Here is a 55,293-nt window from a genome sequence, read left to right as displayed (position 1 = left end):
GCGCTCCCGTTTTTTGGGGTCGCTACGCAACCCAGCGCGGGACAAGCCCGCTCACCACAGAAGCCCGCTCACCACAGAAGCCCGCTCACCACAGAAGCCCGCTCACCACAGAAAATCCAGTCACTCCAATCAACCCCCTTTTGATCCAGCCCCTAGCAAGAGAACACCATGCCAACCCGTCGCACCTTCCTCAAACACGCCAGCGTGGTCTGCGCCATGACCCTTCTTTCGACCCCGGTACGCGCCGCCGTCAAAGGCCGTTTCTACATGCCCGACGAGGGCGAAACACATCGCCAGGCGTTTATCGCCTTTGGTGCCCAGGACGCCATCTGGGAAGACTTCACCGCCGACGTGCAAGCCGCTCTGGGCCGGATCGCCCGTGCGATTGCCGAGCACGAGCCGGTCACGGTGTTTTGCCGCGAGGACGATCGCGGACTGGCGGAGCAGCACTGCGGCACGCGCAATATCACCTTTGTGGAAACCGAGCTGGATGACATCTGGATGCGCGACACCGGCGCCAATTTCGTCATCGATGGCACGGGGGGCGAGGGCGCGGTGGATTTCAATTTCAATGGCTGGGGCAACAAGCAGCAGCACGCCGACGATGCGTTGCTGGCCGGGCAGGTCGCCGAACACACCGGGGTGCGTCACCTGCGCAGCGAACTGGTGGGCGAGGGCGGTGCCATCGAGGTGGACGGCCTGGGCACTGGGATCATGACCGAGAGCAGTTGGATCAACCGCAATCGCAACCCCGACTGGACCAAGGCCGAGGTCGAGGCCGAACTCAAAGAGCGCCTGGGTCTGCGCAAAATCATTTGGTTGCCGGGCATCAAGGGCAAGGACATCACCGACGCCCATGTGGATTTCTACGCACGCTTTGTCTCACCCGGCGTGGTGCTGGCCAACTTGGATACCGACCCGGCGTCCTACGATCACAAGGTCACCCTGGCGCACCTGGAGATCCTCAAAAAGGCTACCGACGCCGATGGCCGCCCATTGCAGGTACACACCGTGTCGCCGCCGCTCAACCCGCGCAACAGCAAATTCAGTCGGGGCAACCCGGACTTCGCCGCGGGCTATATCAATTACTTCGTGATCAACGGCGCGGTGATCGCGCCCGAATTCGGCGACCCGGTGGCCGACCGCAAGGCGCTGGAGCTGCTGTCCCGGTTGTACCCGGGGCGCAAAGTGGTGCAACTGAACATCGACGCGATTGCAGCGGGCGGCGGCGGCATCCACTGCGTGACCAGCCATCAGCCGCTGGCCTGATCGTCCTTGGCCAGCAGCACTTGGGCAAAGTCATCGGAGGCAATGAAATCGAGGGTCTGGCGCAACTGTCGGGCCGCATCCTGGCCGAACGCCTGATCGAAGCGTTCGGCCATTTTTTTCGAGATGCGCTTGGCCGCCGCGTGGGTGCGCAAGCCTTCTTCGGTGAGCAGCACGCGGCGGCTGCGGCGGTCCAGTTCGTCCACCTGCAACGCCACCAGGCCATCGCGCACCAGCGGCTTGAGGGTGTGGCCGAGGGCGGACAGGTCCATCACCAGGCTTTGCGCCAACTCGCCCATCCTGGGGGTGCCGCCGGCCCTGTCGATGTGGTTGAGCACCGCCCACTGGGTTGCCTTGAGCCCGCAGGACGCGAACGCCTCGTCATAGATCTGGCCCAGGCGGCGTGATGTGCGGCGCACGGCACCGTTCACGCAGGTGCTGGGGCTCTCGGTGCAAGGTGCAGCAGATTTCACGGGCGATACTCTCTGAAACAAAAAAACGACGGGATGATTATGCCTGCGAAGCCTCTCGGGACAAGGCTTTTCAGACCGAAGATGAATACTGAGACAGCTTGAAACAAAATAGTTGCGTATGCCTCTAAAATCGATATCGTGGCATATGCCTCTTTGTGACCGGGACGTCGTTGCAGTGGTTTCCCTCGGGTTGCGCGTGGGGTGAGGCGGGAACATGGCAAGGCGCCGTCCCGGGCGGCCTGCCGGCTTGATCGTTCAACTCCCTGTCTGGATCCCACCCTATGCTGAGCCTTGTGCGCATCGCATTGCGGCGCCCTTATACCTTTCTGGTCTTGGCCATTTTCATCCTGATCATCGGCCCGCTCGCCGCCTGGCGAACGCCCACCGACATCTTTCCGGAGATCCGTATCCCGGTCATCGCCGTGATCTGGCAGTACACCGGCCTGCCGCCCGACCAGATGGCCGGGCGTGTCACCTCGCCGTTCGAGCGGGTGCTGACCACCACCGTGAACGACATCCGCCATATCGAAGCGCAGTCGCTGACGGGCTACGGGATCGTGAAGATCTTCTTCCAGCCCGGGGTCAACATCAGCACCGCCAACGCCCAGGTGACGTCGGTGTCCCAGGCGATCCTGCGGCAATTGCCGCCCGGCACCGTGCCGCCGCTGGTGCTCAACTACAGCGCTTCCACCGTGCCGATCGTGCAACTGGCGCTGTCGGGGGCGGGCCTGAGCGAGCAGCGCCTGGGCGACATCGGCCTGAACCAGGTGCGCCTGATGCTCACCAGTGTGCCCGGCGCGGCCTTGCCATACCCGTTCGGCGGCAAGAGCCGCCAGGTGCAGATCGACCTCGATTCAGCGCGCATGCAGGCGCGCGGTTTGTCGGCGCAGGACGTCGCCACCGCCCTGGCCACCCAGAACCTGATCACCCCGGTGGGCACCCAGAAGATCGGCAGCTACGAGTTCAACCTGCAACTCAACAATGCACCGTCGGACTTCCACGACCTGGAAAACCTGCCGATCAAGACCGCCGACGGCACCACCGTGCTGATCCGCGATGTGGCCACCGTGCGCGACGGCAACCCGCCGCAAAGCAACATCGTGCACGTCAACGGCAACCGCTCGGTGCTGCTGCCGGTGCTCAAGACCGGTTCGGCATCGACCCTGGGCGTGATCGCCGGCATCAAGGACAAACTGGCGGACAACAAAGCCGCCTTGCCGCCCAACCTGAACATCGACCTGATCGGCGACCAGTCGCTGTTCGTGCGCTCGGCCATCAGCGGCGTGGCCCGTGAAGGCTTGATCGCGGCGGCGCTGACCAGCCTGATGATCCTGCTGTTCCTCGGCAGCTGGCGCTCGACGGTGATCATCGCCACCTCGATTCCCCTGGCCATTCTGGCGTCGATTGCCACCCTGTCGGCGCTGGGCGAAACCCTCAACATCATGACCCTTGGCGGCCTGGCCCTGGCGGTGGGCATCCTGGTGGACGACGCCACGGTGACCATCGAGAACATCAACTGGCACCTGGAACAGGGCAAGCCGGTGGAAACCGCGATCCTCGACGGTGCCGCGCAGATCGTCACCCCGGCGTTCGTGTCGTTGCTGTGTATCTGCATCGTGTTCGTGCCGATGTTCTTCCTCGACGGCGTGGCGCGGTTCCTGTTTGTGCCCATGGCCGAAGCGGTGATCTTCGCCATGATCGCCTCGTTCATCCTGTCGCGGACCCTGGTGCCAACGCTTGCCAACTACCTGCTCAAACCCCACGTGCACGGCGAAGACGGGCATGCGCCGTCGCGCAACCCGCTGGTGATGTTCCAGCGCGGTTTCGAGCGGCGTTTCGAAGCCTTTCGCAGCCATTACCACAGCGTGCTCGACAGTGCCTTGCACCATCGCCGCACGGTGGTGATCGGCCTGCTGGCGTTCGTGGCGCTGTCGTTCGCGCTGGTGCCGTTTTTGGGCCGCAACTTCTTCCCCGAGGTCGATTCCGGCCTGATCCTGCTGCACGTGCGCGCGCCGGTGGGCACGCGGGTGGAGAGCAATGCGCACCTGATCGCCGAGATCGAAGACGCGATCCGCCGCAAGATCCCCGCACAAGAGCTCAAGGCGCTGGTGGATAACATCGGCCTGTCCATCAGCGGTATCAACGTGGTGTACAACAACACCGGCACCGTGGGCTCCCAGGACAGTGACATCCAGATCAGCCTGAACGAAGGCCATCGCCCGACCGCCGAGTACATGCGCGAACTGCGTGAAAGCCTGCCCCGGGAGTTCCCGAGCGCGGTGTTTTCGTTCCCGGCCTCGGACATCGTCGGGCAGATCCTCAACTTCGGCTCGTCGGCGCCCATCGATCTGCAAATCACCGGCAACAACCTGGCGGCCAATTTCACCTATGCCAGCACCTTGCTGCGCGAGATCCGCCGGGTGCCGGGGGTGGTGGATGCGCGCATCCAGCAGTCGCGGCAATTGCCCACTTTCAATATCGACGTGGACCGCACCCGCGCGCAGTTGGTCGGCCTCACCGAGCGCGATGTGACCAACAGCCTGGTGGTCAACCTGGCCGGTTCCAGCCAGGTGGCGCCGACGTTCTGGCTCAACCCGGCCAACGGCATTTCCTACCCGATCGTGATGCAAACCCCGCAATACAGCCTGGAAAGCCTGGCCGCGCTGCATAACCTGCCACTGAGCGGCGGCAGCGGGGCGGCGGCAGACCAGACCCTCGGCGGCCTGGCCACGATCCAGCGCAGCCACAGCAACTCGGTGATTACCCAGTCGGATATCCAGCCGGTGGTGGAAGTGCTCACGGCCATCCAGGACCGCGACCTCGGTGCCGTGGCCGCCGACATCCAGAGGATCATCGCCGCCCACGCCGGTGAGGTGCCGACCGGTTCCAAAGTGCTGTTGCAGGGCCAGGTGCAAACCATGAACGCGGCGTTCAGCGGCTTGCTGTTCGGCCTGTTGGGCGCGGTGGTGCTGATCTATCTGCTGATCGTGGTCAACTTCCAGTCCTGGAGCGACCCGTTCGTGATCATCACCGCGTTGCCGGCGGCCCTGGCGGGCATCGTGTGGATGCTGTTCGTCACCCACACGCCGTTGTCGGTCCCGGCCCTGACCGGGGCGATCATGTGCATGGGCGTGGCCACTGCCAACGCCATCCTGGTGGTGAGTTTCTGCCGCGAACGCCTGGCGGTGCACGGCGATGCGGTGCAGGCCGCGCTCGAAGCCGGCTTCACCCGGCTGCGCCCGGTGTTGATGACCGCCATCTCGATGATCATCGGCATGGCGCCCATGGCCCTGGGCCTCGGCGAGGGCGGCGAGCAGAACGCGCCGCTCGGGCGTGCGGTGATCGGCGGCCTGATGTTTGCCACCATCGCCACCTTGATACTGGTTCCGCTGATTTTCAGTCTTGTCCACGGGCGTCGTCAGCACGCCACGCGTGTGACCACCGTTAGCGTAGGGGTTTGACATGTCCGTTTCCAATTCTCAACCGAAGTCTTCCCGTGGCCTGCTCTGGCTGATCGTGGGCGGGGTGGCGGTGGTGGTGATCGTCGGTGTCGGCCTGGGCGTGCGCGCCAGTGAGTCCCGCGACCTCAAGACCTGGACCGACGCTCAGGCATTGCCCAGCGTCAACCTGATCAAGCCGGTGGTGCAGGCCCAGGGCCCGGTGCTCAATCTGCCGGGGCGCATGGAAGCCTATGCCCGCGCGTCGATCTTCGCCCGGGTCAACGGCTACCTGAAGTCCTGGAATGTCGACATCGGCACCCGGGTCAAGGCCGGGCAAGTGCTGGCCGAAATCGACACCCCGGAACTCGACCAGCAACTGTTGCAGGCCCGCGCCACGCTGGCCTCGGCCCAGGCCGATGCGCACCTGGCTGAAACCACCGCCAAACGTTGGCAGGCCATGCTGGCCAATGACTCGGTGTCGCGCCAGGACGTGGACGAGCGCACCGGCGACCTGGCCGCCAAGCAGGCGCGGGTGGCGGCGGCCAGGGCCAATGTCGAGCAACTGGTGGCGACCAAGGGGTTCCAGCGCCTGGTCGCACCGTTCGCCGGTGTGGTCACGGCGCGCAGTACCGATGTGGGCGCGCTGATCAGCGCCGGGGGCAGCGCCGGCAAGGAGTTGTTCGCCGTGGCCGACGTCAGCCGCTTGCGCGTGTATGTGCAGGTGCCGCAGACCTTTTCGCCACAGATTCGTGAAGGCACCACCGCGCGCCTCAGCGTGCCGGAATATCGCGGTGAGACCTTCACCGGCAAGGTGATCGCCACCGCCGACGCGGTCAACGCCGCCTCGGGCAGCACCCTGGTGCAATTGCTGGTGGACAACCCCGGCGGTCGCCTGCTGCCCGGCGGTTACACCAGCGTGCAATTCGACCTGCCGGTGCAGGCCGATGTGCTGCGGGTGCCATCCAGTGCCCTGGTGTTCGATGACCATGGCATGCGGGTCGCCACCCTCGACAGTCAGGACCACGTGCAATTCAAGACCGTGAGCATTGCCCGCGACTTCGGTGACAGCGTCGAAATCGCCAGCGGCCTGCAAGCCGCCGACCGGGTGATCGACACGCCACCGGACGGCCTGGCCGATAACGACGCGGTGCAACTGCGCGTCGCTGCCGCTGAGGTCAAACCCCATGGCTAAGCGCACGTTTCTGGGCTTGCTCGCCACCCTGAGCCTGGGCGCGTGCTCCCTGGCGCCGCCGCTCAAGGTGCCCGAAACCCCGTTGCCGGCGCAGTTCCACACCCAGGGCCCGTGGACCCTTGGCGCGCCGAACGACCAGGCCAGCCGCGACGGCTGGTGGCAGGTTTACAACGACCCGCAACTGGATGCGATGCAGCAACAGTTGTTGCGCAACAACCCGGACCTGAGCGCGGCGCTCGCTCACTATCAGCAAGCCCAGGGTTATGTCGCGCAGGCGCGTTCCGGGCTGTTCCCCAAGGTCTCGGCCATCGGCAACGGCCAGCGCATACGCCAATCGGACACGCGACCGCTGCGCTCGGCCACTTCGCCGGACGTCTATAACTCCGCGACCCTGGGCCTGGAGGTGGATTACGAAGTCGACCTTTGGGGCCGCGTGCGCGATACCGTCGCCGCCGGTACCAGCGACTCCGAGGCTGCCAGGGCCGACCTGGCCTCGGTGCGCCTGAGCTTGCAGGCGCAGTTGGCCGACAATTACATCCGTCTGCGTGGCATCGACTGGCAGAACCAGTTGCTCGAACAGACCCGCGACGCCTACGCCAAGGCCCTGGGCCTGACCGAAGGCTTGCACGGCGGCGGCATCGTCTCCGGCCTCGACGTGGCGCGGGCGCGCACCCAGCTGTCGACGGTCAAGTCGCAATTGAGCCAGAGCCAGGTGGAGCGCGCGCTGCTGGAACACGGGATCGCGGCCATGCTCGGCGAATCGGCATCGACCTACCGGATTGCGGTGAATGTCGCGCCGATCAGCTTGCCGAACGTGCCCACCGGTGTGCCTTCAACCTTGCTGCAACGTCGGCCTGACATCGCTGCCGCCGAGCGTCGTATCGCGGCGGCCAATGCGCGGATCGGCGTGGCCAAGGCCGCGTGGTTCCCGCAGATCACCCTGAGTGCCCAGGGGGGTTACCAGAGCGACGAGTTTGCGCGGCTGCTCAGTGCGCCCAACCTGTTCTGGGCCATCGGCCCGTCGCTGGTCGGTACACTGTTCGACGGCGGCGCGCGCCAGGCCCAGGTGGATATCGCCAAGGCCGCCACCGATGAAGCGGCGGCGAAGTATCGCGGTGTGGTGCTGGGCGCGTTCGCGCAGGTGGAAGACAACCTGTCGCAGATCGCCGGTCTGGGCGATGCCCTGAACGATCAGCGCGACGCCGCAGCGGCCGCGCAATACGCCGAAGATCTGTCGACCTCGCGCTATCGCCAGGGCGCCGTGGCCTATCTGGATGTGGTCACCGCCCAAGTCGCGGCGCTGGATGCCAAGCGCAGCGTGCTGCAACTGCAAACCCGACAACTGAGCGCCAACGTAGGCCTGATCAAGGCACTGGGCGGCGGATGGAACGTCGCCCGCCTGACCGCGTCGAACCCTATTGAAACCAAGGAGTAGTCACCATGACCGAGTACGTACCCCCGAAAGTCTGGACCTGGGACACCGAAAGCGGCGGCACCTTCGCCAGCATCAACCGGCCCATCGCCGGCGCCACCCATGACAAGGAACTGCCGGTCGGCAAGCACCCCTTGCAGTTGTATTCCCTGGCCACGCCCAATGGGCAAAAGGTCACCATCCTGCTGGAAGAGCTGCTGGCCCTGGGGCACAGCGGCGCCGAATACGACGCGTGGCTGATCAAGATCGGTGACGGCGACCAGTTCGGCAGCGGCTTCGTGTCGGTGAACCCCAACTCGAAGATCCCCGCCTTGCTGGACCGCAGCGGCGCCGCGCCGATCCGGGTGTTCGAGTCGGGCGCGATCCTGCAGTACCTGGCGGAAAAATTCGGCGCGTTCTTGCCCACCGAGCCGGCGGCCCGTGCGGAATGCCTGTCGTGGCTGTTCTGGCAGATGGGCAGCGCGCCGTACCTGGGCGGTGGCTTCGGGCATTTCTACGCCTATGCGCCGACCAAGATGGAGTACGCGATCAACCGCTTTGCCATGGAAACCAAGCGTCAGCTCGACGTGCTTGACCAGCGTCTGGCCATCAGCGAGTACATCGCCGGGGACGAATACACCATCGCCGACATCGCCATTTGGCCCTGGTACGGCGGCTTGGTGAAGGGGCGTTTGTACGGGGAGTCGGCGGAGTTTCTGTCGGTGCACGAATACAAGCATGTGCTGCGCTGGGCGGACGCCATCGAAGCGCGGCCCGCAGTGCAGCGTGGACGTCGCGTCAACCGCGTGTCCGGCGAGCCCGCCGAACAACTGCGCGAGCGGCATGACGCGAGTGATTTGGACTGATCACCCGCGCGTGAAGAAGCCGGCTCTTCGGCTTCTGCTGTTCAATCTCAGAAATCAGTGCCTCGGGAAACCGCTTCCCAGGCGCTGATTTCTGCTTTCAGCGCGTCCAGTTTCGCCGTCACGTGGTCCACCGCATCGTTGCCCAGCAACAGGTGCGTCGGCGGTTCGGCGCTGGCCACGACCTGCATCATTGCCAGCGCGGCCTTTACCGGATCGCCCGGCTGTTGCCCGCTGCGGGCCTGGCGCGCGGCGCGTATGGCGTCGAACGATTCGTCGTAGTCGGCGACGCTGCGCTTGGCACGCACCATGGAGCGTCCGGCCCAGTCGGTGCGGAAGGCCCCCGGCTCAATGGCGGTGACGTGGATGCCAAACGGCTTGAGCTCTTTGCCCAGGGCCTCGGAAATACCTTCCAGCGCAAACTTGCTGCCGTGGTACACGCCGAGGCCCGGGAAGGTGGTCAAGCCGCCCATCGACGTGATGTTGAGAATATGCCCGCGACGGCGCTCGCGCATGAACGGCAGCACCGCCTGTATCACCGCCACAGCGCCGAATACGTTCACTTCGAACTGCTGGCGCACGTCGTCCAGGTGCGCCTCTTCCAGCACGCCTTCGAAGCCATAGCCGGCGTTATTGACCAGCACATCGATGGGGCCGACCTGCTTCTCGATTTCAGCGACCACCGCCGGCACGAACAGGCTGTCGGTGACGTCCAGCAGGCGCCCGAAGGAAAAGCCGGGTTTGAGCCGATCGAAGGCGTCGACGGCTTCGGGTGTGCGGGCGGTGCCGACGACACGCTCGCCGTCGGCCAGCAATGCCTCGGCCAGGGCCTTGCCGAAGCCGGAACTGATGCCGGTGACAAGCCAGGTTTTTTGCGGGTGGATGAGCAGGTCTGCGGGCATGGGAACCTCCTGTGATAGTGCCTGGAATCTTTCTCCTTTGATCCCGGGTGCACAATCGGGCCAGACCTGCTCAGGCTTTGAAGGCGGGCTTCACAATGCGGATGGAATGAACGGCTTGCCCTGTGCCGATCAGCCCAGCAACCCGGTGCTCACCGCCACGATCAGAAACACCCCCAGCAACGCGCGGTATATCACGAACGGCCAGGTGGAGAAACGCTCCAGGAACTTCATCAGGCCCCAGATGGCAAAGAACGCCGAGACGCTGGCGACCACAAGCCCGAACAGCAAGTGGGGCCAGGCGTGCGCGGGCAGGTCGGCGTGCAGCAGCACCCACAGCTCTTTCAAACCGGCGAGGGCGATGGCCGGCAGGCCGAGCAGGAAGGAAAAACGTGCAGCTTCTTCGCGCTTGAAGTTGAGGAACAGCGCGGCAGTCAAGGTCGAGCCGGAGCGCGACACGCCGGGAATCAGCGCACCGATTTGCGCGATACCGACGATCAGTGCGTCACGCAGGCGCATTTCGCCCACCTCGCGGGTGTGCCGGGCACGCACTTCGGCCACGGCCAGCAGCACCGCCATCACCACACAGGAAATGCCGATCACCATCAGGCCGCGCAACGGCGAGTTGCATGCGTTCAGGGTCGACGACAACGCCAGGCCCGCGATCCCGATGGGCAGGGTCGCCAGCACGATGGCCACCGCCAGCTTGAACCACCGGTCGTTGTAGTCACCCCGGCGCACTGCGCCGATGCTGCCGGTGGTGACCTGGTGCACGTCGCGCCAGAAGTAACTGACCACCGCCGCCAGCGCCGCCAGTTGCATGGCCGCGGAGAACGCCGAGCCCGGGTCTTGCCAGCCGAGCAGGGCAGGCACCACGCGCATATGGGCGGTGGATGACACGGGCAGCAGCTCGGTGATGCCCTGGATCACGCCCAGGATGAAGATTTGCAGGTAATCCAGGGAGGCAAAGCCCACATCCAGGCCTGCGGTACAGACGTTGGTCAAAATGCGTGTCCTTGAGAAAAAGGGGAGAGGTGGGCGAAGTTTATTCTAAATGTTTCAGGAATTTGCCCGAGGCAAGACAAATCCAACATCGGTTCAGCAAACAGAAAGGTTGGGCGATGTATTGGCCTGGGAAGGGGTTTTGTGAACAATGGCGCCCTGCGTTTTTTGACCGAGAGATTCATGCCTGCCATTCCCGATACCACCGTCGAACTGATCCAGACCGGCCCGGAACATGCCGAGTTGATCCGCAACCTCTATCAGTACTACGCCTACGAGTCGTCGGACTGGGAACAGGAAGATGTCGACGCCGATGGCCGTTTCTATATCCATGACGAACACCTGGCGCGTTACTGGCAAGACCCGCAGTGGAGCGCCAACCTGTTGCTGGTCGATGGCTACATCGCCGGATTCCTGCTGATAGAAGGCAGCGAGTTGCCGGGGATCGATGCACTGGAGCTGGCCGACCTGTTCATCCTCAAGCGCTATCGCCGCAAAGGCATTGGGCGTGCGGTCGCCAGCCAGGTGCTGTGCAGTGGCGAGGCCAATTGGCTGGTGCGGTTTTATGATCAGGATGAGGTGTCCCAGGCGTTCTGGCGCACGGTGCTCGACAACCTGCCGCGCCCGGTGCAGACGCTGGAACTGGACGATGACCCGCAACTGATGAACTACTTGATCACCCGTGCGGCGTTGCATTGACGGCCTGTAACAGGGTGGCGAGTTGCTCGCCACCCTGGCTGTTCTTGGCTAAACGCTTCAGGCAATCGGAATCAACGGATCCGCTGCTGCCCATGCCACTTCGCGGTTGGCGGCCGGTGGGTAGATCCACACGGTATTGATTTCCGTCTTGCGCGTTTTACCTTCCTGCCGGGTCAGTTGGACCTGACGATCCCAGCCTTCGGTGTAGACCGCGCCCCAGCCGCCCAGGTCGAGGCAGGTCACGTATTTGGGTTGGCGGTAGGGGATCGGGTCCACGCCCAGGACTTGCGCGGCCACGTTGTTGCCTGCATGGCGGCCCAGCACGATGGCGTGCTGGCAGGTCATCAGGGCGTGGTTGCCCAGGTCGTCGGTGGCGGCATAGGCCACATCGCCCGTGGCGAAGATGTCCGGTTGGCCAATGACTTGGAGGTTGGCATCCACGTGCAGGCGACCCAGGGCATCGCGTTCGCCCGGAATCTGCTCGGTCAGGGTGCTGGCCCGTACGCCCGTGGTCCAGATCACGGTCTTGGCTTCGAGGTGCTGGCCATCGTCCAGCGTGACGCCGTTGTCATCCACGGCGACGACTGAGGCTTTCAAGCGCCAGCTGACCCCCAGTTCATCGCTGGCCTCGGCGATCAACTGGCTGATTTCAACGCCCATGGACATCCCGACTTTTTCACCGCGGTCGACGATGATCACATCGATATTCGCCTGTTCACCGAGGATGGCCCGCAGGCGCGCCGGCATTTCGGTCGCGGTTTCGATGCCGGTGAAGCCGCCGCCGGCCACCACCACGGTGTTGCGGCCTTTGCTGTCGGGCAGGTTGGCCAGGGACTTGAGGTGGTCTTCCAGGCGAATGGCTTCTTCGATCTGGTCCACATCGAAGGCGTATTGCGCCACGCCGGGAGTGTTGGACGTTGCCAGGCGGCTGCCGGTGGCCAGTACCAGTTTGTCGTAACCCAATACCTGTCGCGCGCCCGAGGCGTCGGTGTAGCTGACCTTTTTCTGCTGCACGTCGATGGTTTCAGCGGAGCCTTTGATGAAGTGCACGCCGACTGCATCGAACAGCTCGCCGACCGGCGCGGCCAGGCGGTGGGCATTCGGCTCATAAAAGCGCGGACGTACACGCAATTCGGCCTGAGGGGCCAGTACGGTCACGTCAACATCCTGGTGACCATGGGTGTCGAGCAGGCGGGTGGCGCTCAAGGCTGTCCACAAGCCACCGAAGCCTGCGCCGATGATCAGAATCTGCTGTTTCATGTTTAGCCCCTGAAGAGAGTCGCGGTTTGAATTTGAACGGCGACTATATTGGTCGTAGTTTATACCGGCAAGCGTTTTTTTGTGTAGACCAAAGCGGGTTTGGTGGAGAGGCAGGATGCGTTTTGCCGGCTTTAATGCGCGAAATCCCGCGTTTTCAGGGGCTTTCAGCTGAAGAGAGCAGACAACGCGCGTTGCTCCATCGCGTCCGTCACTGTTAGTATGTGCGACCAATTAAGTCGGAGATCGTGATGTCTCTTTACAGCGCGGGCGTTGAGTACGGTATTCACTGCCTGCTGTTTCTGGTGGGCGATGGTGGCGAGAGCCGTGAGGCCAGCGTGCGGGATCTGGCGGAACTGCAAGGCGTACCGCTGGACTATCTGGCGAAGATTTTCACCAAGCTGGCCAAGGCCAAACTGGTGGTGGCCACCGAAGGCGTGCGCGGCGGGTTCAAGCTGTCGCGGCCGTCCGATGAAATCAGCATCCTCGATATCGTCACGGCCATTGATGGTCGCAAGCTGATTTTCGAGTGCCGCGAGATTCGTGGCCGCTGTGCGCTGTTTGATGGTGCGCCACCGGCCTGGGCGCTCGACGGTCTTTGCTCGGTGCACGCGGCGATGATGACGGCACAAAAACGCATGGAGGAGGCGCTGGCCCAGCAAACCATCCTGGACCTGGCGCGAAAGGTCGGGCGCAAGTCGCCCACGGAGTTCCCGGCCCAGGTCGGTCGCTGGATCAATGAGCGTCGGGAAAAGAAGGTCGGCACGCTGGCCATCGAGCAGAGTATTCCGGTCACTCAGCTTTCGGACTGAACCCGCGCGGCCCCTGGGTTGAACAGCGCCTGCTGCATGGCCTGGGGCGGTTGGCCGAATGCACGCAAAAAGGCCTGGCGCAGGCGCTCGCGGTCGCCGAAGCCGGTTTCGCGGGCCACCACTTCAACCGGGTGACGACTGGTTTCCATCATTGCCCGCGCCGCTTCCACCCGCAGCGCTTCGATGGCCTTGGCCGGGGTCTGTCCGGTTTCTTCGCGGAATACCCGGCTGAACTGGCGCGGGCTGAGCCGCGCGACGTCGGCCAGGGCTTCCACCGACAGGTCATGGGTCAGGTTCTCGCGGGCATAGGCCAGCGCCAGTTGCACCCGGTCTGACTTGGGGTCCAGTTCCAGCAGGGCCGACAGCTGCGATTGCTCGCTGCCCCGACGCTGGGCGATCACCAGTTTGCGCGCAATGCGTCGGGCCAGGTCGGTGCCCAGGTCGTTCTCCACCATGGCCAGCGCCAAGTCGACCCCGGCGCTCATGCCGGCACCGGTCCAGACCTGCCCGTCGACCACGAACAACTTGTCGTCTTCCAGCTGAATGTCCGGGTAGCGTTTGCGAAATGCCGGGGCGTGAATCCAGTGCGTGGTGGTGCGTTTGCCTGTCAGCAGACCGGCCTCGGCCAGCACGAAGATGCCCATGCACAACGACGCCACGCGGCGCGACTGTACGGACGCCGCCTTGACCAGTTCCGGCAGGCCCGCTTCCGGCAGGCGAAAGTCCAGATAGCCGCTGACGATCAGCGTGTCATAACCGGCCTGGCGGATCGGCGTGGTGTTCACCGAGAACCCCTGGGATGTCATCACCGCGCCGCCGCTTTCCGACACCAGATGAAACTCATAGGCCGGTTCGCCCCGCAGCAGGTTCGCGCATTCGAACACCGAACCCAGGCTGAGGCTCAGGGACTGGAAGTTCGGGTAAACCATCAGCGCAACGCTGTGCATTGTCGTTCTCCGGGAGACGCAGGAGAGGCGATTGTCGGCGCGTGCCGGGCAAACGGCAACGCCTTTGCGTCATGTCCGGAATCCTCGCGGATATGACATTGTGCAAGGTTTGAGCGACTCCTAACATTCCCTCAACGAGCGAGACGACTGGTCTAATCGCGGGGGAGCCGACATGCACAACGAAACCAAAAGCGCACGACAGAGCATTCTGGATACCGCGCAGTCGATCGTCGGTCGCAAGGGTTTTTCGGCCGTGGGGCTCAACGAAATACTGCACACCGCCGAGGTGCCCAAGGGCTCGTTCTATCACTACTTCACGTCCAAGGACGCATTCGGCGTGGCCTTGCTCGATCACTACTTCGACCACTACGTGCAGGGCATGCAGCAACTGTTCGACCAGCCTGGCCTCACCCAGCACGCCAAGTTGATGCGCTACTGGGAGTGCTGGATCGACAACCAGACCGGCTGCACCGACGCCGGCAAATGCCTGGCCGTCAAACTCGGCGCCGAGGTGTCAGACCTTTCGGAGCCCATGCGCCTGGCCCTGCAACGCGGCACGGCACGCACCATCGCCTTGCTCGCCGAGGCCTTGCAGCGCGGCATCGACGACGGCTCCGTCAGCGTCACGCAACACCCCGAAAGCCTGGCCCGGCGCCTGTATGCGTTGTGGCTGGGGACCAGCGTCATGGGCAAGATCACCCGTACATCCGCGCCTTTCGACGAGGCGCTGCAACTGACCCGACAGCTGTTGGGCCATCCGGAACACACCGACACTCACACCTATCGAGGCACTGGAAAATGAAAGTATTAATGGTACTGACCTCTCACGACCAGCTCGGCAATACCGGGCGCAAGACCGGCTTCTGGCTCGAAGAGTTTGCAGCTCCCTACTACGCGTTCAAGGACGCCGGCGCCGAGGTGGTGCTGGCCTCTCCGGCGGGCGGCCAGCCGCCACTGGACCCGGTGAGCGACCTGCCGGACTTCCAGACCGAACAGACCCGTCGCTTCGCTGCCGACCCGGCCGCCCAACAAGCGTTGGCGACCACCGTCAAGCTGGACACGGTTCGCGCCGCCGACTTCGACACAGTGTTCTATCCCGGCGGTCATGGGCCGCTGTGGGACCTGGCCGAGTCGCCGACCTCGATTGCCCTGATCGAGGCGTTCGAACGCGCCGGCAAGCCCATCGGTTTCGTCTGCCACGCACCGGGCGCGTTGCGTCACGTCAAGGCGGCCAACGGTCAACCGCTGATCAAGGGCCGTCGGGTCACCGGGTTCTCCAACTCGGAAGAGGCCGCCGTGGAATTGACCGATGTGGTGCCGTTCCTGATTGAAGATGAATTCAAGCAACTGGGCGGCCTTTATGAAAAGGGCGCCGACTGGCAGTCCTTCGTCCTCGAAGATGGGCAACTGGTCACCGGACAGAACCCCGCCAGCTCCAGTGATGTGGCCAAGGCCCTGCTGAAGCTCACCGCATAACTCCATAACCTCATAAAACGCAATGACGGCCTGACGACGCTCTAAGCGTCGCCAAGGCTTCCGTTCGCCTTGAATTCGGAAAAACGCCCCATGACAACTACCCTGAACACCCCGCTGACACTGGGCCGCCATCGCCTGGCCAACCGCATTGTGCTGCCGCCCCTGACCCGCCAACGCAGCACCCAGCCCGGCGATATCGCCAGTGGCTTGATGGCCGAGTATTACCGCCAGCGTGCCGGCGCCGGGTTCATGGTCAGCGAAGGCACGCAAATCGAACCCCGTGGCCAGGGCTACGCGTGGACACCGGGTATCTACACCCAGGCGCAGATCGACGGCTGGCGCACCGTTACCGATGCAGTGCACGCCGAAGGCGGAGTGATCTTTGCCCAGCTGTGGCATGTCGGCCGTGTGTCACATCCTGGTTTGCAACCTGAAGGAGCTGCGCCGGTCGCGCCGTCGGCGATCCAGCCGCAGCAGGTCAAGGCCTTTATCCAGACTGCACCGGGCGCCGGTGAACTGGTGCAGCCGCCACAACCCCGTGCGCTGGAGACCGCCGAGGTCAAGGACTTGGTCGGGCTCTACGCCCAGGCCGCCCGCAATGCGTTGGAGGCCGGTTTTGACGGGGTGGAGATTCATTCGGCCAACGGTTACCTGGTCAACCAGTTCATCTCGGTGCAGGCCAACCGGCGCGAGGACGAATACGGCGGCTCGTTGCCCAACCGCCTGCGTTTTCTGCGCGAGATCGTCGAAGCGGTGAGTGCGGTGGTGGGCCCGGAACGCCTGGGCGTGCGTTTTTCGCCGCTGTTCAGCAGCACCGAGCAGGATCGGGTCTACCTCGGCCTGGTGGAAGATGACCCCCATCACACCTACCTCGAAGCGATCAAGCTGCTGGAAGCGGCGGGCATCGCCTATGTCTCCATCGCCGAAGCCGACTGGGACAACGCCCCCGATTTGCCCGCCACCTTTCGCCGGGCGGTGCGCGACGCGTTCAGTGGTCGGATCATCTACGCCGGCCGCTACACCGCCGAGCGCGGCGCACAATTGCTGGACGCAGGGCTGGCGGACCTGATCGCGTTTGGCCGGCCCTTCATCGCCAACCCGGACCTGCCGCAGCGGCTGTTCAAGGGCTGGCCATTGAACCCGCTGCGGGCCGAGGGCATGTATGGCGGGGCAGAGGCGGGATACACCGATTACCCTGCCTACGCGCAATGACCAGGGGTTGAACCCCGCTCGCTAAATCAGCGTGCTTGCGGGCGGCGGTACTCAGACCACCCGCAGCACAATCTTGCCGATATGCTCACCACCTTCCATCCGGCCATGGGCCTGGTCGGCCTCGGTGTAATCAAACACTTGGTCGATCATTGGCAGGCAGCGCCCGGCTGACAGCAGGGGCCAGACGTGCTCGCGCAGTTGCTCGGCAATCGCGGCTTTCTCCTCCCGGGTACGCGCCCGCAACAACGAGCCGGTGACAATCGCGCGCTTGCCCAGGATGGTCAGCAGGTCGACGTCATTGGCCTTGGCCCCGCCGAGGAACCCCAGCATCACCAGGCGGCCGTCCATGGCCAGGGCCTTGAGGTTGTTGTTGAGGTACGAGCCGCCCATGATGTCGAGGATCACATTCACGCCCTGGCCACCGGTTTTTTCGGCGATCACCTCGGCGAAATCCTGCTCGCGGTAGTTGATCGCTTCGGCGCCCAGGGCGCGGATGGCGGCGCATTTGTCTTCACTGCCGGCGGTGGCAAAGGCCTCGATGCCAAACGCGCGGCACAGCATCAGCGCCGTCGTGCCGATGCCACTGGTACCGCCGTGGATCAGCACTCGCTGGCCCTTGTGCGCACCGCCGATGCCGAACAGGTTGGCCCACACGGTAAAGAACGTTTCCGGGATCGCCGCCGCTTGAATCCAGTCCATGCCGTCAGGCACCGGCAAGGCCTGGCTGGCGGGCACCACGCAGTACTGCGCGTAGCCGCCGCCATTGGTCAGTGCGGTGATCCTGTCACCCAGCGAGTAGTCGCTCACGCCATCACCCAACCCCACCACTTCACCCGCCACTTCCAGGCCGGGGATCGGGCTCATGCCGGGTTTCATCGGGTACTTGCCCGCCCGCTGCAGGGCGTCGGGGCGGTTGACCCCGGCGGCGTGCACGCGAATCAGGATCTCGCCGGGCCCCGCGACCGGCAGGGTCACCTGGCGCGGTTGCAACACTTCGGGGCCACCGGGCGTGGTGATTTCAATCAGGGTCATTTCAGTAGGCAGGTTCATGGCAAATACCTTTTCCAGTCGGTTCGGTTATGCAGCAGGGCAAGTCGATTGGGCATGCGGGGCAGGGCGCAGGTTCAATAAGCCTGCCAGGGGCACTGAGCCTGGGGCGAAGGTGCCGATGATGACGGCCACTACGGCCAGCTCATGTAGCGGGAAGACGGGATGGGCATGATGGCGATCCTGAGGAATTTTCTCTGGTGCCCAGCTTATCGGAGTTTTGTGATGCAATAATGCTGCGATTTATCGTCATACGGATGCATTTTTGCATCACGAGAGGTGCGCATGAATTGGGACGATGCACGGGTGTTTCTGGCGGTGTGTCGCGAATCGACGTTGCGTGGCGCCGCGCGGGTGCTGGGGGTCGATCAGGCGACCGTTGGCCGGCGTATCAACGCCCTGGAAAAGTCCTTGGGCGCCACGTTGTTTCTGCGTACCTCCGAAGGCTACGCGCTCACCGCCGTGGGCGAAGCCGCGTTGCTTTCGGTGGAAAAAATGGAGCGTTCGGCCCTGGACCTGGAGCGCCAGGTACAAGGCCAGGACGACCGCCTGACCGGCACTGTACGGGTCAGCACCACCGACTCGATGGCCATCGACTTCCTGATCCCGGCCATCGCCAACCTGCACCACAAGCACCCGGATGTGCGCGTGCAACTGGACGCCTCGACGCAAATCCTCAGCCTGGCCAAGCGCGAAGCCGACATCGCTGTGCGCAATACCCGGCCAGACAACCCGGACCTGATCGCCCGGCGTATCGCCCGTTGGCCGGTGGGGCTGTTTGCCGCGCAAGGCTACCTCGACCGTCACGGAGCGCCGAAGCCGGGCAGCCTCTTCGAAGGGCACGACCTGGTGGTCTATCAACCCTATCTGCAACAACACAAGGACTTGTCGCTTGCCTGCGAGCCCATTGGCCGTGGGCGCATCGTGGCCACCTTGAGTTCCAGCTTGCTGGTGCGCCGCTCCATCGCCGCCGGCATTGGCATCGGCGAAATCCCGGTACACAGCGGCGAGCTGGATGGCTTGGTGCGTTTGTGGCCGGAGCGTACCCGGCCACTGCCCTACGAGGTCTGGCTGGTGACCCATGCCGACTTGCGCCACACCGCGCGGGTGCGGGTGGTGATCGATGAGATCGTCGCGGCGTTTGCCGGCACGGGGGAGTGAGTATCAGCGCTGGAGAAATGCCAGCAGATCCTCGTTCAGTGCCTGCGCGTGGGTGGCGGCGAAGCCGTGTGGCGCGTCCTTGTAGACCTTCAGTTCAGCGCCCTTGATCAGCTCGGCGGCCACCTTGCCGGTGGTTTCGAACGGCACGATCTGGTCGGCATCGCCGTGGATCACCAGGGTCGGCACGTCGATCTTCGCCATGTCCGGGCGGAAGTCGGTTTCCGAGAACGCAGTGACGCAGTCCACCGTCGACTTGAGGGACGCCTGCAGAGCGATTTGCAGGGTCTGGGTCTGCACGCCGGCGGACACCACCTGGCCCTTGTTGATGCCGTAGAACGGCGCGTTGAAATCGCTGATGAACTGCGCGCGATCCTTCAACAGCTCGGCCTTGAAACCGGCGAACACATCGAGCGGCACGCCCTGGGGGTAATCATCTTTCTGGCCGAAGATCGGCGTGACTGCGCCGAGCAACACCAGGCCGGCGACCCGTGCGCTGCCGTGGCGGCCGATGTAGCGGGCCACGTCGCCGCCGCCCATGGAGAAGCCCACCAGGGTCACGTCCTTGAGGTCCAGGTGTTCGATCAGTTGGGCGATGTCGTCGGCGAAGGTGTCGTAGTCGTTGCCGGTCCAGGGCTGGTCCGAGCGGCCAAAGCCACGGCGGTCGAAGGCGATGGTGCGGTAGCCGCGGCTGCTCAGGTATTCCATCTGGTATTCCCACATGTCGGCATCCAGTGGCCAGCCATGGCTGAACAGCACGGGCTTGCCGCTGCCCCAGTCCTTGAAATAGATCCGGGTACCGTCTTTGGCAACGAAAGTGCTCATGAACATCTCCTTGAAAGTGGGCAAAAAAGTCTGGGCGTCACTATTGCGCCAAACCCGGCACCGGGCTTGTACGGGTGTGCTCGGTTGATGGGGCACGAGGCGCCGACCGCGTGACGACGGTAGGCGCCCATCGGGGAAATTTCAAGGCAGGCAATGGGCCTGGTTACGCCGACAGGTGCTCATACAAAATCGTCGCACCCACCAGCATCAGCACTACGCCGCCGACCATTTCGGCGCGCTTGCCTACCACCGTGCCGAGCACGCGGCCGAGCATCATGCCGAGGGTGACCATGGTCATGGTCGCCAGGCCGATGGCGGCGGCGGCCACCAGGATATTCACGTCGACGAATGCCAGGCCCACGCCCACCGCGAGGGCGTCGATACTGGTGGCGAAGGCCGTGACGGCCAGGATCAGGAAGGAATGGCGGGTCGGCGGTTCGGCTTCTTCGTCATCGGTCTTGAAGCCGTTGTAGATCATGTGCAGGCCGAGCCCCACCAGCAGGGTGAAGGCGATCCAGTGGTCCCAATGCTCTACCCAGCGGGTGGCGGCATGGCCGATAGCCCAGCCGATCATCGGCGTGATGGCTTCGATCACGCCGAAGATCAGACCGGCGCGCAAGGCTTCGGCAAGGCGTGGTTTGTGCAGGCTGGAGCCTTTGCCGATGGCGGCCGCGAAGGCATCCGTGGACATGGCAAGGGCGAGCAGGATCAGAGAAATGGGGTTCACGGCAAGGTTTCCAGTCGGGCTGCATGAGTCAACGACACACCCACACGCCCGACTTCAGGCATGGATATGTCGCTGGTCTCACCAACCACAACGGTGTTCGCACCACGGCAGGTTGCCGAATATGTTGATACGAACGCTTCTGAGCGGGTCAGAAGCCGGTTACTCCCCAACGAAGGTGGCGATCATAGACGCCATGAGATGAAAAATCCGTCAAAAGCCTCAAGGCCGCTGTGGCTTGACCGCATTGCCGAAGGTATTGCCCATGCGAATGCTGGTCGCCGCCGGCGTGGACAGGCCGACGCTGTTGGGCGGGCGTTTTTCCACAGGGATTTGTCGGGCTTCGCGGTTTTTTTGCGCAGCTTTGGTCGCTTCCGGGCTGCTGCCCATCTGTTGGCTCAGGCAACCATAGTCGGGCGCCTTGTAACCGTCCACGGTGACTTCGGCACAGCCGCTGGCCGTGCTTTCGGCGTGGGCGAACAAGGGCAGGGCAGTGCACAGCAACAGGCTGGCAAGGGTCGGGAACCGCATCATCGAGGCCTCCTGGCAGGCCCTGGGAAGTGGGCCGGTAAGGCTGGAAAGTGTAGTGCAGCGGGCATGTCGACAGCGTGATCTTTTTTTTGCCATCACCGTAACATCAGGTTCATAAACTGGCCTCAGGATGACGGTTTTCTAGGACGCGTCGGCCGTGCAGCGATGCAGAGCAGGGGATAAGAAAGGCGCCTGGAGGCATGTCGCATGTGCCCTGGTCTTGCTGTTGCTGCTGGTCGGCGGTCGCGTCGCGCAGGCAGAGACTGACCTGATGCTGGACCTGCCCGCCCAGGACCTGGAGCACGCCCTGCAAGCCTACAGCCGTGCCACCGGCATGGCGGTGCTGGTGGACCGCGAGCTCACACGCGGACGGCGCTCCATCGGGGTGCACGGGCGCTTCACGGCGCAAGAGGCCTTGGCGATGTTGCTGACAGGGAGTGGCCTGATGGCCCGTTATGCGCGCAGCGATGCGTTCACCTTGCAAGTGCCTGACGTCAGCCGGTCGGCGCCGACACGAGGGGCGACGGCACGGATCAACAACAGCTACGCCACGGCCTTGCAGCACGCCGTCGAGACCAGCCTGTGCGGTTCGCCACTGACCCGCCCCGGCAGTTTTCGCGCGCTGGTGCAGGTGTGGGTCAACCGTGATGGCGTGATCGAACACAGCCGGCTGGTCAGTTCCACCGGTGACGAACAACGCGATGAAGCATTGGTCCGCAGGCTGGGGGCTGCACGGGTCGAACGCCCGGCTCCCAGTTCGCTGCGCCAGCCGGTGACTTTACTTTTGATGCCTGACACAACAGGAATGCGCATGGAATGCACAGCAGGGAACGGAGGCTCGGACGGATGAAAGAGACCGGGCACAGTACGATGGTCAGTCTGTTCCTGGCGTCGTACCAGGACTTCAAGGTGCGGCTGCGCAAGCGCCTGGGCTCGGAGGACCTGGCCAACGATGTCCTGCATGAAACCTACCTGCGGGTCGACCGCATGGAAATGCCGCCGAACCTGGCACAACCCAATGCCTACCTGTATCGCATGGCCTTGAACATTGCCGCCGACCGCCGCCAGGCCGATGCGCGCTTGCTCACCGGCAGCGAAGTCGAAGAGCTGCTGCAAAGCGCCGACGAAGCCCAGGACCCGTCACGGGTGGTGAGCGGCCAGAAAGAAATCCAGTCCCTGGTCAAGGCCCTCTACGAGTTGCCGGCGCGTCGGCGCAAGATCCTGATCGCCGCTCGCCTGGAAGAAGCGCCACACCTGGAAATTTCCCAGCGTTTCGGCATCTCCACGCGCATGGTCGAGAAGGAAATCAAGGCCGCTCTGGGGCACTGTGCCAAGCGTCTGGAAAGAAAAGTGATTCAGCGGTTCGGTCCCGGGGCCGGAAAACCGTCTTAGTGTCGAGTCCCTGATAAATCCGTGAGTATGTGCGCGCTTGAATATCTTTAGCTTCCCCTCCACCCGGGACACCACCAACGGCCCCCTGCACGACGAAGCCCGCGACTGGCTGCTGTTGCTGACTTCGGGTCGTGCCACCGTGGCCGACGCCAACGCCCTGCGTGCCTGGTGTGCCCAGAGCCCGGCGCATGCCCAGGCGTTCGAGCAGGCCAAGGTGTTGTGGCAGCAACTGGGGCCGGCGGTCGAGCAACTGTCGGCGCCGCGCCGGTTTGGCCGGCGCGCCTTCCTGGGCGCGGCCATTGCCGCCTCGGCGGCGGTGGTCATGGTGCGCGTCGGCGTGCCTGGCGGCTTCGCCGGGTTGACGGCGGACTACCGCACCGAGGTCGGCGAGCAGCGCCAAGTGCTGCTGGCGGACGGCGTGAGCCTGGAACTCAATACCCAGACCCGGATCAGCCGGGTCGGCGAAGGGATCACGTTGCTCGAAGGCGAAGTGGAAGTCGTCACCCGCACGGCGCAAGCGCTGAAAGTCCAGGCCGGCGCGGGCTGGGTCAGCGCAGCGCACGCCCGCTTCAATGTGCGCAACACGGACCACCAGGTGTGTGTGACCTGTATCGAAGGTTCATTGTCGGTCGAGGTGGCCGGGCGCACCGTGCGCCTCGATAGCGGGCGGCAACTCACCTATGGCGCTGCCGGTGTGGGTGAGCCGGTGGGCGTGGATACCCAGGCCGTGGTGGCCTGGCGCGAGCAGGTGCTGGTGTTCGACAACGCCACGCTGGCGACGGTGGTCGATGAGATCAACCGCTACCGGCCAGGCATGCTGGTGCTGCTGAACAAAGCGTTGGGGCGGCGACGGGTGCAGGCGCGGTTCAACCTGCAACAGTTGGCGGGCGTCGCGTTGTTGATTCGCGATGCCTACGGTGCCAAGTGCACCGAGCTGCCGGGCGGCGTGGTGCTGCTGAGCTAGCCATGCCCGCCTAGCGTAACGGCCCGAGCACCTGGCGATAGCGTTCAATCCCCTGCGGCGTCTGCCGCACCAGGCTGACCTCCAACCCTTCGGGGTCTTCCCGTCGGTTGCCGCTCAACTGTCGCCAGCCTTTGCCCGCTTCCCACACCCGCACCTGAAGATCGCTGACCCCCGTCAGTACCTCCACGCCGTCTTTGGCTGCCGGCAACGGAAACCGGTCCCGTGCAGGGGCGACGGCGCGGTAAAGGCTGTCGCCCTTGAGCCACCAGCGCACCCGTTGCAACCCGTCGCCGGCCAGTGGCGCGCTGCGAATCACATCGAGCCGAAAGCCTTTGCTGTCGGAACTGCGCACGGTCACGGCGGCCAGCCCATCGGTCTTGGCCACTTCATCCGGGGCCGGTGGCGGGGCCATCAGTTCGACGCTGGCCCGCAGGCTGACATCGCGCTGCAACTGGTTCAGCGCGCGCAGCAATACTTCGGTCTGCTCGGCGCTGGCCTGCAAGTGCTGGTCGGCGCGGGTCACGCTGTCAAGGCCGCGCCAGGCGATCAGGCTGACCACCGCCATCAACAGGATCGCGATCATCACTTCGATCAGGGTGAAGCCTTTCTGGGACCTGCTCATGGCTGGCTCACTACGCGCATCAGGCCGGCGTTGTCCCGTTGCAGGCTGAGGCGGTGCTGCCCATCCGACAGCTCCACCCGCAGTGGCGGGCTGATCCATTCGGCATTGAGCACCAGGGTTTGCCGAGGCTCGATCCGCACCTGCACCGCCGGGCTTTCCCAGCGGCGCGGGCGCAATTGGGCATCGTCCTGGAAGGCTTCCATACCCTGGCCATCGTCGCGCGGGCGGTTGAAGCGAAACCCCTTGGCATCGGCGCGCCAAGTGATCGGGCGGCCGTCCGCACGCGCTTCGGCCTGGGCCACTTGCAGCAGTTGGCCGAGGCGTTCGGCGTCCTTGCGCAACAGGTGCAGCGGGTCGGGCTTGATGGTCAGGCTGATGGCTGCACTGGCAATGCCGATGATCACCAGCACCACCATCAACTCGATCAGGGTGAAGCCTTGCTGTTTCATCGCGGGCTACCTGGAGAACTGGGGAGTGTGTGAAATAAAAGCGTGCGAATTGACCTGTAGGCTGGTGCGACGGACAAACAGGAGGTCCCGACCATGGCATTCGCCCCTCGTTTTACCCTGGCCCACGGCGTGCAGGCGCTGGGGCTGCTGGCGGCAGTGGCCGGCGTGGCGGTGTGGACGCCGCTGCTGCTGACGTCCGCCGAATCCCATACGCCCCAGGCCACCCCGCAGGCACTGGCAGCGCGCAGTGACAACCCGGCGTTGCAGTGGTTTTCCACGGTGCCCACCGCGTTGCAGGTCAAGGTCACGGGGGTGCTGGCGGGCGCGCGGGGCGCGGTGGCCATCCTCAGCCTCAATGACGGTGCGCCACGCAGCTTCCAGGTGGGCGAGCGCTTGAGCCCGGGCGTGCGTTTGACTGCCATCGAAGGCGATGGGGTGCAGATCGAGCGCGGCGGTGAAACGCTGCGCGTCAACCTCGACAAATTGCCGGACGGGCCTGCCTTGCCGCGACTCACTCGGCCATGACCTGGGTGTCCAGGCGGGCCAGGGGCGGCGCCTCGCGGCTGGCGTCCAGCACCTGCACCGTGACCTGAAACAGGCGCCCCTCGGCGCTGATGGTTTGCTCGCAACGCAGTTTCAGGCGGCCCTGGTCGCAGTCGAACATCTTTCTGCCGCTGCGCAGGTGGCCTTCCAGACGCAGCTCCGCCAGGCGGCTGTGTGCCGCCAGCAACGCGATGGATTTGTCGCGCAACAACCCATTGCTCTGGGTCATCAACCCGGCCACGCGCACGGCGGCGGCCATGGCCACGGCGATGATCGCCAGCGCCACCAGCACTTCAATCAGGGTGAAACCTTGCGCGTTGCGACGGCCGGCCATGGCGCTCTCGAAGCTCGGAAACAGGCCCGCAGACTAGCGCCCGCAGTTGACTGATTGGCGACCGAAACACCCGAGGATTTTCAATACGACTGACATATGTTCTTGCAACACTGCGCCACGAAATGCACTCAAGCCAAGGAATGTCGAGATGGATATCGCGCCCCTAACGTCCCGGTTGCCAGGCCCTCGCGGCCAGCGCGGTTTCACCCTGATCGAGATCATGGTGGTGGTGGTGATCCTCGGGATCCTGGCCGCGATGGTGGTGCCCAAGGTGCTCGATCGTCCGGACCAGGCGCGGGCCACGGCGGCGAAGCAGGACATCGGCGGCTTGATGCAAGCCCTCAAGCTGTACCGCCTCGACCATGGCAGTTACCCGAGCATGAACCAGGGCCTCAAGGTGCTGGTCGAGCGCCCGGCGGACGCGAAGAACAGCAACTGGCGCGCCTACCTCGACCGTTTGCCCAACGACCCCTGGGGCCATCCCTATCACTACCTCAACCCGGGCGCGAACGGTGAGGTCGACGTGTTCTCCCTCGGTGCCGACGGCCAACCGGACGGTGATGGCGTCAATGCCGATATCGGCTCCTGGCAGTTGTAAGGCGCGCCATGAAACGGTATTCGCCCGGCGTGGCGAAGCAGCGCGGCATGGCGATCATCAGCGCGCTGTTGATCGCCGCCGTGGTGGCGGTGATGGCGGGCGCCATGCTCACCCGCCAGAGCCTCTTCACCCGGGGCCTTGAGGCCGAGCTGTCGCGGGTGCAGGGCCAATGGGTGTTGCAGGGCGGCCTCGAGCGCAGCCGGCAGATCCTCTGGGAGGCGCGTCAACATGAGGTACTCACGCGCCTCGACCAGCCCTGGGCCCGTGCCCAGTCCGGCGCGTTCGATGCGCGGATCGTCGACGAGCAAGGCAAGTTCAACCTGCGCAACCTGGTCAACCGTCAGCAACTGGACAACGAGCAATTGCAACGTTTCGAACGGCTGTGCCGGCTGATCGGCGTCGCTCCGGCGCTGAGCCGACGCATCAGCCAACGGGTGATTGCCTCTTACGACCGGCTCGACGCGCCTGCGCGCTACCCGGTGCTGCGCAGCGTGGAGGATCTGAGCGGCCTCGAGGGGCTCGATCCGCAGTTGCTGCATCGCTTGCAGGGTTACTTCAGCGTCCTGCCCGGCATGACCTGGGTCAACGGCAACACCGCCAGCGCTGAAGTGCTCAGCGCCGTGGTGCCGCAGCTCAGCCTGTCCCAGGCCCAAGGGTTGGTGGCCGAGCGTGACAGCGGACACTGGTTCATCAACCGGGGGGATTTCGTCAACCGTCTGCACTTGCCCCAGGTAGCGGTGGACTCGGTACAAGTGGGCATTACCAGCGAGTGGTTTCGCGTGCAGGGCCAGGCCCGACGCGAACAGCGGCGCGTGACCCTCGACGCGTTGCTGCATCGCCCTGAAGACCGCCAGCCCCGCGTGATCTGGTCGCGGGTGGGCGTATGAAACGCTTGCGCATCGGCTTGCCGCTGCTCGAACAACTGACCGCCGACAGCCACGTCAGCTACGCCTGGCTGGAGCGCGGCGCGGTGGTCGAAGAGGGGCGCGCGCGCCTGTCGCAGGTGTGCAGGCCCTCGCTGGCTGTGGAGTGTTTTCTGCACCCGCGCGACAGCCTGCTCACGCGCCTGGAACTGCCGCCGCTGCCGGCCGCGAAAACCTCGGCGGCGGTGGCCTGCGCCGCCCAGGCATTGATCCTCGGCCCGCTGGAGCAGATGCACGTGGCCCATGGCCCGCGCGAAAGCGATGGCGGGGTGGCGGTTGCCTGGGTGCCCAGGGCCGGGCTGGAGCGGCTGGCGCAATTGCCAATCAAACTGCGCGGCCTGTATCCCGCGCCGTATGCCTTGCCGGTGGGCGCGAGCACTCTGGAAGACGGGTTCTGGCTGACGCGCGACAGCCTGCAACAAGGCACTGTGCACCCATTGGGCGTGCCAGCTCTGGACACCCCGCAGGTCGAAGCCGCGCAGCGCTGGAATGGCGTGGTGCCCGCCTGGAGCTTGCACGGGCGTCTGCCTCAACCAGCCAGCGCCGGTTGGGGGCGTGCGCTGGCCTGTGTGGCGCTGGCGGTAGCGGTCTGGTCCCTGGGACTGAACCTTTACGCCGCCCGGCAAGTGGACGAGGGACAGCGACTCAAGGCGCTGATGAGCCAGCAAGTGCGGCAGGCCTTCCCGGAACTGCCGGTGGTCCTCAATCCGTTGCAGCAGGCCCGTCAGCAACTGGCGGCGCGGCAGAGCGGGGTGGCGGGGGATCCCGGCCAGCGCTTCATCAGCCTGTTGCAACTGGCGGGCAGCAACCTGCCGTTCATGGTCGGCAGTGTCGACCACCTGACCTTCGAACAGGGTCGTCTGCATCTGGCGTTGCTGGCAGACAGTCGCAACCCTGCCGTCGAAGGTGAATGGCAGGCTGCTCTGGCCCAGGCCGGGTTTATCGCCACGCGCGAAGACCACGGCTGGTCCATCGGCCCGGCGCAGGCCACGGATACCCCGGAGGCCGTCGATGAATAAGTGGCAACGGGCACGCAGCCAGGCCCGGCTGTTATGGGCTGGCCTGGCCTTGCGTGAACAACGCATGGTGATGGGGGCGGGTCTGGTGCTGGCGGGCCTGTTGACTTGGCTGGTGCTGGTCCAGCCTGCTTTGAAAAAGATCGATTACTGGCAAGCCGAGACGCCCCGGTTGCGCTCCCAGGCCGAAGCCTTGCTGGTGTTATTGCAGGACGTGGCCGCGCCGCGCCAGGCGGATGAACGCGCGCTGCGCCAGGCCCTCGACGGTGCCGGTCTGCAAGGGCATTACCAGTTGCAGGCGCAGGCCTCCGGCGGCTGGCGACTGGCGTTCGACAAGGCCCCCGCCGATGCGGTGGTGGGCTGGCTGTTGGGAACCCCCCGTTCGTTTTCCCTGGAGGTGTCCGAAGCACGTTTGCAGCGTGCCGTGGATGCCGTTGATAACTCGGCCGGCACCGTGTCCGGGACCGTTCGCATGGATCAGGCGCCTGGCGCTAAGGAAGCTTCATGAAGTGGTCAGTTCCCCCTTTTCGCAAGGTCGCGCCGCTGCTGATGCTGGCCCTGAGTGCGTGCAGCACCCAGGAGGCCCACAAGCCGCTGCTGGTGGACAGCGAGCTCGGCCAGCCATTGGCCGACACCCGCCGCAGCGGCGATACGCTGCTTGACCGTCAACGCGCGCCTGCGCCTGCGCCACCCGTACAACACCGGGTCACCAGCAGCGCCCGCAGCCAGGCCCCGGCGCCGATCAAGGCGCGCAACCCGCTGGGCGACCAGCCGGTGCAACTCAATTTCGTCGATGCGGACATCCAGGCGGTGGTGCGCGCATTGTCCCGCGCCACCGGCCAACAGTTCCTGGTGGACCCGCGGGTGAAGGGCAACCTGACCCTGGTCAGCGAAGGCCAGGTGCCGGCGCACCAGGCCTACGACATGCTGCTGGCGGCGCTGCGCATGCAAGGCTTCAGCGTGGTGGACGTGGGCGGCGTGGCCCAGGTGGTGCCCGAGGCCGATGCCAAGTTGCTCGGTGGCCCGATCAACAGCCCCGGCAGCAGTGGCATGCAGACCCGCACCTTTCGCCTGCAATATGAAAACGCGGTGAACCTGATCCCGGTGCTGCGCCCCATCGTCTCACCGAACAACCCGATCAATGCCTACCCGGGCAACAACAGCATCGTCATAACCGACTACGCGGAAAACCTCGCGCGGGTCGCGCAGATCATCGGCGGCATCGACACCCCCAGCGCCATTGACACCGATGTGGTGAAGGTGCAGAACGGCATCGCCGTGGACATCGCCGCAATGGTCGCCGAGCTGCTGGAAACCCAGGGCGCCGACCAGACCCAGAAGATCAACGTGGTCGGCGACCCGCGCTCCAACTCGATCATCATTCGCTCCGGCAGTCCCGAGCGCACGGAACTGGCGCGCAACCTGATCTACAAACTCGACAACGCCCAGAGCAACCCCAGCAACATGCACGTGGTGTACCTGCGCAACGCCCAGGCGGGCAAGCTGGCCCAGTCGCTGCGCGGCTTGCTCACCGGCGAAAGCGAGTCCGGCGCCAGCGACGATGCGCGGGGCAAGCTCAGCAGCATGGGCGGCAACGGCCAGAATCTCCAGGGCAGCAGCACACCCCAAAACAGCAGCGGCACACCCACCGGCAGCGGCGTGCAGTCGGGGTATTCAGGGTATGGCCAGTCGGGCAGCCCGGCGACCGGCAACGCCAGCGCCACCAGCGACCAGAACACCGCGTTCAGCGCCGGCGGGGTCACTATCCAGGCCGACGCCACCACCAACACCTTGCTGATTTCCGCACCGGACCCGCTGTACCGCAACCTGCGGGAAGTGATCGACCTGCTTGACCAGCGCCGTGCCCAGGTGGTGATCGAAAGCCTGATCGTGGAAGTGGGCGAAGACGACGCCAGCGAGTTCGGTGTGCAATGGCAGACCGGCAACCTGGCAGGCAAGGGCGTCTTCGGTGGTGCCAACCTGGGCGGCAGCGGTGTGAATGCCACGCCCACCAGCAAGACCAGCATCGATGTATTGCCGGCCGGGCTGAACGTCGGCGTGGTCAAGGGCACGGTGGATATCCCTGGCATCGGCAAGGTCCTCGACCTCAAGGTGCTGGCCCGCGCGTTGAAGAGCAAGGGCGGCACCAACGTGCTGTCCACGCCCAACCTGCTGACGCTGGACAACGAAGCGGCGAGTATTTTCGTGGGCCAGACCATTCCGTTCGTCACCGGCAGTTATGTGACCGGTGGCGGCGGCAACAGCAACAACCCGTTCCAGACGGTGCAGCGTGAAGAAGTGGGGCTCAAGCTGAACGTCCGCCCGCAGATTTCCGAAGGCGGCACGGTGAAGCTGGATATCTACCAGGAAGTCAGCAGCGTGGACGCACGGGCGTCGGTGGAGGCGGGGACGGTCACCAACAAACGGGCGATCGACACCAGCATCCTGCTCGATGACGGGCAGATCATGGTGCTGGGCGGGTTGCTGCAGGACGGCTACAGCCAGAGCAATGACGCGGTGCCATGGCTGTCGGAGATCCCGGGCTTGGGGGCGTTGTTTCGCAATGAACGGCGCAGCGTGAACAAGACCAACCTGATGGTGTTTTTGCGGCCTTACATCATTCGGGACAGTGGGGCGGGGCGCAGTATTACGTTGAACCGGTATGAATTCATGCGGCGCTCGCAGGCGGGGTTGCAGCCGGAACACAGCTGGGCGTTGCCGGATGTGCAGGCGCCGCAGTTGCCTTCGGTGGAGAAGGCGATTCCGGGGAGTGGGCCGAGGGCGGTGATTCGGGCGGTGCCGGTTCGTGATTGATTTTGATCGAGTACATATCCGTTGCTGCGGTAACGGCCACTTAGGGTTCCGCTCTTACAGCGGCTCACTTTTGAAAAGCGCAAAAGTAAGCAAAACGCTCTTGCCCCACCACTCGGCACCTCGCCGTGGCTCGGTGTGCCCGAACGCAGGCTTGAATCCGTGGGCCGCCGCCACGCGCCATCCCTGGCGCGGGGCGGCTAACCCGGCGTCCTGCCGGGTTGCCCACGGATTCAAGCCTGCGTTCGGCCAGCGTGTTTGACGGGGCGCTCAAGATCAAAAGCAGATCAAGAGCAGATCAAAAGCGGGTCTGGTGTACACCGCCCTGTGGGAGCTGGCTTGCCTGCGATGGCATCCACTGGGTTTGTCTGGTGTTCCGAGGTGACTGCATCGCAGGCAAGCCAGCTCCCACAGACAAGCGCGTGCGCTTTTCACCACTCAGGCCGGCTCTCAGGCCGCCGTGCTCTGGCTTTTGATCTTGCTTTTGATCTGAGGCGCCCCATCAAGCACGCCGGCCCGAATTCCCGTCGGATTACGGGTACACCGAGCCCGAGCGAGGTGCCGAGTGTTGGTGCAAGAGCCCTTTTGGTTACTTTTGGCTGGGCCGGCATTCCGGCTCTTTTCCAAAAGTGACCCGCCGTAAGGGCGGAACCCTTATCAGCCGTTACCCAAATAACGGATATGTACTCGATCAAAGGCCATCCATGGAAAAGTCAAAGTTACGCAAACTGGGAATGCTAACGGTATTAGCCGTAGCCGTTGGCCTACTCATCTACACGGTCCAGGCCCCCGCCGACGCCCCCCAATACCTCACCGCCACCGCCGAGCGCGGTGACATCGAAAACGCCGTCCTGGCCACCGGCCTGCTCGAAGGCGTCAAACAGGTCGACGTCGGCGCCCAAGTCTCCGGCCAGCTCAAATCCCTCAAGGTCAAGGTCGGCGACAAGGTCAAGAAAGGCCAATGGCTGGCCGAAATCGACCCTCTGGTCCTGCAGAACACCCTGCGCAAAGCCCAGGTCGACGAAGAAAACCTCCAGGCCCAACGCCGCGCCACGGCCGCGCAACTCAAGCAGGCCCGCTCGGTATACGAGCGCTACAAGGGCTTGCAGATCGATGAGTCGGTGTCGCGCCAGGACTTCGAGGACGCGGAATCGAACTTCCAGGTGCAGCAGGCCAATCTGCTGTCTCTGGATGCACAGATCAAGAGCGCGCATATCCAGATCGACACCGCCAAGGTCAACCTGGCCTACACCCGCATCGTCGCGCCCATCGACGGCGATGTGGTCGGCATCGTCACCCAGGAAGGCCAGACCGTGATCGCCAACCAACTGGCGCCGGTGCTGCTCAAGCTGGCGGACCTGGACACCATGACCGTCAAGGCCCAGGTGTCGGAGGCCGACGTGATTCACATCAGCCCCGGCCAGCAGGTGTATTTCACCATTCTGGGGGAGGCCGACAAACGCTACTACGCCAAGCTGCGCGGCACCGAGCCGGCGCCGCAGAATTTCCTCGAGACCCAGACCGCCGGTACGCCCAAGCAGAACACGGCGGTGTTCTACAACGCGTTGTTCGACGTGCCCAACCCGGACCACCGCCTGCGTATCGCGATGACGGCCCAGGTGCGCATCGTGCTCGACACCGCCCAGGCCGCGTTGATGGTGCCGGTGGCGGCATTGGGGGCGCGCAACAACGACGGCAGCTACCCGGTGCGGGTCCTGGATGCCAAGGGCAAGGCGGTGTCCCGCGAGGTGAAGACCGGTATCAATAACAACGTCAAGGTGCAGATCCTGGAGGGCTTGGTTGAAGGCGACAAGGTGGTGATCGGCGACGCAATGCCCGCTGTGGCGGGGAACTGACGGATGAGCCAGCCACTGTTGGAACTCAAGGGCATCACCCGCAGTTTCATGGCCGGCGAGCGCGAGTTCATTGCGCTCAAGGGCATCGACCTGAGTATTCAGGCCGGGGAAATGGTCGCGATCATCGGGGCGTCGGGGTCGGGCAAGTCGACTCTGATGAACATTCTCGGCGGCCTGGATTACGCCACCGCCGGCAGCTACAAGATCAACGGCATCGAAACCCGGTCACTGGGCGATGAACAGCTGGCCGAGTTGCGCCGCGACTACTTCGGCTTCATCTTCCAGCGTTACCACTTGCTGGCGCACTTGAGCGCGTTGCACAACGTGGAAATGCCGGCGATCTATGCCGGTACACCGGAAAGCGCGCGGCATGGGCGGGCGCGGGAATTGCTGGCACGGCTGGGCCTGGCCGGGCACACCACCCACCGGCCCAGCCAGTTGTCCGGTGGGCAGCAGCAGCGGGTGAGTATCGCCCGCGCCTTGATGAACGGCGGCGAAGTGATCCTCGCCGACGAACCCACCGGCGCCCTCGATACCCACAGCGGCAAGGAAGTCATGCGCATCCTTGCCGAGCTGCACGCCGCCGGGCACACGGTGATTATCGTCACCCACGACCCCAAGGTGGCGGCCAATGCCCAGCGTATCGTCGAGGTGTGCGACGGCGAGATCGTCAGTGACAAGGCCAACGACAGCGTCGGCCTGGAGCTGCCCGGCGAAGCGCCCATCGAGCCCAAGCGCAGCGGCGCCCGTCGTCTGGTGGCCAGCCTGGGGCTGTTCAAGGAAGCGTTCAACATGGCCTGGGTCGCACTGGTGTCCCACCGCATGCGCACCTTGCTGACCATGCTGGGCATTGTGATCGGCATCACGTCGGTGGTGTCGATCTCGGCCATCGGCGAAGGGGCCAAGCGTTATGTGCTCAAGGACATCCAGGCGATTGGCAGCAACACCATCGATATCTTTTCCGGCACCAGTTTTGGCGACAGCCGCGCCTCGGCCATCGAGACCCTGATGCCTTCGGACGTGGACGCGCTGAACCAGCTGTATTACGTCGACAGCGCCACCCCGGTGGTGGGCCGCAACCTGTTGCTGCGCTTTGGCAATATCGACCTGGACGCCCAGGTGAATGGCGTGAGCGACCGTTACTTCAAGGTCAAAGGCTTGAAGATGGAGGCCGGAATCACTTTCAGCGAAAGCGATGCGCGGCGTCAGGCCCAGGTGGTGGTGATCGACCACAACGCGCGCCAGCGCCTGTTCGGCCCGAACGTCGACCCGCTGGGCCAGGTGATCCTGGTGGGCAACCTGCCGTGCACGGTGATCGGGGTGACGGCGGACAACAAGAACATGTTTGCCGCCAGCAAGGCGCTGAACGTGTGGGTGCCTTACGAGACGGCGGCGGGGCGTCTGCTGGGGCAGCGCCATTTGGACAGCATCACCGTGCGGATCAAGGATGGTCAGCCGAGCAAGGTGGTGGAAGACAACGTCAACAAGCTGATGCTGCAACGCCATGGCACCAAGGACTTCTTTACCAACAACCTCGACAGCATCATGCAGACGGTGCAGAAAACCAGCCGCTCCCTGGCGTTGCTGCTGTCGCTGATCGCGGTGATTTCGCTGCTGGTGGGCGGTATCGGGGTGATGAACATCATGTTGGTGTCGGTTACCGAGCGCACCCGTGAAATCGGCATTCGCATGGCGGTGGGGGCACGGCAGTCGGATATCCGCCAGCAGTTTCTGGTGGAGGCGGTGATGGTGTGCCTGATCGGCGGAATGATCGGCATCTCGCTGTCATTCGCCATCGGTTATCTGTTTTCGTTGTTCGTGAAGGAGTGGGAGATGGTGTTTTCCCTGGGCTCGATCATCACGGCGTTTGCCTGTTCGACAATGATCGGCATTGTGTTCGGCTTCGTGCCCGCGCGGAATGCGGCGCGACTGGATCCGATCGAGGCGCTGGCCCGCGATTGATTGCTTCCGGACACTGGAGAGTCAATGTGGGAGCGGGCTCGCTCCCACATTGACTTTTTAGAGTGGCGTGGCCTTAAAGACGGGTGGTTTCGTCGGTGGAATACATCCAGCGCAGCAATGAATGCCGCCCGCTGATCCCCAGCTTGATCGCCGCGCGTTTGAGGTAGCTTTCAATCGTGTTGACCTTCAACGCCAACTGCTCGGCCAACTCCGGCGCGGTGCGTCCGGCCAGCAGGCCCACGCACACCTCCAGCTCACGGTTGGACAGGGTCAGGCCCGACTGCACCAGGCGTTCCTCGATGCGCCGGCGCAGGGTGTCGAGGCCCTGGCTTTGCGGGGTTGTCGTATCGTTTTCGCTGCGGCAGGGCTGCAGGGCGGTGATGTGTTTTTCCACCAGGGGCAACAGCATGGTGGAGAAGTCCTGCAGCATGCTGCGCTCCTGCGGCGAGAAGCTTTGCGACTGGTGCGAGCGATACACCGACAGCACATAACGCACATCGTCCTTGCGGCGGGTCAGGTGCAATTGCGCCGCCGGCTGTTCTTCGCCCATGGCCACTACCGAATCGGTGTAGACCGGGCTGATCTTGCGGCGGGTATGGCCTGCGGAACTCACTTGCAGCTGTGTGATGTGCGTGGCGTCCACTGCCAGTTGTGTGAGGATCAGGTCATGCAGCATACGTGGGAAATGGCGACTGCCAGTGCTGGCGATGACCTTGCCTATATGTGGGAACAGGTGTGAGTTCATCAGTTCGTCCATGAATTTCGAGTGCAGGTATTCAACGTTATAACAACGGGATCTATATAAATAATCAGGCTGAATAACCCACAGTGATAACACGTCCCGTCGGCACGTATGCTAGTACAGCCTGGCGGCAGGATGGGGATCCAATTGCTAAAAAAATAGATTAAAACGACATAACGGCGGTCGGACCTGTCCGACCGCCGTGGCGGGAGAGGGGCGTGCTTGAGCGCTATTTCAATGCGTGGGCGGTGCTCGGCGCACGGCGCGGCGCGGTCCGGGTGCATCTGGCCAGGGCTTGCTGCACGTCGGCCAGCAGGTCGGCGACATCCTCCAGCCCCACCGACAGCCGCACCAACCCTTCACTGATGCCGTGCGCCGCGCGCTCCTGCGGGGTGTAGCTGGAATGGGTCATGCTCGCCGGGTGCTGGGCCAGGGATTCGGCGTCCCCCAGGCTGACGGCGCGGCTGAACAGTTTGAGCGCGTTCATGAAGCGTCGTCCCGTGTCGATGCCGCCCTTGAGTTCGAAGGCGATCATGCCGCCGGGCAGGCGCATCTGCCGCGTGGCCAATTCATACTGCGCGAAAGAACGCAGCCCCGGGTAGATGACCTGAGCCACGGCCGGGTGCGCTTGCAAGGCCTGCGCCACGGCCAGGGCATTGCTGCAATGGCGGTCCATGCGCAGGGCCAGGGTCTTAAGCCCGCGCATCAACAGGGCCGCATCCTGGGGCGACAGCACCGCGCCGGTCAGGTCCTTGAGCCCTTGCAGGCGAATGCGCTGGGCCAGGGCCTGGCTGGCCACGGCGATGCCGGCGGTGATATCGCCATGGCCGCTCAGGTACTTGGTGGCCGAGTGCACCACCACATCGGCGCCCAGGTCCAGGGGGCGTTGCAGGTAGGGCGTGCAGTAGGTGTTGTCGACCACCACGGTGACACCGGGATGGCGATGGGCCCGTTCGGCCACCGCGGCGATATCCACCAGTTGCAGGTTGGGGTTGGCCGGGGTTTCGAAATACACCAGGCGGGTGGCGGGGGAGAGGGCCTGGTCGAGGGCGTCGAGATCGCTGAGGTCGACATGCCGCACGCGGATGCCAAACTCGCCGAGGCCATGGTGCAACAGGGCGAAGGTGCAACCGTAGAGGGTCTGGCTGACGATCACCTCATCGCCCGGGCGCAGCAGGGTCCAGAACGTCGCGGCAATCGCGCCCATGCCGGAACCGAACGCCACGGCGGCCTCGCCGTTCTCCAGGGTCGTCATGCGGGATTCGAGCAGCGCCAGGGTCGGGTTGGAAATACGCGTATAGAAGTGGCCGGCGGCTTCACCGGCAAAACACGCGGCGCCGTATTCGACGGTAGGGAAAGCAAAGGTGGCCGACAGGTAGATCGGCGGCACGAGAGCGCCGTGGTGGTCCTTGGGGTCGTAGCCGTGGTGGATGGCGCGGGTGGAAAAGCCGAAGGCATGCTGTTTATTGTTCATGTAGGACGCTCCTTATTTCCTACAATGCTATGCTCATAACCGCAGATGAACGTTGCCATATGTGCTGCGAAAATCACCTCGGCGGCATGAAAGTCCACAAAAAACAATAAAGAGAGGCAAGCCATGCCCGAGCGGCTGGACCGCACCGACAAAGCCCTGCTGAACGCCCTGCAAGGCAATGCTCGACTGACCGTGGCCGAACTGGCCGAGCACGTGTCCCTGACCACTTCGCCGTGCTGGCGGCGGGTGCGCAACCTGGAAGAGAGCGGGGTGATCAGCGGGTATCAGGCGATTCTGTCGCCCAAGGCGCTGGGCTACGGGGTGACGGCTTTCGTCAGCATCATGATGGAAAGCCATACCCAGGAGATCGCCCGGGCGTTTGAACAGCGCCTGCTGGAAATCCCCGAGATCGTGGCGTGCCACAACGTATCGGGGCGCTATGACTTCCTGCTCGAGGTGGTGGCCAGGGACCTTGAGTCCTTCGGCGAGTTTGCGCGGGAGGTGTTGCAGACCCTGCCTTGCGTCAAGGAGATCTATTCGAGCTTTTCCTACAAGTCGGTGCGGCCGCTGCGGGTGATTCCGCTGCCGGGCTGAGCCCGAAAAGGGCGCGGATTGGCTACCTGTTCTTCGCCGGAATTGGCTATTTCTCCCGAACGGGCCGGTGACTAACCTAGTCACCAATCCCCACTGTTCTGGAGCACTGCCATGCAAGCCCGTACCGATTTCTACGTTGCCTCCCCGGAAGCCATGAAAGCCATGATGGCCGTTGAGGCCGCCGGCAGTAAGCTGTCCATCGAGCTGCCGCTGTTGGAACTGATCCGCCTGCGCGTGTCGCAGATCAACGGCTGTGCCTTCTGCCTCGACATGCACACCACCGATGCGCGCAAGGGCGGCGAGACCGAGCGTCGTCTGGCGACGCTGTCGGCCTGGCGTGAAACCCCGTTCTTCACCCCGCGTGAGCGCGCTGCGCTGGCCTGGGCCGAAAGCCTGACCCTGATCAGCCAGACCCATGCCCCGGACGAAGACTTCGACACCCTGGCCGCCGAGTTCAGCCCCAAGGAACAAGTGGACCTGAGCCTGGCCATCGCTACCATCAACAGCTGGAACCGCCTGGCGATCGGCTTTCGCAAGATGCCCAAGTAACTTCTGAGGCAAGCCTGCTCACCACAGGGCTCTTCGCTGGAGACTTTAGAAGTTGACCGAGGCACTCAACCGGGCCGTCAGCGGCGCGCCCTGGAACAGGTAGTCATCGCCCAGGTATTCGCCCACGTCGCGCCAGTAGCGCTTGTCGAACACATTGTCGACGCTCAGGCGGAACACCGTTTCATAGCCGTCCACTTTGGTGGTGTAGCGGCTGCCCACATTGACCACCGCGTAATCGCCCACTTCCACATTGCCGGTGCGGTCGGCGTACTTCCTGGCGCTGTATTGCATACCGCCCAGCACGGCCAACCCGTTCACCCACGGCAACGCGTAATCGGCATACACACTGGCCCGCAGCTTGGGCACGTTGATTGCCTGGTGCCCTTCATAGTCCGGCGTGCCGCTGCCGGTCACCCGCGCGCGGATCGCGGCCACGCTGGTTGCGACCTGCAGGCGGTCGGTGGCCCAGCCATTGGCCGACAGTTCCAGGCCAGTGTTCTTTTGCTCGCCCTGTTGCACGTAGTCAAATTTACCCGTGCCATCCGGTTTGGCGTACTGGTAAGCCTGGCGCGTCTGGAACACGGCGGCGGCGAAGCTGATGCGGCGCCAGTCGTATTTCACCCCGGCTTCGATCTGGCGTGAGGGGGTAGGGGCCAGGGTTTCGCCGCGGTTGGTGGTTGTCCATGGCGCCTGGCCGCCGAGAGACAGGCCTTTGCTGTAGCTGGTGTACAGCGAGATCGTTTCCACCGGCTTGTAGATCAATGCGGCCTGGGGCAGGAACACGTACTGCTGGGTGTGGCGCGTCTGATCGCCCGTGATGCCGTCGTAAGCTTTTTCATCCAGGCGCACTTCGCGACCACCCAGGATAGTCTGCCACTGCTCGTTGAAACGAATGCGGTCAGTGACGAACAGGCCGTACTGGCGGCTGTCGAGGTTGCGCTGGCGGGCGTTCAGCGGTTTGTCGGTGGGTGTAAAGCTCGGTGCGTCCTGGTGGATATTGCCGCTGCCGATGTATTCGTTCACCGATTCGCGCTTATCGACCACCCGATGAAACGCGCTGGTGCCGAAGGTCAGTTCGTGGCTCAGGCCTGCGGTGTCGAACAGCCCAGTCATGGCGGCCTGCACTTCATCGTCGCGACGGGTGTCGTCGGGGCTGCGGTAGTCGTAGATGTCGTAGTCGCCGGTTGGGCTGAAGGTGGCCGTACCGCAATCCGTCACGTAGAAGCAGCCATAGGCAAACGAACTGTAATCATCAATCACCACCTTGCTGCGCGCCGCGCTGACGCTGCCTTTCCACTGGTCACTGAAACGGTATTCGAACTTGCCGTTGAGGTTCAGGGAGTCGATGCCCACCTGGCGGCCACCGGTCTGGTGCCCGAGCAGTTTTTTCGGGGATGCGTCGTGGGGCACTTCGGTACCGCCCAGCAATTGATAGCCTGGCACCGAGCGCTGTTGCTTGTTCTGGTATTCGGCGTCCAGTTGCAGCACGGCGTCGGGGCTGATGTTCCAGTCGAAGGCCAGGGACACGAAATCCCGCTGGCCGTTGGCGTGTTCCACATAGGCATTGAGGTCTTCGTGGGCCACGTTGGCGCGCAGGCCGAATTGCTGTTCGCTGCCAAACCAGCCGCCCACGTCGGTGGCGACGTAACCGCTGCCCCGGTCATCGGTGGACACCGTCACCGAGCGCACGTCTTCCGGGCGCTTGGTCACGTAGTTGATCACGCCGCCGGGTTCGGAAATCCCGCTTTGCAGGCCGGCCAGGCCCTTGAGCACCTCCACTTGCTGCTTGTTTTCCAGGGCGACGTTCTGTTCGCCGGTGATGGTGCGCCCGTTGATCTTGTAGCTGCTCGCCGCGTTCAGCGAGAAGCCGCGCACCACGAAGTTTTCGTAATAGCCGATCGGCGCGTAGCTGTCGCCCACCGAAGCGTCGTTGCGCAGCACTTCGCTGAGCAGGCGGGCCTGCTGGTCCTTGAGCATGGCGTCGTTGATCACGGTGATCGAGGCCGGGGTATCCAGCAGCGGGGCTTCATTGAAACCGCCGACCGAGGCGGTGTCAGTGCGATAGCCGGACGCGTCCTGGCCCTGGACCTTCACGGCGGGCAATTCCAGCTCGGCTGCCAGGCTGTTGCCGATACCGCCGCTGAGCAGCAGGCCGAGGGCTAAACGTGAAGGAACAGCGGGACGAAAACGCAAAACCATGGGGCGGAGCCTTAGAGCGCGGGGCGGGGGGGCGCATAAGCTAGGTGGATCGACGAGGATTTACAAGTTGTTGAGAGTGGTTCTGTTGCGGCGCAGGGCCAAAGGTGGGAGCTGGCTTGCCTGCGATAGGGGCAGGTCGGGCAGTCCACCTGTCACTGACAGAGCGCCATCGCAGGCAAGCCAGCTCCCACAGGGGGCGTGCACTCTCCAGAGTGATTGCCGTTCAGGTGGAGCGCTTGAGGGTTTCGCTGGGCAACTCCTGGAACAACGCCCGGTAACTGTTGGAAAACCGCCCCAAGTGCCAGAACGACCAGTTCATCGCCACCTCGGCCACGGTGGTGTCGGCGTTGCTCAGCAGCTCGCGACGGGCGCCATTCAAGCGGCGCAGGCGCAGCCATTGTGCCGGGCTCATCCCGGTGTAGGTCTTGAAGCCCTGCTGCAACTGGCGCAGCGGCACTCCGGCAATTCGGGCCAGTTCCAGCAGATTGACGGTTTCGTCCGGCGCATCCGCCGCCCATTCGCCGATGCGTGCCATCAGCAGGCGTTCTTCACTGCGCCGCTGCAGCGAACTGCGGTCCAGGCACACGCAGGCGTTGTCGAGGATGAACAGGCAATCGTCGAGCAGTTGCTGGGTGAGGGCGTCGCGGCTGACGGGGTCGGTGATGGTTTGCAGGCGGGTGAGGGTGCTGCTGAGCCAGCGGATGAACAGCGCGTTCTGCTGGCCGGTCAGCGGCGCCATGAACAGGCCGTCGAGTTTTGCCACGTCCAGGCCATGGCGCTGCACGAATTGCGGCCCGAACACCACCGCCACTTCACGGTAGTTTTCCGGGGTGATCCAGGTGTTGCGGCTTTCGCCGTTGAGCAGGTACAGCGTGTGGTCGCTGTCGTCGAAACAGAACGCCAGCGAGCCGGCGGGTGCATTGAAATGCTGTTCGACGCGGGTGTTCATGCTTTCTTCGTAGACCTCGACCCCTTGCAGGTCGAGGTAGCGGATACGCCCGGCAAAGTGCCCGGGGGACATTTGCTGGTATTGCTGTACCCAACCGGGGGTCGCACTGCATTGAGCGGCCACATCACCGGTGGCGAAGGCCTGTACGCGCAAAGCTGTTGCCTGTGTCATGGGTGATCCGTACGCACTCTATTGGTGCGTTGTGGTCGGTGCAAAGTGGATAGATGCCCTGTGAAGGCTGGCCCAAGATAGACCTCAATGCCCCGGCAGTACAAGCCGGCGCAGCATCCAACCCATGACGAGGTTCCTATGAACGCCCCCTTCGATCAGCTGTCCGCCTGGCTGAAAGAACACAAGATTACCGAAGTCGAATGCGTGATCAGTGATTTGACGGGTATCGCCCGCGGCAAGATTGCGCCCACCAACAAGTTCCTGCATGAGCGAGGCATGCGCCTGCCGGAAAGTGTGTTGCTGCAAACGGTAACCGGGGACTTTGTCGACGACGACATTTACTACGACCTGCTGGACCCGGCCGACATCGACATGGTCTGCCGTCCGGTGTCCCACGCGACCTACGTGGTGCCCTGGGCCATCGAGCCCACCGCCATCGTGATCCACGACACCTTCGACAAGCAGGGCAACCCCATCGAGTTGTCGCCGCGCAATGTGCTGAAAAAGGTCTTGCAGCTGTACACCGACCAAGGCTGGCAGCCGATTGTCGCGCCGGAAATGGAGTTCTACCTGACCCAGCGCTGCGAAGACCCGGACCTGCCGCTGAAAACCCCGATTGGCCGCTCCGGCCGTGCCGAAACCGGGCGCCAGTCGTTCTCCATCGATGCGGCCAACGAATTCGACCCGTTGTTCGAAGACGTCTATGACTGGTGCGAAGCCCAGGGCCTGGACCTCGACACGCTGATCCACGAAGACGGCCCGGCGCAGATGGAAATCAACTTCCGCCACGGCGATGCCCTCGACCTGGCCGACCAGATCACCGTGTTCAAGCGCACCCTGCGCGAGGCCGCGCTCAAGCACAACGTAGCCGCCACCTTCATGGCCAAGCCGGTGGCCGACGAGCCGGGCAGCGCCATGCACCTGCACCAGAGCGTGGTGGAGATCGCCACCGGCAAACCCGTGTTCGTCGATGCCGACGGCAACAAGAGCCCACTGTTCCTGCACCATATCGGCGGCTTGCAGAAGTACATCCCCAAGCTGCTGCCGATGTTTGCGCCCAATGTGAACTCGTTCCGCCGGTTTCTGCCGGACACCTCGGCGCCAGTCAACGTCGAGTGGGGCGAAGAAAACCGCACCGTCGGCCTGCGCGTGCCCACTTCCAGCCCTGATGCGATGCGCGTGGAAAACCGCCTGCCAGGTGCCGACGCCAACCCGTACCTGGCCATTGCGGCGAGTCTGCTGTGTGGCTACCTGGGCATGGTCGAGCAGATCGAGCCCAGTGCCCCGGTGGAAGGCCGCGCCTACGAGCGTCGCAACCTGCGCCTGCCGTTCACCCTCGAAGATGCGTTGGCGCGCATGGAGGATTGCGACACGGTCAAGCGCTACCTGGGCGACAAGTTCGTGCGTGGCTACGTCGCGGTGAAACGCGCCGAGCACGAGAATTTCAAGCGAGTGATCAGTTCCTGGGAGCGTGAGTTCCTGCTGTTGAGCGTCTAAAAAACCAAAAAAAGGGGTGTCGATATGCGTCTCGTGAAAAAGCTTCTCCCGCTGGCCCTGATGGCCGCACTCAGCAGCACCAGCGAAGCGGCACAGACTGTGAGCATCTACAACTGGACCGACTATATCGGCGAGACCACCCTGGCCGACTTCCAGGCCAAGACCGGGATCAAGCCGATCTATGACGTGTTCGACTCCAACGAAACCCTGGAGGGCAAGTTGCTCGCGGGGCGCACCGGGTATGACGTGGTGGTGCCGTCCAACCACTTTCTGGCGCGCCAGGTGAAGGCCGGGGCGTTCCTCAAGCTCGACCGTGCGCAGTTGCCCAACTTCAAGAACCTCGACCCCAAGCTGCTGGCGCTGCTGGAGAAAAACGACCCGGGCAACGCACACTCGGTGCCGTACCTGTGGGGCACCAATGGCATCGGCTACAACGTCGACAAGGTCAAGCAGGTGCTGGGCATCGACCATATCGACTCGTGGGCGGTGTTGTTCGAGCCGGAGAACATCAAGAAGCTCAACCAATGCGGCGTGGCCTTCCTCGATTCGGCGGATGAGCTGTTCCCGGCGATCCTCAACTACCTGGGCAAAGACCCGCGCAGCGAGAATGCCGAGGACTATAAGCAAGCCGAGGCCAAGCTGCTGACGCTGCGGCCCTACATCACTTACTTCCACTCTTCCAAGTACATCTCGGACCTGGCCAACGGCGATATCTGCGTGGCCTTCGGTTATTCCGGCGACGTGTTCCAGGCCGCCAACCGCGCCAAGGAAGCCAAGAACGGCGTGAACATCGCCTATTCGATTCCCAAGGAAGGCTCCAACCTGTGGTTCGACCTGCTGGCGATTCCCGCCGATGCGGGCAACCCGAAAGAAGCCCATGCGTTCATCAACTACCTGCTCGACCCCGAAGTGATCGCCAAGGTCAGCGCCTCGGTGGGCTATGCCAACGCGAACCCGGCGGCCAAGGCGTTCATGGACCCGGAACTGGTGAACAACCCCGAGGTGTATCCACCACAGGCCGTACTCGACAAACTCTACATTTCCACCACGCCCACCCCGGCGACCATGCGCCTGATGACCCGCGCGTGGAGCAAAGTGAAGACCAATAAATGATGCAGTCCAGCGACCACGCCCGGTCCTACTACCGGGCCACGGCCAACGCGATGCCGGAGCGTCCGTCACTGGACGCTGACCTGAGCGCCGATGTGTGTGTGATCGGCGGCGGTTTCACCGGCGTCAACACCGCTATCGAATTGGCCCAGCGCGGGCTCTCTGTGGTCCTGCTGGAGGCCCGGCGCATCGGCTGGGGCGCCAGCGGGCGCAATGGCGGGCAATTGATTCGTGGCATCGGCCATGAGGTGTCGGGGTTTGCCAAGTATGTGGGCAAGGAGGGCGTGCGTTACCTGGAGCAGGCCGGGATCGAGTCGGTGGCCCTGGTGGGCGAGCGTATTCGTGAGCACGCCATCGACTGTGACCTGCGCTGGGGCTATTGCGAACTGGCCAATACACCGGCGCAATTTGCAGCGTTCAAGGGCGAGCAGGCGCACCTGGCGGAACTGGGCTATGCCCATGAAACCCGCCTGGTCGGCCCGCAGGCGTTAGCGCAGGTCGTCGGTTCGACGGTGTATGCCGGTGGCCTGGTGGACATGGGCTCCGGGCATCTGCACCCGCTGAACCTGGTGCTGGGTGAGGCGCAGGTGGCCGAAGCCCTGGGCGTGCGGATCTTCGAGCGCAGCGAAGTGCTGGAACTGCTCCACGGCGACACGGTGCAGGTGCGCTGCGCCGGCGGCACCGTGCGCGCCGCCAGCCTGGTGCTGGCGTGCAACGCGCACCTCGAAGAACTGGAACCGCGCCTGAGCGGCAAGGTACTGCCGGCGGGCAGTTACATCATCGCTACCGAGCCGTTGTCGCCGGCCATGGCCCAGCAATTGATCCCGCAGAACCTGGCGTTGTGCGACCAGAAAGTCGGCCTGGATTATTACCGACTGTCCGCGGACCGACGCCTGCTGTTCGGCGGCGCGTGCCATTACTCCGGCCGCGATCCGGCGGACATCGCCGCCTACATGCGACCGAAAATGCTCAAGGTATTCCCGCAACTGGCCCATACCGCCATCGAGTTCCAGTGGGGCGGGAAGATCGGCATCACCGCCAACCGCTTTCCCCAGGTGGGGCGATTGCAGCAGTATCCCAACGTGTTCTACGCCCAGGGTTACTCAGGCCACGGCTTGAACGTGACCCACTGGTGCGCGCGCCTGCTGGCCGAGGCGATTGATGCCGGGCATAGCCACGGCCTGGATGTTTTCAGCCAGGTGCCACATATGACGTTTCCCGGCGGCAAGGCCTTGCGCTCGCCGCTGCTGGCATTGGGGATGTTGTGGTATCGGTTGCGGGAGTTGATGCATTGAAGCGCCGGGCGTGGCAGGCTGGGCGACGTTTTCCTACGACTTTTGGAGATTTAACGTGCCAACAGCATCCGCAGTAATTGAAATTCCGGTATCCGCTGACAAAGTCTGGGCATTGGTCGGTGGCTTCAACGACTTGCCCAAGTGGCTGCCGTTGATCGCCACGAGCGAACCGAGCGAAGGCGGCCGCCTGCGTCACCTGACGACCGCCGACGGTGGTGAGATCGTGGAGCGTTTGCAGACCTTTGATAACGTGGTGCGCACCTACAGCTACACCATTGAAGAATCACCGTTTCCGGTGAGCGCCTATCTGGCGACGTTGCAGGTTGAAGCGCTGACCGATGCGTCGGCGAAAGTGACTTGGTCGGGGGTGTTCACGCCGGTGGACGGTGTGACGGATGCGGCCGTGGAAGAGCTGTTTGCCGGTGTCTACAAAGGTGGGGTTGAGGCGTTGCGGGCCAATTTCCCGGCCTGATTTGACACACAGCATATCCAATTTGGGAGCTGGCTTGCCTGCGATGGCGGTGGGTCAGCCAGCTCTAGTTGACTGACACGCCGCCATCGCGGGCAAGCCCGCTCCCACAGGGTTTTGTGGTGACTGGATTACTCGGGCATCAGTTGCTGACGGCATTCCAGTACCAACCGCGCGCCGCCGCGCTCGCTGCTGCCCACCTCCAGCTTGAACCCATGCAGGTTGATGATCGCGGCCACGATCGACAGGCCCAAGCCGAACCCGCCTTGCTGGTCGTTTTCATCCACGCGATAGAAACGCTGGAACACCGCATGCCGTTCCGCCGCCGGTATGCCCGGCCCGGAGTCGTGCACTTCGATACGTGTACTGCCGGCGTCATTGAGCCCGCGCAAGATCACGATGCCCCCCGGCGGGGTGAACTTGATCGAGTTGCTCAGCAGGTTGGCCAAGGCTTCGAACAGCAGCGCGCGGTCACCGGTGATCCATGGCAGAGACTCCGGCACTTCGAGCACCAGCTGCATTTCGCCTTCCTCGGCCAGGGGCAGGTAGAAGTCGTGCAGTTCGCGTAGCAGCGGCAACGGGTCCATCACCAGGAAACCCGAGCGACGCTGGTGGTCTTCCAGTTCCGAAATGCGCAACAGCCCGCGAAAACGCGCCATCAGGGTGTCGGTTTCGGCGATGGCGTCGTCCAGTTTCACCGCGTGGGCCGAGTCTTCCTCGGCCTGTTGCTTGATCCGGTACAACTGCGCGCGCAGGCGCGTCAGCGGGGTGCGCAGGTCGTGGGCGATGTTGTCGCACACACCCTTGACCTCATTCATCAGCTTCTCGATACGGTCGAGCATGGCGTTGACGATGGCCGCGAGCATGTCCAGCTCGTCACGCCGATTGGACAGCGGCAAGCGGTGGGTAAGGTCGCCGGCGACGATGGCTTCGGCACTGGCCTGGATACTGCGAATCCGCCGCAACGGGCGTCGGCGCAGCAGGTGCCAGCCGGCGGCGCCGGGAATGATGGTCAGCGACAGTGCCCACAACAGGGCATGCCAGATGATCCGGGTCACGCCGAACAGCGAACCGTTGGCGCGCACCAGCACCAGCCAGCGACCGTCCTCGGTGTGGGTGGCCACAGCGTCGCAGCTGTCTTTGGGCAGTTTGGGGTCGTTGGACTCCACGCAGTTGGCCAGCGCATGGATCTTGCCGTCCAGGGGCAGGTCCGGCGGCACCGTGCGGATCGGCCCGCTCAACGGCTGGAATTGCTCATCGAACAGGCCGTAGGCGTCCACGCCTTTCATGTCGAAGGTCATGCTGGTGGTCAGGGCTTCCACCAGTTCTTCGCCGTCGAAGCGCTGGAACAGGTGCTGGCGCTGCATCAATGAGTGGCGCGACAAGTCACCCAGGTAACCCGACACCTCGTAATACAGCACCCCCATGAGGATGCAGCTCCACGCCACGAACAGCGAACTGTACAGTGCCAGCAAACGGCTGCTGGAAGAACGCCAGCCCTTAGAGGGGTTCAGCAATGACATAGCCGGAGCCTCGTACCGTGCGGATCAGCGGCGTGAGGCCCGGTGGATCGATTTTCTTGCGCAGGCGACCGATGTGCACGTCGATCAGGTTGGTGCCCGGGTCGAAGTGATAACCCCAGACTTCCTCGAAAATCATCATCCGCGAGAGGATTTGCCCGGTGTTGCGCATCAGGAATTCCAGCAGCTTGTATTCGGTGGGCAGCAAGCTCAGTGGCTGCTCGGCGCGGCTGGCTTCGCGGCTGATCAGGTTCAGTTCCAGGTCGGCCACGCGCAGGGCGGTTTCGAATTCCTTGACCGTGCTTTTGCGCCGCAGCAGCACTTCGACGCGGGCGGCCATTTCATCGGAAGCGAACGGCTTGGTCAGGTAGTCGTCACCCCCGGCGCGCAGGCCGCGCACCCGCTCGTCCACATCGGAAAGCGCGCTGATCATCAGAATCGGCGTCGACACGCCGATGGTGCGCAAGGTGGTGACGATGGCCAGGCCATCGAGTTCGGGCAGCATGCGGTCGAGGGTGATCAGATCGTAATCACCACTCACGGCACGGACCAGGCCTTCGCGGCCATTGTCCACCCAATCTACATCCAGTCCATGGCTGCTCAGCTCGGCGACGATCTCGCGGGCCGTTACGGCGTCATCCTCGATGGTCAAAATGCGGGTCATAGGGATTACCTGGTGAGCGATTCACACTAGAAGTGGGGGCATTTTGCCAAGAAATGCCTGAACGCTTCCTAAATAAAACTTCATGTTGGCAAAACCGAGACATTCGGCGAGGAGTGCATAACGCCCGTTCAGGAATGCCATTTCTTGCAAGTTGCATGGTTCGGGTAAGTTCAACTTATCTAACTGTTTGAAATGAAACAAAATTTATTTTTCAGGCGGATGGCACGTCGACTGCACTGTCCCTTCCGAGACATGTAACACCATTTTTCACGCCTGGAGCGAAATAACAATGATCACATCCTCATCCACGCTGCAAGAGTCGAGCGCGCTCTCCGGGGTTTCCTGGGGGGCGATTTTTGCCGGGGCCGCCGCGGCGGCTGCACTGTCCTTGATCCTGGTGTTGCTGGGCGTCGGCCTGGGCTTTTCGGCGGTGTCGCCGTGGGCCAACGACGGCATCAGCGCCAAGGGGCTGGGCATTTCCACGGTTGTGTGGCTGGCCTTCACCCAGATCGTCGCTTCGGGCCTGGGCGGTTACATCGCCGGCCGGCTACAGGTGAAATGGGCGAATATGCACGGTGATGAGGTGTATTTTCGCGACACCGCCCATGGCTTCCTGGCCTGGGCCGTCGCAACCCTGATCACGGCGATGCTGGTCGTTGGCTCGGTCAGCAGCGTGATTGGCGGCGGGGTACAGGCCGGTGCCAGCGTGGCATCCGGCGTGGCCCAGGCTGCCGGCAGCGCGGCGCAGGGTGTTAAAGGCGATGACTTCGGCTATTACGTCGACAGCCTGTTTCGCGATGACCGTCCGGCGGCGGTAAGTGACGACGCCGCCCACGCCGTGGTCGCGCGTATCTTCACCCGCACCCTGGCCAACGACGGCCAACTGGCGCCTGAAGACCGTGCCTACCTGGCCCAGTTGATCAGCCAGCGGACCAACCTCAGCCACGCCGATGCCGAAGCCCGTATCGACAAAGTCTATGGCGATGCCCGCAAAGCCGTCGAAGACGCCAAGCTCAAGGCCAAGCAAGCCGCGGACAGCGCCGCCAAGGTGGCGGCCTACACCTCGCTGTGGACCTTCATCGCCTTGCTGATCGGCGCCTTCTTCGCCAGCTTCGCCGCGACCTTCGGCGGTCGCCGCCGCGATGCGGTGGTGTATGTCGACACCGAACACTACGTCCGTTAATTCAAGGAGAACATCATGCGCTCATTACTGCTGTGGTTCCTCGGGGTGCCGATTCCGGTGATCATCCTGATCGCGATTTTCATGCACTGATCGCGAACTTCATTCGGTAGAAAAATGGGGGAGCCGCTTGGCTCCCCCATTTGTTAATGGCGGCTTAACCCGGCCTTGGCTAGACTCGCGCCCCATGAGCCGCCTGATGCGTTTGATCCTGGTCCTGCTGTTGAGCCTCTCGCTTCCCTTGACCGGGATGGCGGGAGTGCCGTCGAGCACAGAACCCTGCCCGATGAAAATGTCGGACATGCAGGTGATGACCGACATGGGCCCGGACTGCTGCCAGGACGGCGCTGATCACGGCAAGGCCTGCAAGCCCGGGCAGGAGTGCAAGACCGGCGGCCTGCTGCAACTCTCCCTGGCGGCGCTCAAGGCGCCACCGCCCCCCGCCCATCCGCTGCTCGCCCGCGCCACCACTGAATTCATCCCCGACCGCACGCCGTCCGGCGTCTGGCGCCCACCCCGTTCCTGATTGCTGTTGCACCTGAAGACTCATCCCCGCATCGGGATGGCTTGGCTGTGGGCCGTCTGACGCGGCGCACAGCGCAACGGAACAGGACTTTTCAACATGAATGCCTTCTACCTGCGCGCCCTGGTGATGGGCGTGTTGGCGTGGCCGGCGTTGGCGCGTGCGCTGACCCTGGACGACGCCCTGCGCCTGGCGCAACACAACGCACCGTCGCTCGCGGCGGAATCGGCCAAACTGCTCGCCGCGACCCAGTCGGCGATCCCGGCCGGTGAATTGCCCGATCCGAAACTGGTGGTCGGGCTGCAGAACTTTCCCATTGGCGGGCCCAATCGCGGCACGTTGTATGGCGATGACATGACCGAGCAGATGATCGGTATCCAGCAACAAGTGCCCAGCCGCGACAAGCGCCAGGCCCGGGTCGAGTTGGCCGCTGCCACGGTGGAGCGCACCGCAGCCGAGGCCCGTGTCGAGCGCCTGAATGTGCGCCAGGCCACGGCCCAGGCGTGGATTCGCGCTTATGCGGTAGAGCGTAAAGCGGCGCTGTTCAAGGATTTCTACCAGCAGAACCGCCTGCTGCAAGACAGCGTGCGCGCACAGCTGGCCGGTGGCCGTGGCCAGCCCGCCGATGCGGTCATTCCCAGGCAGGAAGCGGCGGAACTGGCCGGGCGTGAAGACGAGCTGACCCAGCAACGCGCCCAGGCCCGCGCGGCGCTCAAGCGCTGGATTGGCCCGGGCGCCGACGAAGCGCCCAGCGGCCAGTTTCCCACCTGGCCGATCGAAGGGCGTTACCGCCTGCACCAGCACCCCGAGCTGCAAGCGTTCGTACCGCGTACCCGCGAGGCTGAGGCGCGTCTGCGCGAAGCCAAGGCGCAGAAGACGTCGGACTGGAGCTGGGAGGTGGACTACCAGCACCGTGGTCGTGAGTACGGCGACATGGTCAGTCTGCAAGTGACGGTCGACCTGCCGATTTTTCCCGGTCGCCGGCAAAACCCTGGGATCGCGGCCAAGCAGGCTGAGCTGGATCAACTGGACGCCGAACGCGAAGCGGTCACCCGCGAGCATACCCAGCAACTGGAGGATGACCTGGCGCAGTACCAGCGCCTGGACCGCGCCGTCCAGCGCAGCCAGGACAGTCTGGTGCCGCTGGCCGAAGAAAAGGTCGCGCTGAGCCTGGCCGGTTATCGGGCCGGCAAGGGGGATCTGCTCACGCTGGTCAGCGCACGGCGTGAGCTGGTCGACGCCCGTTTCCAACAGATCGATGCCATCGAACAGCGCGCCCTGGTCGGCGCGCAGCTGTATTTCGCCTATGGAGAAACGTCCCATGATTAATCGAATCCTGGCATTGGCGCTGTTGGGCGCAGGCATGGGCGCCGGTTACTGGCTGGCGCAGACGCCGGCGCCGGTCGCCGCCGTGGCCGAGAAACCCGCGTTGTACTGGTATGACCCGATGTACCCGCAGCAACAGTTCGACAAACCCGGCAAGTCGCCTTTCATGGATATGCAGTTGGTGCCGCGCTATGCCGACAGTGCGGCGGACAATGCGACCGTGCAGGTCGACCCGCGTGTGGCGCAGAACCTTGGTGTGCGCCTGGCCACGGTGACACGGGGTGTGCTGGCGTCGACGCTGGAGGTGTCGGGCATCCTCGCCTTCAACGACCGTGACGTGGCCGTGGTGCAGGCCCGGGCCAATGGTTTTGTCGAGCGCGTGTATGACCGTGCGCCGGGGGATGTGCTCAAGGCCGGTGCGCCCTTGGTCGATCTGTTGATCCCCGAATGGGCGGCCGCTCAGGAAGAGTTCCTGGCCCTGCGCCGCAGCGCGGATGCCGGTTGGTTGGCAGCGGCACGCCAGCGTTTGCGCCTCAGCGGGATGCCTGCCGGGTTGATTGCGCACATTGAACGAAGCGGTCGTGTGCAAGCCGTGTGGACCGTCACCAGTCCAATCGGCGGCGTGGTGCAAACCCTCGACGTGCGCGAAGGTATGACGATGACGTCGGGGCAGACCCTGGCCCGCCTTGACGGCCTGGACCGCTTGTGGCTGCAGGTCGCCGTGCCGCAGGCCCAAGGCGCGGCATTGACCGTGGGGCAGACGGTTGAAAGCCGCTTCGTCGGGCTGCCGGGACAGGTCTTCAAGGGCAGCGTCACGGCGGTCCTGCCGACGATTGCCGGCGACAGCCGCACCCTCCAGGTTCGCGTCGAACTGCCCAACCCCGATGGCACGTTGCGTCCCGGCATGACGGCCCAGGTACGCCTGGCACACTCCACGGCGCAATCCGTGGTGCAGGTGCCCAGCGAAGCGTTGATCCGTACCGGCAAGCGCGTGCTGGTGATGGTGGCCGAGGCGGGTGGGCATTACCGACCGGTGGACGTCGAGGTCGGGGCCGAGAGCCAGGACATGACGGTTATCCGCAGCGGTTTGCAGGAGGGCCAGCAGGTGGTCGCGTCCGGGCAATTCCTGCTGGACTCTGAAGCCAGTCTGCGCGGGGTTGTGCAGCCATGATCGCCTCGTTGATTCGTTGGTCAGTCGCCAACCGTTTTCTGGTGGTGCTCGCCACCTTGTTTGTCACGGCCTGGGGCGTGTTTGCGCTGCAAAATACGCCGGTCGACGCACTGCCGGATTTGTCGGATGTACAGGTGATCATCCGCACGCCTTACCCCGGGCAGGCGCCGCAGATCGTGGAGAACCAGGTCACGTATCCGCTGACCACCACCTTGCTTTCGGTGCCGGGGGCGAAGACCGTGCGCGGTTTTTCGTTCTTTGGCGACAGCTATGTGTATGTGCTTTTCGATGAGGGCACCGACCTGTACTGGGCGCGCTCGCGGGTGCTGGAGTCCCTCAGCCAGTTGCAGGGGCGTCTGCCCGCTGCGGCCAAGCCGGCGCTGGGCCCGGATGCCACCGGGGTCGGCTGGATCTACCAGTACGCGCTGGTGGACCGCAGCGGTCAGCACGACCTGGCGCAGTTGCGCGCGTTGCAGGACTGGTTCCTCAAGTTCGAACTCAAGACCCTGCCGAATGTGGCCGAAGTCGCCACCATCGGCGGCCAGGTCAAGCAGTACCAGGTGCAGCTCGATCCGCTGGCCCTGGCCAGTCGTGGCATTACCCAGGCGCAGGTCATGGACGCCATCGGCAAGGCCAACCAGGAAGCCGGTGGCTCGGTGCTGAACATGGGCGAGGCCGAGTACATGGTGCGCGCGTCCGGTTACCTGAAAACCCTCGATGATTTTCGCCGCATTCCCCTGCGCCTCGATGCGGGCGATGTGCCCGTCACCCTGGGCGATGTGGCCACCGTGCAACTGGGGCCGGACCTGCGCCGGGGCGTCAGTGAGCTGGACGGCGAAGGCGAGGCGGTGGGCGGTGTGGTGATCCTGCGTAGCGGCAAGAATGCGCGGGCCGCCATTGCTGCCGTCAAGGCCCGGCTTGAGCAACTCAAAAGCAGCCTGCCGCCCGGGGTGCAAATCGTCACCACCTACGACCGCAGCCAACTCATCGACCGTGCCGTGGACAACCTCAGCCATAAACTGCTGGAGGAATTTCTGGTGGTGGCGCTGGTGTGCGGGGTGTTCCTGTGGCATTTGCGCTCCTCGCTGGTGGCGATCATTTCGCTGCCGGTGGGGGTGTTGATCGCGTTTATCGTGATGCGCGCGCAGGGCATCAACGCCAATATCATGTCCCTGGGCGGTATCGCGATTGCCATTGGTGCCATGGTGGACGCGGCGGTGGTGATGATCGAAAACGCCCACAAGAAAATCGAGGCCTGGCACCACGCTCATCCGGGACGCGAACTCAAGGGCGATGAACACTGGAAGGTGATGACCGACGCGGCGGTGGAGGTGGGGCCGGCGCTGTTTTTCTGCCTGTTGATCATCACCCTGTCGTTTATCCCGGTGTTTACCTTGCAGGCGCAGGAAGGCCGGCTGTTCGGCCCGCTGGCTTACACCAAGACCTACGCCATGGCCGCCGCTGCCGGGTTATCTGTCACCCTGGTTCCGGTACTGATGGGCTACTGGATTCGCGGGCGCATCCCCGACGAGCAACGCAACCCGCTCAACCGCGGGCTGATCAGGCTCTATCGACCCGCATTGGAGGTGGTACTGCGCTGGCCGCGCCTGACCCTGTTCGTGGCGTTGCTGGTGATCGCCAGCGCGGTGTGGCCCGTCTCGAAGCTGGGCGGTGAGTTCCTGCCGGCGCTGGATGAGGGGGACTTGCTGTATATGCCCTCGGCGCTGCCGGGCCTGTCCACGCAAACGGCGGGGGAGCTGTTGCAACGCACCGACCGCCTGATCAAAACCGTGCCGGAAGTCGCCCATGTGTTCGGCAAGGCCGGCCGCGCCGAAACCGCCACCGACCCGGCGCCGCTGGAGATGTTCGAGACCACGATCTCGTTCAAGCCCCGTGACCAATGGCGCCCCGGCATGACCCCGGAGCAGTTGGTGAAGGAACTGGACCGCGTGGTACAGGTGCCCGGCTTGACCAATATCTGGATCCCGCCGATCCGCAATCGCATCGACATGCTCGCCACCGGGGTCAAAAGCCCGATTGGCGTGAAAGTCGCCGGCACCGGCCTGGCGCAGATCGATGCGGTGACCCAGGCGGTGGAAAAGGCGGCCAAAGGCGTGCCCGGCGTCAGTTCGGCGTTGGCCGAGCGCTTGACCGGCGGGCGGTACATCGATGTGGACATCGACCGTGCCGCTGCCGGGCAATACGGGCTGAATATCGCCGATGTGCAGTCAATCGTGTCCGGTGCCATCGGTGGAGAAACCCTTGGCGAAACCGTGGAGGGCCTGGCGCGCTTTCCCATCAGCCTGCGTTACGGCAAAGAATGGCGCGACTCGTTGACGGCCTTGAGCGACTTGCCGATCTACACGCCGTCGGGCCGCCAGATCACTCTCGGCACGGTGGCCAGGATCAGGATCAGTGACGGACCGCCCATGCTCAAGAGTGAAAACGCCCGGCCTTCCGGTTGGGTCTATATCGACGTACGCGACCGCGACCTGGCCTCGGTGGTGAAGGATTTGCGCGTGGCGATCAACCAGCAGGTGCACCTGCAACCGGGCATGAGCCTCAGCTATTCGGGGCAGTTCGAGTTTCTGGAACGGGCCAATGAACGGCTCAAGCAGGTGGTGCCGGCGACTTTGCTGATCATCTTCGTGTTGCTGTACCTGACCTTTCGCCGAGCGGATGAGGCACTGCTGATCCTGGCGACCTTGCCGTTCGCATTGACCGGGGGGGTGTGGCTGCTTTACGGGTTGGGTTTCAACCTGTCGGTGGCCACCGGGGTGGGGTTTATCGCGTTGGCCGGGGTGTCGGCGGAGTTCGGCGTGATCATGCTGCTGTACCTGAAGAACGCCTGGGCCGAACGCAACGACCATGAGCTGCTGCTGGCCATCACCGAAGGCGCGGTGCTGCGGGTACGGCCCAAGGCAATGACGGTGGCGGTGATCATTGCCGGGCTGTTGCCGATTCTGTTGGGTGGAGGCACTGGCAGCGAAGTCATGAGCCGCATCGCTGCGCCGATGATCGGCGGCATGCTGACGGCGCCGCTGTTGTCGCTGTTCGTGATTCCGGCGGCGTACTACCTGATGCGTAAAGCCAAACACTAACCCCTTGTAGGAGCTGGCTTGCCTGCGATGGCGGAGTGTCACTCAGCGAATATGC

The 55,293-nt window shown here is 63.9% G+C and carries 51 protein-coding genes; 33 read left to right on the top strand and 18 right to left on the bottom strand.

Annotation, left to right across the window (positions count from 1 at the left end):
• The first annotated feature begins 168 nt into the window (after positions 1 to 168).
• Positions 169 to 1,269: an agmatine deiminase family protein gene (locus ACW9IN_RS23970; protein ID WP_457368149.1), complete on the top strand. Its 1,101-nt coding sequence runs from the start codon at positions 169 to 171 to the stop codon at positions 1,267 to 1,269.
• On the opposite strand, the gene ACW9IN_RS23965 is transcribed toward ACW9IN_RS23970, so the two are convergent.
• Positions 1,254 to 1,739, bottom strand: a complete 486-nt coding sequence (locus tag ACW9IN_RS23965) for a MarR family winged helix-turn-helix transcriptional regulator (RefSeq protein ID WP_457368148.1) — start codon at positions 1,737 to 1,739, stop codon at positions 1,254 to 1,256. The genes ACW9IN_RS23970 and ACW9IN_RS23965 overlap by 16 nt on opposite strands.
• A 281-nt stretch (positions 1,740 to 2,020) precedes the next feature.
• On the opposite strand from ACW9IN_RS23965, the gene ACW9IN_RS23960 reads away from it, so the two are divergent.
• The 4 genes from ACW9IN_RS23960 to yghU are packed head-to-tail and all read left to right on the top strand — an operon-like array spanning position 2,021 to position 8,648.
• Complete coding sequence (locus tag ACW9IN_RS23960) at positions 2,021 to 5,200, top strand: efflux RND transporter permease subunit (protein WP_457368147.1); 3,180 nt, start codon at positions 2,021 to 2,023, stop codon at positions 5,198 to 5,200.
• A gap of 1 nt (position 5,201) precedes the next feature.
• The gene (locus ACW9IN_RS23955; protein ID WP_457368146.1) at positions 5,202 to 6,371 is read left to right on the top strand and encodes an efflux RND transporter periplasmic adaptor subunit; all 1,170 of its coding nucleotides are present in this window, start codon (positions 5,202 to 5,204) and stop codon (positions 6,369 to 6,371) included.
• Positions 6,364 to 7,806, top strand: a complete 1,443-nt coding sequence (locus tag ACW9IN_RS23950) for an efflux transporter outer membrane subunit (RefSeq protein ID WP_457368145.1) — start codon at positions 6,364 to 6,366, stop codon at positions 7,804 to 7,806. Before ACW9IN_RS23955 ends, ACW9IN_RS23950 begins: the two co-directional genes overlap by 8 nt.
• Positions 7,807 to 7,811: 5 nt before the next feature.
• Complete coding sequence (gene yghU / locus ACW9IN_RS23945; protein ID WP_457368144.1) at positions 7,812 to 8,648, top strand: glutathione-dependent disulfide-bond oxidoreductase; 837 nt, start codon at positions 7,812 to 7,814, stop codon at positions 8,646 to 8,648.
• 47 nt (positions 8,649 to 8,695) lie between these two features.
• Here yghU and ACW9IN_RS23940 read toward each other — a convergent pair whose 3' ends face one another.
• Positions 8,696 to 9,547: an oxidoreductase gene (locus ACW9IN_RS23940; protein ID WP_457368143.1), complete on the bottom strand. Its 852-nt coding sequence runs from the start codon at positions 9,545 to 9,547 to the stop codon at positions 8,696 to 8,698.
• Positions 9,548 to 9,676: 129 nt separating this feature from the next.
• The gene (locus ACW9IN_RS23935) at positions 9,677 to 10,549 is read right to left on the bottom strand and encodes an undecaprenyl-diphosphate phosphatase (protein ID WP_457368142.1); all 873 of its coding nucleotides are present in this window, start codon (positions 10,547 to 10,549) and stop codon (positions 9,677 to 9,679) included.
• A gap of 180 nt (positions 10,550 to 10,729) precedes the next feature.
• Between ACW9IN_RS23935 and ACW9IN_RS23930 the strand changes: the two genes are divergently transcribed.
• Positions 10,730 to 11,245, top strand: coding sequence for a GNAT family N-acetyltransferase (locus tag ACW9IN_RS23930; RefSeq protein ID WP_457368141.1), 516 nt, complete (start codon positions 10,730 to 10,732; stop codon positions 11,243 to 11,245).
• 57 nt (positions 11,246 to 11,302) lie between these two features.
• On the opposite strand, the gene ACW9IN_RS23925 is transcribed toward ACW9IN_RS23930, so the two are convergent.
• Positions 11,303 to 12,505, bottom strand: a complete 1,203-nt coding sequence (locus tag ACW9IN_RS23925; RefSeq protein ID WP_457368140.1) for an NAD(P)/FAD-dependent oxidoreductase — start codon at positions 12,503 to 12,505, stop codon at positions 11,303 to 11,305.
• Between the two features lie 248 nt (positions 12,506 to 12,753).
• Here ACW9IN_RS23925 and ACW9IN_RS23920 point away from each other — a divergent pair, with 248 nt between their 5' ends.
• Positions 12,754 to 13,314, top strand: coding sequence for an RrF2 family transcriptional regulator (locus ACW9IN_RS23920; protein WP_457368139.1), 561 nt, complete (start codon positions 12,754 to 12,756; stop codon positions 13,312 to 13,314).
• On the opposite strand, the gene ACW9IN_RS23915 is transcribed toward ACW9IN_RS23920, so the two are convergent.
• Positions 13,299 to 14,261, bottom strand: a complete 963-nt coding sequence (locus ACW9IN_RS23915; RefSeq protein WP_457368138.1) for a GlxA family transcriptional regulator — start codon at positions 14,259 to 14,261, stop codon at positions 13,299 to 13,301. The two genes, ACW9IN_RS23920 and ACW9IN_RS23915, sit on opposite strands and share 16 nt — an antisense overlap.
• A 172-nt stretch (positions 14,262 to 14,433) precedes the next feature.
• Between ACW9IN_RS23915 and ACW9IN_RS23910 the strand changes: the two genes are divergently transcribed.
• The 3 genes from ACW9IN_RS23910 to ACW9IN_RS23900 all read left to right on the top strand — a co-directional run bounded on the left by ACW9IN_RS23910 (position 14,434) and on the right by ACW9IN_RS23900 (position 16,949).
• Complete coding sequence (locus tag ACW9IN_RS23910) at positions 14,434 to 15,063, top strand: TetR/AcrR family transcriptional regulator (protein ID WP_457368137.1); 630 nt, start codon at positions 14,434 to 14,436, stop codon at positions 15,061 to 15,063.
• Positions 15,060 to 15,737: a type 1 glutamine amidotransferase domain-containing protein gene (locus ACW9IN_RS23905; protein ID WP_457368136.1), complete on the top strand. Its 678-nt coding sequence runs from the start codon at positions 15,060 to 15,062 to the stop codon at positions 15,735 to 15,737. The genes ACW9IN_RS23910 and ACW9IN_RS23905 overlap by 4 nt, the downstream gene beginning before the upstream one ends.
• 90 nt (positions 15,738 to 15,827) lie before the next feature.
• A complete protein-coding gene (locus ACW9IN_RS23900; protein ID WP_457368135.1) occupies positions 15,828 to 16,949 on the top strand; it encodes an alkene reductase in 1,122 nt (373 codons plus the stop codon).
• A gap of 51 nt (positions 16,950 to 17,000) precedes the next feature.
• Here the strand turns inward: ACW9IN_RS23900 and ACW9IN_RS23895 are convergent, their stop codons facing one another.
• Positions 17,001 to 17,999, bottom strand: a complete 999-nt coding sequence (locus tag ACW9IN_RS23895) for an NAD(P)H-quinone oxidoreductase (RefSeq protein ID WP_457368134.1) — start codon at positions 17,997 to 17,999, stop codon at positions 17,001 to 17,003.
• Between the two features lie 282 nt (positions 18,000 to 18,281).
• Here ACW9IN_RS23895 and ACW9IN_RS23890 point away from each other — a divergent pair, with 282 nt between their 5' ends.
• Positions 18,282 to 19,157 (top strand): LysR family transcriptional regulator, encoded by an 876-nt coding sequence (locus ACW9IN_RS23890; RefSeq protein WP_457368133.1) that lies wholly within the window; start codon positions 18,282 to 18,284, stop codon positions 19,155 to 19,157.
• Between the two features lie 3 nt (positions 19,158 to 19,160).
• On the opposite strand, the gene ACW9IN_RS23885 is transcribed toward ACW9IN_RS23890, so the two are convergent.
• The 3 genes from ACW9IN_RS23885 to ACW9IN_RS23875 all read right to left on the bottom strand — a co-directional run bounded on the left by ACW9IN_RS23885 (position 19,161) and on the right by ACW9IN_RS23875 (position 21,237).
• Entirely contained in the window at positions 19,161 to 19,979 is an 819-nt protein-coding gene (locus ACW9IN_RS23885; RefSeq protein WP_457368132.1) for an alpha/beta fold hydrolase, read from the bottom strand.
• 163 nt (positions 19,980 to 20,142) lie between these two features.
• Entirely contained in the window at positions 20,143 to 20,706 is a 564-nt protein-coding gene (gene mntP, locus ACW9IN_RS23880) for a manganese efflux pump MntP (RefSeq protein WP_457368131.1), read from the bottom strand.
• A gap of 219 nt (positions 20,707 to 20,925) precedes the next feature.
• Positions 20,926 to 21,237: a hypothetical protein gene (locus ACW9IN_RS23875; protein ID WP_457368130.1), complete on the bottom strand. Its 312-nt coding sequence runs from the start codon at positions 21,235 to 21,237 to the stop codon at positions 20,926 to 20,928.
• A 217-nt stretch (positions 21,238 to 21,454) separates the two neighbouring features.
• Between ACW9IN_RS23875 and ACW9IN_RS23870 the strand changes: the two genes are divergently transcribed.
• From ACW9IN_RS23870 to ACW9IN_RS23860, 3 genes are read left to right on the top strand one after another with little or no spacing between them, the layout of a single operon-like run.
• Positions 21,455 to 22,084, top strand: coding sequence for a secretin and TonB N-terminal domain-containing protein (locus ACW9IN_RS23870; RefSeq protein WP_457368129.1), 630 nt, complete (start codon positions 21,455 to 21,457; stop codon positions 22,082 to 22,084).
• A complete protein-coding gene (locus ACW9IN_RS23865; RefSeq protein ID WP_457368128.1) occupies positions 22,081 to 22,626 on the top strand; it encodes an RNA polymerase sigma factor in 546 nt (181 codons plus the stop codon). The genes ACW9IN_RS23870 and ACW9IN_RS23865 overlap by 4 nt, the downstream gene beginning before the upstream one ends.
• A 37-nt stretch (positions 22,627 to 22,663) precedes the next feature.
• Positions 22,664 to 23,590 (top strand): FecR family protein, encoded by a 927-nt coding sequence (locus ACW9IN_RS23860; protein ID WP_457368127.1) that lies wholly within the window; start codon positions 22,664 to 22,666, stop codon positions 23,588 to 23,590.
• A 10-nt stretch (positions 23,591 to 23,600) separates the two neighbouring features.
• Here the strand turns inward: ACW9IN_RS23860 and ACW9IN_RS23855 are convergent, their stop codons facing one another.
• Together ACW9IN_RS23855 and gspH are read right to left on the bottom strand one after the other, a co-directional pair.
• On the bottom strand, positions 23,601 to 24,212 hold the full coding sequence (locus ACW9IN_RS23855; protein WP_457368126.1) for a type II secretion system protein GspJ: 612 nt from the start codon (positions 24,210 to 24,212) through the stop codon (positions 23,601 to 23,603).
• Entirely contained in the window at positions 24,209 to 24,661 is a 453-nt protein-coding gene (gspH, locus tag ACW9IN_RS23850) for a type II secretion system minor pseudopilin GspH (RefSeq protein ID WP_457368125.1), read from the bottom strand. The genes ACW9IN_RS23855 and gspH overlap by 4 nt, the downstream gene beginning before the upstream one ends.
• A 93-nt stretch (positions 24,662 to 24,754) precedes the next feature.
• Between gspH and ACW9IN_RS23845 the strand changes: the two genes are divergently transcribed.
• Complete coding sequence (locus tag ACW9IN_RS23845; protein ID WP_457368124.1) at positions 24,755 to 25,186, top strand: type II secretion system protein N; 432 nt, start codon at positions 24,755 to 24,757, stop codon at positions 25,184 to 25,186.
• On the opposite strand, the gene gspI is transcribed toward ACW9IN_RS23845, so the two are convergent.
• Entirely contained in the window at positions 25,173 to 25,538 is a 366-nt protein-coding gene (gene gspI, locus ACW9IN_RS23840; protein WP_457368123.1) for a type II secretion system minor pseudopilin GspI, read from the bottom strand. The genes ACW9IN_RS23845 and gspI overlap by 14 nt on opposite strands.
• Positions 25,539 to 25,686: 148 nt before the next feature.
• Between gspI and gspG the strand changes: the two genes are divergently transcribed.
• From gspG to ACW9IN_RS23805, 7 genes are all read left to right on the top strand, one after another.
• The gene (gspG, locus tag ACW9IN_RS23835; protein ID WP_457368122.1) at positions 25,687 to 26,136 is read left to right on the top strand and encodes a type II secretion system major pseudopilin GspG; all 450 of its coding nucleotides are present in this window, start codon (positions 25,687 to 25,689) and stop codon (positions 26,134 to 26,136) included.
• An 8-nt stretch (positions 26,137 to 26,144) separates the two neighbouring features.
• Positions 26,145 to 27,023 (top strand): type II secretion system minor pseudopilin GspK, encoded by an 879-nt coding sequence (gspK, locus tag ACW9IN_RS23830; RefSeq protein ID WP_457368121.1) that lies wholly within the window; start codon positions 26,145 to 26,147, stop codon positions 27,021 to 27,023.
• The gene (gene gspL / locus ACW9IN_RS23825; protein ID WP_457368120.1) at positions 27,020 to 28,078 is read left to right on the top strand and encodes a type II secretion system protein GspL; all 1,059 of its coding nucleotides are present in this window, start codon (positions 27,020 to 27,022) and stop codon (positions 28,076 to 28,078) included. The genes gspK and gspL overlap by 4 nt, the downstream gene beginning before the upstream one ends.
• Complete coding sequence (gene gspM, locus ACW9IN_RS23820) at positions 28,071 to 28,583, top strand: type II secretion system protein GspM (protein ID WP_457368119.1); 513 nt, start codon at positions 28,071 to 28,073, stop codon at positions 28,581 to 28,583. Before gspL ends, gspM begins: the two co-directional genes overlap by 8 nt.
• The gene (gspD, locus tag ACW9IN_RS23815; RefSeq protein ID WP_457368118.1) at positions 28,580 to 30,889 is read left to right on the top strand and encodes a type II secretion system secretin GspD; all 2,310 of its coding nucleotides are present in this window, start codon (positions 28,580 to 28,582) and stop codon (positions 30,887 to 30,889) included. The genes gspM and gspD overlap by 4 nt, the downstream gene beginning before the upstream one ends.
• A 701-nt stretch (positions 30,890 to 31,590) precedes the next feature.
• Entirely contained in the window at positions 31,591 to 32,742 is a 1,152-nt protein-coding gene (gene macA / locus ACW9IN_RS23810) for a macrolide transporter subunit MacA (protein WP_457368117.1), read from the top strand.
• A gap of 3 nt (positions 32,743 to 32,745) precedes the next feature.
• Positions 32,746 to 34,704: a MacB family efflux pump subunit gene (locus ACW9IN_RS23805; protein ID WP_457368116.1), complete on the top strand. Its 1,959-nt coding sequence runs from the start codon at positions 32,746 to 32,748 to the stop codon at positions 34,702 to 34,704.
• A 73-nt stretch (positions 34,705 to 34,777) separates the two neighbouring features.
• Here ACW9IN_RS23805 and ACW9IN_RS23800 read toward each other — a convergent pair whose 3' ends face one another.
• Together ACW9IN_RS23800 and ACW9IN_RS23795 are read right to left on the bottom strand one after the other, a co-directional pair.
• Positions 34,778 to 35,449: a helix-turn-helix transcriptional regulator gene (locus tag ACW9IN_RS23800; RefSeq protein ID WP_457368115.1), complete on the bottom strand. Its 672-nt coding sequence runs from the start codon at positions 35,447 to 35,449 to the stop codon at positions 34,778 to 34,780.
• Positions 35,450 to 35,675: 226 nt separating this feature from the next.
• Positions 35,676 to 36,920, bottom strand: coding sequence for a methionine gamma-lyase (locus ACW9IN_RS23795; RefSeq protein WP_457368114.1), 1,245 nt, complete (start codon positions 36,918 to 36,920; stop codon positions 35,676 to 35,678).
• Positions 36,921 to 37,043: 123 nt separating this feature from the next.
• Here ACW9IN_RS23795 and ACW9IN_RS23790 point away from each other — a divergent pair, with 123 nt between their 5' ends.
• A complete protein-coding gene (locus ACW9IN_RS23790; protein WP_457368113.1) occupies positions 37,044 to 37,514 on the top strand; it encodes an Lrp/AsnC family transcriptional regulator in 471 nt (156 codons plus the stop codon).
• Between the two features lie 111 nt (positions 37,515 to 37,625).
• Positions 37,626 to 38,063, top strand: a complete 438-nt coding sequence (locus tag ACW9IN_RS23785; RefSeq protein ID WP_457368112.1) for a carboxymuconolactone decarboxylase family protein — start codon at positions 37,626 to 37,628, stop codon at positions 38,061 to 38,063.
• A 45-nt stretch (positions 38,064 to 38,108) separates the two neighbouring features.
• Here ACW9IN_RS23785 and ACW9IN_RS23780 read toward each other — a convergent pair whose 3' ends face one another.
• Together ACW9IN_RS23780 and ACW9IN_RS23775 are read right to left on the bottom strand one after the other, a co-directional pair.
• On the bottom strand, positions 38,109 to 40,262 hold the full coding sequence (locus ACW9IN_RS23780) for a TonB-dependent siderophore receptor (RefSeq protein WP_457368111.1): 2,154 nt from the start codon (positions 40,260 to 40,262) through the stop codon (positions 38,109 to 38,111).
• Between the two features lie 223 nt (positions 40,263 to 40,485).
• Complete coding sequence (locus tag ACW9IN_RS23775; RefSeq protein ID WP_457368110.1) at positions 40,486 to 41,382, bottom strand: helix-turn-helix domain-containing protein; 897 nt, start codon at positions 41,380 to 41,382, stop codon at positions 40,486 to 40,488.
• Positions 41,383 to 41,520: 138 nt separating this feature from the next.
• Between ACW9IN_RS23775 and ACW9IN_RS23770 the strand changes: the two genes are divergently transcribed.
• From ACW9IN_RS23770 to ACW9IN_RS23755, 4 genes are read left to right on the top strand one after another with little or no spacing between them, the layout of a single operon-like run.
• Positions 41,521 to 42,879 carry a glutamine synthetase family protein gene (locus ACW9IN_RS23770; protein ID WP_457368109.1) on the top strand — a complete coding sequence of 453 codons (1,359 nt, stop codon included), beginning with the start codon at positions 41,521 to 41,523 and terminating at the stop codon, positions 42,877 to 42,879.
• A 24-nt stretch (positions 42,880 to 42,903) separates the two neighbouring features.
• Positions 42,904 to 43,992 (top strand): polyamine ABC transporter substrate-binding protein, encoded by a 1,089-nt coding sequence (locus tag ACW9IN_RS23765; RefSeq protein ID WP_457368108.1) that lies wholly within the window; start codon positions 42,904 to 42,906, stop codon positions 43,990 to 43,992.
• The gene (locus tag ACW9IN_RS23760) at positions 43,989 to 45,284 is read left to right on the top strand and encodes an NAD(P)/FAD-dependent oxidoreductase (protein ID WP_457368107.1); all 1,296 of its coding nucleotides are present in this window, start codon (positions 43,989 to 43,991) and stop codon (positions 45,282 to 45,284) included. Before ACW9IN_RS23765 ends, ACW9IN_RS23760 begins: the two co-directional genes overlap by 4 nt.
• 55 nt (positions 45,285 to 45,339) lie before the next feature.
• On the top strand, positions 45,340 to 45,756 hold the full coding sequence (locus ACW9IN_RS23755) for an SRPBCC family protein (protein WP_457368106.1): 417 nt from the start codon (positions 45,340 to 45,342) through the stop codon (positions 45,754 to 45,756).
• A 128-nt stretch (positions 45,757 to 45,884) separates the two neighbouring features.
• Here the strand turns inward: ACW9IN_RS23755 and ACW9IN_RS23750 are convergent, their stop codons facing one another.
• Positions 45,885 to 47,276 carry a sensor histidine kinase gene (locus ACW9IN_RS23750; protein ID WP_457368105.1) on the bottom strand — a complete coding sequence of 464 codons (1,392 nt, stop codon included), beginning with the start codon at positions 47,274 to 47,276 and terminating at the stop codon, positions 45,885 to 45,887.
• On the bottom strand, positions 47,254 to 47,937 hold the full coding sequence (locus ACW9IN_RS23745; protein WP_003219726.1) for a response regulator transcription factor: 684 nt from the start codon (positions 47,935 to 47,937) through the stop codon (positions 47,254 to 47,256). The genes ACW9IN_RS23750 and ACW9IN_RS23745 overlap by 23 nt, the downstream gene beginning before the upstream one ends.
• A gap of 289 nt (positions 47,938 to 48,226) precedes the next feature.
• Here ACW9IN_RS23745 and ACW9IN_RS23740 point away from each other — a divergent pair, with 289 nt between their 5' ends.
• The 5 genes from ACW9IN_RS23740 to ACW9IN_RS23720 all read left to right on the top strand — a co-directional run bounded on the left by ACW9IN_RS23740 (position 48,227) and on the right by ACW9IN_RS23720 (position 55,238).
• On the top strand, positions 48,227 to 49,120 hold the full coding sequence (locus ACW9IN_RS23740; protein WP_457368104.1) for a hypothetical protein: 894 nt from the start codon (positions 48,227 to 48,229) through the stop codon (positions 49,118 to 49,120).
• A 184-nt stretch (positions 49,121 to 49,304) separates the two neighbouring features.
• Positions 49,305 to 49,643, top strand: coding sequence for a hypothetical protein (locus tag ACW9IN_RS23735; protein ID WP_457368103.1), 339 nt, complete (start codon positions 49,305 to 49,307; stop codon positions 49,641 to 49,643).
• A 96-nt stretch (positions 49,644 to 49,739) separates the two neighbouring features.
• Positions 49,740 to 50,969 carry a TolC family protein gene (locus ACW9IN_RS23730; protein ID WP_457368102.1) on the top strand — a complete coding sequence of 410 codons (1,230 nt, stop codon included), beginning with the start codon at positions 49,740 to 49,742 and terminating at the stop codon, positions 50,967 to 50,969.
• The gene (locus ACW9IN_RS23725; RefSeq protein WP_457368101.1) at positions 50,962 to 52,137 is read left to right on the top strand and encodes an efflux RND transporter periplasmic adaptor subunit; all 1,176 of its coding nucleotides are present in this window, start codon (positions 50,962 to 50,964) and stop codon (positions 52,135 to 52,137) included. Before ACW9IN_RS23730 ends, ACW9IN_RS23725 begins: the two co-directional genes overlap by 8 nt.
• Entirely contained in the window at positions 52,134 to 55,238 is a 3,105-nt protein-coding gene (locus ACW9IN_RS23720; protein ID WP_457368100.1) for an efflux RND transporter permease subunit, read from the top strand. The genes ACW9IN_RS23725 and ACW9IN_RS23720 overlap by 4 nt, the downstream gene beginning before the upstream one ends.
• Positions 55,239 to 55,293 lie beyond the last annotated feature (55 nt).

It is taken from the genome of Pseudomonas sp. SDO5271_S396 (genome assembly GCF_054071795.1).
The sequence above is the reverse complement of the archived record's forward strand: the minus strand, read 5'-3'. Positions and strand labels throughout refer to the sequence as shown.

Excerpts from the sequence above, each read along its gene's own strand:
- ACW9IN_RS23970 (WP_457368149.1), top strand. The coding sequence starts at position 169 with ATGCCAACCCGTCGCACCTTCCTCAAACACGCCAGCGTGGTCTGCGCC.
- ACW9IN_RS23960 (WP_457368147.1), top strand. The coding sequence starts at position 2,021 with ATGCTGAGCCTTGTGCGCATCGCATTGCGGCGCCCTTATACCTTTCTG.
- ACW9IN_RS23955 (WP_457368146.1), top strand. The coding sequence starts at position 5,202 with ATGTCCGTTTCCAATTCTCAACCGAAGTCTTCCCGTGGCCTGCTCTGG.
- ACW9IN_RS23950 (WP_457368145.1), top strand. The coding sequence starts at position 6,364 with ATGGCTAAGCGCACGTTTCTGGGCTTGCTCGCCACCCTGAGCCTGGGC.
- yghU (WP_457368144.1), top strand. The coding sequence starts at position 7,812 with ATGACCGAGTACGTACCCCCGAAAGTCTGGACCTGGGACACCGAAAGC.
- ACW9IN_RS23940 (WP_457368143.1), bottom strand. The coding sequence starts at position 9,547 with ATGCCCGCAGACCTGCTCATCCACCCGCAAAAAACCTGGCTTGTCACC.
- ACW9IN_RS23930 (WP_457368141.1), top strand. The coding sequence starts at position 10,730 with ATGCCTGCCATTCCCGATACCACCGTCGAACTGATCCAGACCGGCCCG.
- ACW9IN_RS23925 (WP_457368140.1), bottom strand. The coding sequence starts at position 12,505 with ATGAAACAGCAGATTCTGATCATCGGCGCAGGCTTCGGTGGCTTGTGG.
- ACW9IN_RS23920 (WP_457368139.1), top strand. The coding sequence starts at position 12,754 with ATGTCTCTTTACAGCGCGGGCGTTGAGTACGGTATTCACTGCCTGCTG.
- ACW9IN_RS23915 (WP_457368138.1), bottom strand. The coding sequence starts at position 14,261 with ATGCACAGCGTTGCGCTGATGGTTTACCCGAACTTCCAGTCCCTGAGC.
- ACW9IN_RS23910 (WP_457368137.1), top strand. The coding sequence starts at position 14,434 with ATGCACAACGAAACCAAAAGCGCACGACAGAGCATTCTGGATACCGCG.
- ACW9IN_RS23905 (WP_457368136.1), top strand. The coding sequence starts at position 15,060 with ATGAAAGTATTAATGGTACTGACCTCTCACGACCAGCTCGGCAATACC.
- ACW9IN_RS23900 (WP_457368135.1), top strand. The coding sequence starts at position 15,828 with ATGACAACTACCCTGAACACCCCGCTGACACTGGGCCGCCATCGCCTG.
- ACW9IN_RS23895 (WP_457368134.1), bottom strand. The coding sequence starts at position 17,999 with ATGAACCTGCCTACTGAAATGACCCTGATTGAAATCACCACGCCCGGT.
- ACW9IN_RS23890 (WP_457368133.1), top strand. The coding sequence starts at position 18,282 with ATGAATTGGGACGATGCACGGGTGTTTCTGGCGGTGTGTCGCGAATCG.
- ACW9IN_RS23885 (WP_457368132.1), bottom strand. The coding sequence starts at position 19,979 with ATGAGCACTTTCGTTGCCAAAGACGGTACCCGGATCTATTTCAAGGAC.
- ACW9IN_RS23875 (WP_457368130.1), bottom strand. The coding sequence starts at position 21,237 with ATGATGCGGTTCCCGACCCTTGCCAGCCTGTTGCTGTGCACTGCCCTG.
- ACW9IN_RS23865 (WP_457368128.1), top strand. The coding sequence starts at position 22,081 with ATGAAAGAGACCGGGCACAGTACGATGGTCAGTCTGTTCCTGGCGTCG.
- ACW9IN_RS23855 (WP_457368126.1), bottom strand. The coding sequence starts at position 24,212 with ATGAGCAGGTCCCAGAAAGGCTTCACCCTGATCGAAGTGATGATCGCG.
- gspH (WP_457368125.1), bottom strand. The coding sequence starts at position 24,661 with ATGAAACAGCAAGGCTTCACCCTGATCGAGTTGATGGTGGTGCTGGTG.
- ACW9IN_RS23845 (WP_457368124.1), top strand. The coding sequence starts at position 24,755 with ATGGCATTCGCCCCTCGTTTTACCCTGGCCCACGGCGTGCAGGCGCTG.
- gspI (WP_457368123.1), bottom strand. The coding sequence starts at position 25,538 with ATGGCCGGCCGTCGCAACGCGCAAGGTTTCACCCTGATTGAAGTGCTG.
- gspG (WP_457368122.1), top strand. The coding sequence starts at position 25,687 with ATGGATATCGCGCCCCTAACGTCCCGGTTGCCAGGCCCTCGCGGCCAG.
- gspK (WP_457368121.1), top strand. The coding sequence starts at position 26,145 with ATGAAACGGTATTCGCCCGGCGTGGCGAAGCAGCGCGGCATGGCGATC.
- gspL (WP_457368120.1), top strand. The coding sequence starts at position 27,020 with ATGAAACGCTTGCGCATCGGCTTGCCGCTGCTCGAACAACTGACCGCC.
- gspM (WP_457368119.1), top strand. The coding sequence starts at position 28,071 with ATGAATAAGTGGCAACGGGCACGCAGCCAGGCCCGGCTGTTATGGGCT.
- gspD (WP_457368118.1), top strand. The coding sequence starts at position 28,580 with ATGAAGTGGTCAGTTCCCCCTTTTCGCAAGGTCGCGCCGCTGCTGATG.
- macA (WP_457368117.1), top strand. The coding sequence starts at position 31,591 with ATGGAAAAGTCAAAGTTACGCAAACTGGGAATGCTAACGGTATTAGCC.
- ACW9IN_RS23805 (WP_457368116.1), top strand. The coding sequence starts at position 32,746 with ATGAGCCAGCCACTGTTGGAACTCAAGGGCATCACCCGCAGTTTCATG.
- ACW9IN_RS23800 (WP_457368115.1), bottom strand. The coding sequence starts at position 35,449 with ATGAACTCACACCTGTTCCCACATATAGGCAAGGTCATCGCCAGCACT.
- ACW9IN_RS23795 (WP_457368114.1), bottom strand. The coding sequence starts at position 36,920 with ATGAACAATAAACAGCATGCCTTCGGCTTTTCCACCCGCGCCATCCAC.
- ACW9IN_RS23790 (WP_457368113.1), top strand. The coding sequence starts at position 37,044 with ATGCCCGAGCGGCTGGACCGCACCGACAAAGCCCTGCTGAACGCCCTG.
- ACW9IN_RS23785 (WP_457368112.1), top strand. The coding sequence starts at position 37,626 with ATGCAAGCCCGTACCGATTTCTACGTTGCCTCCCCGGAAGCCATGAAA.
- ACW9IN_RS23780 (WP_457368111.1), bottom strand. The coding sequence starts at position 40,262 with ATGGTTTTGCGTTTTCGTCCCGCTGTTCCTTCACGTTTAGCCCTCGGC.
- ACW9IN_RS23775 (WP_457368110.1), bottom strand. The coding sequence starts at position 41,382 with ATGACACAGGCAACAGCTTTGCGCGTACAGGCCTTCGCCACCGGTGAT.
- ACW9IN_RS23770 (WP_457368109.1), top strand. The coding sequence starts at position 41,521 with ATGAACGCCCCCTTCGATCAGCTGTCCGCCTGGCTGAAAGAACACAAG.
- ACW9IN_RS23765 (WP_457368108.1), top strand. The coding sequence starts at position 42,904 with ATGCGTCTCGTGAAAAAGCTTCTCCCGCTGGCCCTGATGGCCGCACTC.
- ACW9IN_RS23760 (WP_457368107.1), top strand. The coding sequence starts at position 43,989 with ATGATGCAGTCCAGCGACCACGCCCGGTCCTACTACCGGGCCACGGCC.
- ACW9IN_RS23750 (WP_457368105.1), bottom strand. The coding sequence starts at position 47,276 with ATGTCATTGCTGAACCCCTCTAAGGGCTGGCGTTCTTCCAGCAGCCGT.
- ACW9IN_RS23745 (WP_003219726.1), bottom strand. The coding sequence starts at position 47,937 with ATGACCCGCATTTTGACCATCGAGGATGACGCCGTAACGGCCCGCGAG.
- ACW9IN_RS23740 (WP_457368104.1), top strand. The coding sequence starts at position 48,227 with ATGATCACATCCTCATCCACGCTGCAAGAGTCGAGCGCGCTCTCCGGG.
- ACW9IN_RS23735 (WP_457368103.1), top strand. The coding sequence starts at position 49,305 with ATGAGCCGCCTGATGCGTTTGATCCTGGTCCTGCTGTTGAGCCTCTCG.
- ACW9IN_RS23730 (WP_457368102.1), top strand. The coding sequence starts at position 49,740 with ATGAATGCCTTCTACCTGCGCGCCCTGGTGATGGGCGTGTTGGCGTGG.
- ACW9IN_RS23725 (WP_457368101.1), top strand. The coding sequence starts at position 50,962 with ATGATTAATCGAATCCTGGCATTGGCGCTGTTGGGCGCAGGCATGGGC.
- ACW9IN_RS23720 (WP_457368100.1), top strand. The coding sequence starts at position 52,134 with ATGATCGCCTCGTTGATTCGTTGGTCAGTCGCCAACCGTTTTCTGGTG.